Origin of the sequence: Epilithonimonas caeni DSM 17710, assembly GCF_000426465.1 — a bacterium.
GTDB classification, from domain to species: Bacteria; Bacteroidota; Bacteroidia; order Flavobacteriales; family Weeksellaceae; genus Epilithonimonas; species Epilithonimonas caeni.
Window position 1 is genome coordinate 115343 of sequence record NZ_AUFK01000019.1, and the last position, 57671, is coordinate 173013.

General features: G+C 36.7%; 52 protein-coding genes and 5 tRNA genes (2 of these 57 running past the window's edge). 15 read left to right on the forward strand and 42 right to left on the reverse strand.

Translation table 11 applies throughout. The features are described from left to right. The 3 genes from K319_RS0113715 to K319_RS0113725 all read right to left on the reverse strand — a co-directional run. Nucleotides 1-107, reverse strand: partial view of a ribokinase gene (locus K319_RS0113715; protein WP_027384110.1) — the beginning only. 784 nt of this gene lie to the left of the window's left edge; the window shows 107 of its 891 coding nt (coding positions 1-107); the start codon lies at nt 105-107; its stop codon lies off the left edge, out of view. Nucleotides 108-177: 70 nt separating this feature from the next. Continuing rightward, complete coding sequence (locus tag K319_RS0113720; RefSeq protein WP_027384111.1) at nt 178-822, reverse strand: DUF4241 domain-containing protein; 645 nt, start codon at nt 820-822, stop codon at nt 178-180. Beyond that, nucleotides 822-3437: a valine--tRNA ligase gene (locus tag K319_RS0113725; protein WP_027384112.1), complete on the reverse strand. Its 2616-nt coding sequence runs from the start codon at nt 3435-3437 to the stop codon at nt 822-824. Before K319_RS0113725 ends, K319_RS0113720 begins: the two co-directional genes overlap by 1 nt. 117 nt (nt 3438-3554) lie before the next feature. On the opposite strand from K319_RS0113725, the gene K319_RS20500 reads away from it, so the two are divergent. From K319_RS20500 to rmuC, 3 genes are all read left to right on the forward strand, one after another. Beyond that, entirely contained in the window at nt 3555-4055 is a 501-nt protein-coding gene (locus K319_RS20500; protein WP_084403454.1) for a DUF1573 domain-containing protein, read from the forward strand. A gap of 75 nt (nt 4056-4130) precedes the next feature. Next, nucleotides 4131-5009, forward strand: coding sequence for a polyphosphate kinase 2 family protein (locus tag K319_RS0113735; protein WP_027384113.1), 879 nt, complete (start codon nt 4131-4133; stop codon nt 5007-5009). Nucleotides 5010-5083: 74 nt separating this feature from the next. Next, entirely contained in the window at nt 5084-6430 is a 1347-nt protein-coding gene (gene rmuC, locus K319_RS0113740) for a DNA recombination protein RmuC (RefSeq protein ID WP_027384114.1), read from the forward strand. Between the two features lies 1 nt (nt 6431). Here the strand turns inward: rmuC and K319_RS0113745 are convergent, their stop codons facing one another. Together K319_RS0113745 and hemB are read right to left on the reverse strand one after the other, a co-directional pair. After that, nucleotides 6432-7073: a hypothetical protein gene (locus K319_RS0113745; protein ID WP_156907109.1), complete on the reverse strand. Its 642-nt coding sequence runs from the start codon at nt 7071-7073 to the stop codon at nt 6432-6434. A 72-nt stretch (nt 7074-7145) separates the two neighbouring features. Continuing rightward, nucleotides 7146-8138: a porphobilinogen synthase gene (gene hemB, locus K319_RS0113750; RefSeq protein WP_027384116.1), complete on the reverse strand. Its 993-nt coding sequence runs from the start codon at nt 8136-8138 to the stop codon at nt 7146-7148. A 105-nt stretch (nt 8139-8243) separates the two neighbouring features. Here hemB and K319_RS0113755 point away from each other — a divergent pair, with 105 nt between their 5' ends. Together K319_RS0113755 and K319_RS0113760 are read left to right on the forward strand one after the other, a co-directional pair. Beyond that, a complete protein-coding gene (locus tag K319_RS0113755) occupies nt 8244-8591 on the forward strand; it encodes a T9SS type A sorting domain-containing protein (protein ID WP_027384117.1) in 348 nt (115 codons plus the stop codon). Nucleotides 8592-8685: 94 nt separating this feature from the next. After that, nucleotides 8686-10356, forward strand: coding sequence for an OmpA family protein (locus tag K319_RS0113760; protein WP_027384118.1), 1671 nt, complete (start codon nt 8686-8688; stop codon nt 10354-10356). Here K319_RS0113760 and K319_RS21920 read toward each other — a convergent pair. Continuing rightward, nucleotides 10343-10774, reverse strand: a complete 432-nt coding sequence (locus tag K319_RS21920) for a VanZ family protein (protein WP_051230697.1) — start codon at nt 10772-10774, stop codon at nt 10343-10345. The genes K319_RS0113760 and K319_RS21920 overlap by 14 nt on opposite strands. A 36-nt stretch (nt 10775-10810) precedes the next feature. On the opposite strand from K319_RS21920, the gene K319_RS0113770 reads away from it, so the two are divergent. Beyond that, nucleotides 10811-11875 carry an NAD(P)-dependent alcohol dehydrogenase gene (locus tag K319_RS0113770; protein ID WP_027384120.1) on the forward strand — a complete coding sequence of 355 codons (1065 nt, stop codon included), beginning with the start codon at nt 10811-10813 and terminating at the stop codon, nt 11873-11875. Nucleotides 11876-12359: 484 nt separating this feature from the next. On the opposite strand, the gene K319_RS0113775 is transcribed toward K319_RS0113770, so the two are convergent. The 10 genes from K319_RS0113775 to K319_RS0113820 all read right to left on the reverse strand — a co-directional run bounded on the left by K319_RS0113775 (nt 12360) and on the right by K319_RS0113820 (nt 28917). Then, nucleotides 12360-12665: a DUF3467 domain-containing protein gene (locus K319_RS0113775; protein WP_027384121.1), complete on the reverse strand. Its 306-nt coding sequence runs from the start codon at nt 12663-12665 to the stop codon at nt 12360-12362. Between the two features lie 84 nt (nt 12666-12749). Then, on the reverse strand, nt 12750-17015 hold the full coding sequence (gene rpoC / locus K319_RS0113780; RefSeq protein ID WP_027384122.1) for a DNA-directed RNA polymerase subunit beta': 4266 nt from the start codon (nt 17013-17015) through the stop codon (nt 12750-12752). A 98-nt stretch (nt 17016-17113) separates the two neighbouring features. Then, nucleotides 17114-20941 (reverse strand): DNA-directed RNA polymerase subunit beta, encoded by a 3828-nt coding sequence (gene rpoB / locus K319_RS0113785; RefSeq protein WP_027384123.1) that lies wholly within the window; start codon nt 20939-20941, stop codon nt 17114-17116. A 424-nt stretch (nt 20942-21365) separates the two neighbouring features. Beyond that, nucleotides 21366-21734: a 50S ribosomal protein L7/L12 gene (gene rplL, locus K319_RS0113790; protein WP_027384124.1), complete on the reverse strand. Its 369-nt coding sequence runs from the start codon at nt 21732-21734 to the stop codon at nt 21366-21368. Between the two features lie 47 nt (nt 21735-21781). Continuing rightward, nucleotides 21782-22378, reverse strand: coding sequence for a 50S ribosomal protein L10 (rplJ, locus tag K319_RS0113795; protein WP_027384125.1), 597 nt, complete (start codon nt 22376-22378; stop codon nt 21782-21784). A gap of 17 nt (nt 22379-22395) precedes the next feature. Beyond that, entirely contained in the window at nt 22396-23088 is a 693-nt protein-coding gene (rplA, locus tag K319_RS0113800) for a 50S ribosomal protein L1 (RefSeq protein ID WP_027384126.1), read from the reverse strand. 11 nt (nt 23089-23099) lie between these two features. Then, complete coding sequence (gene rplK / locus K319_RS0113805; protein ID WP_027384127.1) at nt 23100-23543, reverse strand: 50S ribosomal protein L11; 444 nt, start codon at nt 23541-23543, stop codon at nt 23100-23102. A gap of 214 nt (nt 23544-23757) precedes the next feature. Then, nucleotides 23758-26193 carry a TonB-dependent receptor gene (locus K319_RS0113810; protein ID WP_027384128.1) on the reverse strand — a complete coding sequence of 812 codons (2436 nt, stop codon included), beginning with the start codon at nt 26191-26193 and terminating at the stop codon, nt 23758-23760. Between the two features lie 19 nt (nt 26194-26212). Next, nucleotides 26213-27697, reverse strand: coding sequence for a trehalase family glycosidase (locus K319_RS0113815; protein WP_027384129.1), 1485 nt, complete (start codon nt 27695-27697; stop codon nt 26213-26215). Continuing rightward, nucleotides 27694-28917 carry an MFS transporter gene (locus K319_RS0113820; protein ID WP_027384130.1) on the reverse strand — a complete coding sequence of 408 codons (1224 nt, stop codon included), beginning with the start codon at nt 28915-28917 and terminating at the stop codon, nt 27694-27696. The genes K319_RS0113815 and K319_RS0113820 overlap by 4 nt, the downstream gene beginning before the upstream one ends. Nucleotides 28918-29026: 109 nt before the next feature. Between K319_RS0113820 and K319_RS0113825 the strand changes: the two genes are divergently transcribed. Then, nucleotides 29027-29875 carry an AraC family transcriptional regulator gene (locus K319_RS0113825; protein ID WP_027384131.1) on the forward strand — a complete coding sequence of 283 codons (849 nt, stop codon included), beginning with the start codon at nt 29027-29029 and terminating at the stop codon, nt 29873-29875. Nucleotides 29876-29926: 51 nt separating this feature from the next. Here the strand turns inward: K319_RS0113825 and nusG are convergent, their stop codons facing one another. From nusG to K319_RS0113895, 14 genes are all read right to left on the reverse strand, one after another. After that, nucleotides 29927-30469, reverse strand: a complete 543-nt coding sequence (nusG, locus tag K319_RS0113830; RefSeq protein ID WP_027384132.1) for a transcription termination/antitermination protein NusG — start codon at nt 30467-30469, stop codon at nt 29927-29929. An 18-nt stretch (nt 30470-30487) separates the two neighbouring features. Continuing rightward, the gene (gene secE, locus K319_RS0113835) at nt 30488-30694 is read right to left on the reverse strand and encodes a preprotein translocase subunit SecE (protein WP_027384133.1); all 207 of its coding nucleotides are present in this window, start codon (nt 30692-30694) and stop codon (nt 30488-30490) included. Nucleotides 30695-30706: 12 nt separating this feature from the next. Further along, nucleotides 30707-30777 (reverse strand) — tRNA-Trp (locus K319_RS0113840). 53 nt (nt 30778-30830) lie between these two features. Beyond that, nucleotides 30831-32042, reverse strand: a complete 1212-nt coding sequence (tuf, locus tag K319_RS0113845; RefSeq protein ID WP_027384134.1) for an elongation factor Tu — start codon at nt 32040-32042, stop codon at nt 30831-30833. A gap of 223 nt (nt 32043-32265) precedes the next feature. Continuing rightward, nucleotides 32266-32337 (reverse strand) — tRNA-Thr (locus K319_RS0113850). Nucleotides 32338-32374: 37 nt separating this feature from the next. Further along, a tRNA-Gly gene (locus K319_RS0113855) sits at nt 32375-32447 on the reverse strand. A gap of 80 nt (nt 32448-32527) precedes the next feature. Further along, nucleotides 32528-32608: transfer RNA gene (locus tag K319_RS0113860), tRNA-Tyr, on the reverse strand. A 16-nt stretch (nt 32609-32624) separates the two neighbouring features. After that, nucleotides 32625-32698 (reverse strand) — tRNA-Thr (locus K319_RS0113865). Nucleotides 32699-32818: 120 nt separating this feature from the next. Continuing rightward, nucleotides 32819-33109: an HPF/RaiA family ribosome-associated protein gene (locus K319_RS0113870; protein WP_027384135.1), complete on the reverse strand. Its 291-nt coding sequence runs from the start codon at nt 33107-33109 to the stop codon at nt 32819-32821. A gap of 41 nt (nt 33110-33150) precedes the next feature. Further along, nucleotides 33151-34047: a tyrosine-type recombinase/integrase gene (locus K319_RS0113875; protein ID WP_027384136.1), complete on the reverse strand. Its 897-nt coding sequence runs from the start codon at nt 34045-34047 to the stop codon at nt 33151-33153. Between the two features lie 75 nt (nt 34048-34122). Beyond that, a complete protein-coding gene (gene rpsU, locus K319_RS0113880) occupies nt 34123-34320 on the reverse strand; it encodes a 30S ribosomal protein S21 (RefSeq protein ID WP_027384137.1) in 198 nt (65 codons plus the stop codon). A 253-nt stretch (nt 34321-34573) separates the two neighbouring features. Then, the gene (locus K319_RS0113885; protein WP_027384138.1) at nt 34574-35557 is read right to left on the reverse strand and encodes a pyruvate dehydrogenase complex E1 component subunit beta; all 984 of its coding nucleotides are present in this window, start codon (nt 35555-35557) and stop codon (nt 34574-34576) included. A 158-nt stretch (nt 35558-35715) separates the two neighbouring features. Continuing rightward, the gene (locus tag K319_RS0113890) at nt 35716-36132 is read right to left on the reverse strand and encodes a DUF2147 domain-containing protein (RefSeq protein ID WP_027384139.1); all 417 of its coding nucleotides are present in this window, start codon (nt 36130-36132) and stop codon (nt 35716-35718) included. A gap of 161 nt (nt 36133-36293) precedes the next feature. Further along, nucleotides 36294-38213: an LTA synthase family protein gene (locus tag K319_RS0113895; RefSeq protein WP_027384140.1), complete on the reverse strand. Its 1920-nt coding sequence runs from the start codon at nt 38211-38213 to the stop codon at nt 36294-36296. 116 nt (nt 38214-38329) lie between these two features. Here K319_RS0113895 and K319_RS0113900 point away from each other — a divergent pair, with 116 nt between their 5' ends. The 4 genes from K319_RS0113900 to K319_RS0113915 all read left to right on the forward strand — a co-directional run bounded on the left by K319_RS0113900 (nt 38330) and on the right by K319_RS0113915 (nt 41150). Next, nucleotides 38330-39070, forward strand: coding sequence for a CDP-alcohol phosphatidyltransferase family protein (locus K319_RS0113900; RefSeq protein ID WP_027384141.1), 741 nt, complete (start codon nt 38330-38332; stop codon nt 39068-39070). Nucleotides 39071-39154: 84 nt separating this feature from the next. Further along, nucleotides 39155-39919 carry a 3'-5' exonuclease gene (locus tag K319_RS0113905; protein WP_027384142.1) on the forward strand — a complete coding sequence of 255 codons (765 nt, stop codon included), beginning with the start codon at nt 39155-39157 and terminating at the stop codon, nt 39917-39919. An 89-nt stretch (nt 39920-40008) separates the two neighbouring features. Then, nucleotides 40009-40617, forward strand: coding sequence for a fumarylacetoacetate hydrolase family protein (locus K319_RS0113910; protein ID WP_027384143.1), 609 nt, complete (start codon nt 40009-40011; stop codon nt 40615-40617). An 89-nt stretch (nt 40618-40706) separates the two neighbouring features. After that, entirely contained in the window at nt 40707-41150 is a 444-nt protein-coding gene (locus K319_RS0113915) for a universal stress protein (protein ID WP_027384144.1), read from the forward strand. 108 nt (nt 41151-41258) lie between these two features. On the opposite strand, the gene K319_RS0113925 is transcribed toward K319_RS0113915, so the two are convergent. Next, nucleotides 41259-41492: a hypothetical protein gene (locus tag K319_RS0113925; protein WP_027384145.1), complete on the reverse strand. Its 234-nt coding sequence runs from the start codon at nt 41490-41492 to the stop codon at nt 41259-41261. 42 nt (nt 41493-41534) lie between these two features. Between K319_RS0113925 and K319_RS0113930 the strand changes: the two genes are divergently transcribed. Then, on the forward strand, nt 41535-42434 hold the full coding sequence (locus K319_RS0113930; RefSeq protein ID WP_027384146.1) for a DUF6427 family protein: 900 nt from the start codon (nt 41535-41537) through the stop codon (nt 42432-42434). Between the two features lie 19 nt (nt 42435-42453). After that, nucleotides 42454-43038, forward strand: a complete 585-nt coding sequence (locus K319_RS0113935; protein ID WP_027384147.1) for a DUF3109 family protein — start codon at nt 42454-42456, stop codon at nt 43036-43038. A gap of 110 nt (nt 43039-43148) precedes the next feature. Here K319_RS0113935 and K319_RS0113940 read toward each other — a convergent pair whose 3' ends face one another. Continuing rightward, entirely contained in the window at nt 43149-43787 is a 639-nt protein-coding gene (locus tag K319_RS0113940; protein ID WP_027384148.1) for a LolA family protein, read from the reverse strand. A gap of 143 nt (nt 43788-43930) precedes the next feature. Continuing rightward, a complete protein-coding gene (locus K319_RS20505) occupies nt 43931-44311 on the reverse strand; it encodes a hypothetical protein (protein WP_034671835.1) in 381 nt (126 codons plus the stop codon). Between the two features lie 133 nt (nt 44312-44444). Between K319_RS20505 and K319_RS0113950 the strand changes: the two genes are divergently transcribed. Beyond that, a complete protein-coding gene (locus K319_RS0113950; RefSeq protein WP_027384149.1) occupies nt 44445-45305 on the forward strand; it encodes a GH25 family lysozyme in 861 nt (286 codons plus the stop codon). 97 nt (nt 45306-45402) lie between these two features. Here K319_RS0113950 and K319_RS0113955 read toward each other — a convergent pair whose 3' ends face one another. Both K319_RS0113955 and K319_RS0113960 read right to left on the reverse strand, forming a co-directional pair. Beyond that, nucleotides 45403-46182, reverse strand: coding sequence for an alpha/beta fold hydrolase (locus K319_RS0113955; protein WP_084403455.1), 780 nt, complete (start codon nt 46180-46182; stop codon nt 45403-45405). Nucleotides 46183-46222: 40 nt separating this feature from the next. Continuing rightward, nucleotides 46223-47047: a carboxypeptidase-like regulatory domain-containing protein gene (locus K319_RS0113960; RefSeq protein ID WP_027384151.1), complete on the reverse strand. Its 825-nt coding sequence runs from the start codon at nt 47045-47047 to the stop codon at nt 46223-46225. Between the two features lie 178 nt (nt 47048-47225). Between K319_RS0113960 and K319_RS0113965 the strand changes: the two genes are divergently transcribed. Further along, nucleotides 47226-49118 (forward strand): ABC-F family ATP-binding cassette domain-containing protein, encoded by a 1893-nt coding sequence (locus tag K319_RS0113965; RefSeq protein ID WP_027384152.1) that lies wholly within the window; start codon nt 47226-47228, stop codon nt 49116-49118. Nucleotides 49119-49316: 198 nt separating this feature from the next. Here K319_RS0113965 and K319_RS20510 read toward each other — a convergent pair whose 3' ends face one another. From K319_RS20510 to porM, 7 genes are all read right to left on the reverse strand, one after another. Continuing rightward, complete coding sequence (locus tag K319_RS20510; protein ID WP_084403456.1) at nt 49317-50609, reverse strand: TSUP family transporter; 1293 nt, start codon at nt 50607-50609, stop codon at nt 49317-49319. A gap of 73 nt (nt 50610-50682) precedes the next feature. Then, a complete protein-coding gene (locus tag K319_RS0113975) occupies nt 50683-51921 on the reverse strand; it encodes a sulfate adenylyltransferase subunit 1 (RefSeq protein ID WP_027384153.1) in 1239 nt (412 codons plus the stop codon). 81 nt (nt 51922-52002) lie between these two features. After that, entirely contained in the window at nt 52003-52911 is a 909-nt protein-coding gene (gene cysD, locus K319_RS0113980; protein WP_027384154.1) for a sulfate adenylyltransferase subunit CysD, read from the reverse strand. A 150-nt stretch (nt 52912-53061) separates the two neighbouring features. Further along, on the reverse strand, nt 53062-53775 hold the full coding sequence (locus tag K319_RS0113985) for a phosphoadenylyl-sulfate reductase (protein WP_027384155.1): 714 nt from the start codon (nt 53773-53775) through the stop codon (nt 53062-53064). An 82-nt stretch (nt 53776-53857) separates the two neighbouring features. Continuing rightward, on the reverse strand, nt 53858-54889 hold the full coding sequence (locus tag K319_RS0113990) for an NAD(P)/FAD-dependent oxidoreductase (RefSeq protein WP_027384156.1): 1032 nt from the start codon (nt 54887-54889) through the stop codon (nt 53858-53860). Between the two features lie 57 nt (nt 54890-54946). Beyond that, nucleotides 54947-56188, reverse strand: coding sequence for a type IX secretion system ring subunit PorN/GldN (gene porN, locus K319_RS21145; RefSeq protein ID WP_051230699.1), 1242 nt, complete (start codon nt 56186-56188; stop codon nt 54947-54949). Between the two features lie 49 nt (nt 56189-56237). Further along, nucleotides 56238-57671, reverse strand: the 3' portion of a protein-coding gene (gene porM, locus K319_RS0114000) for a type IX secretion system motor protein PorM/GldM (protein ID WP_027384157.1). It continues 135 nt past the right edge of the window; 1434 of the gene's 1569 nt are visible here — the last part of the coding sequence; its start codon lies beyond the right edge, outside the window; the stop codon is at nt 56238-56240.

Below are 57671 nucleotides of genomic sequence, written 5' to 3' on the forward strand. Positions count from 1 at the left end.
GCCAGAACAGTATTATTTGCAGTCGGTATTTTAGATGTTTTGAGAACCAGGTCGATTGATGAGCTTCCTACAACTACAATCTGAGGTTTTATATGACGTAGCTTCATTTGTAATATTAATTGTTTAAAGTCAAATGAAATTGTGATTTATCGTTTCATTTTCTGCTAAAGTAACAATTTAATCCGTTCCTATTTCTATAAACTCAGAAATTAATTTAACCACCTGATTATCTTTAGAATAACCAATATAAGAAGCATAAAAACCTTCACCATATCCCGTTTCAAAAGCAATGAGATTTTCCTTTTTATCGTCATAAGGTTTCAGAACTGCAAATTGGTCAATTGCACCTTTTTCATCAAAAAAATGAGAATGGAAAAATTCTTCATAGATTCCCATAAAATCGGCTCCTTTTTTATGGAAAAGCTCCTGCTCCAGATTATTCAAAGCGGCCTGAGCATCTTTGTCCATGAAACTTCCCATTCCGGACTCCACAGGATAACCGAAGATCTCGCCTTCTTTCAGGTCTTTCAGGTTCTGGTCATCACATAGGGCCAAAGCCCAGTTTTCAGCCAATTGATTTTTATCGAAAACAATTTCAGCATAAGCCACACAATTGGACTCCCTTTCTTTGTGAATCAAAACCGTAAAATCACCCTTCGGAAACTCTTGTTCGAATGCGGATTTATCAGGCATGATCAAAGCATCACTGGCTACAATCCGTCCCGATGAAATATGGATTTCCCCGACTTCATAGGTTTCCAATAAAGTATTTTCTACGAAGTCCCGGGAGAATAATTTTTTTATGTTTTCTATGTGAGTCATTACAAACTTTTCAGTTTTTCTTCCAGCAAAGCAATTTTGTCCTGAGCATCTTTTTGTTTTTTACGCTCCACTTCTACGATTTCTGGTTTTGCGTTAGCCACAAATTTTTCGTTCGATAATTTTTTATCAACAGAGATCAAGAAGCCTTTCAGATATTTCAATTCTTCTTCGGTTTTTGCTTTTTCTTCGGCTAAATCTAAATTCTCGCTTAAAGGAATTGAAACTTCAGTTGCTCCAACCAAGAATGTAAAGCTTGGCTTATCCGTTTTTGTTCCAAAATGGATTTCAGAAACATTAGCCAATTTTCTTACAACCGCTTCATTCGAAAATTCTGTAGCATTGGTGAAAATCTCAACAGCTTCTCTTGGTGATATTCCCTTTGTCTGACGGTAGTTTCTTACTCCGGAAATCAATTCTTCTGAAGTCTCGAAGTTTTTTATGATGTCTTCGCTAAATTTGTCTGCTTTTTTCTGTTGAGCAATTACCAAAGCTTCATTGGTGCTTCTTTCAGAAATAGCCTGCCATAATTCTTCCGTCAGGAAAGGCATAAATGGATGAAGCAGCTTCATTAATTCTTCAAAGAAATAGATCGTTTTGGTGTAAACCTCTTTAGAAATCCCTTCACCGAAATTAGGCTTGATAGCTTCCAAATACCATCCGCAGAAATCATCCCAGATCAATTTATAGATCAAATGTAGAGCATCAGAAATTCTGAATTTTTCAAACTGGTCATTGATCTCCGCAATCGTTTTATTTAATTTGTTGTCAAACCACTCGATAGATTGTTTGTCAGAATCATTCAGAGATTTGTCTTCGTGATTCCACATATTGATCAATCGGAAAGCATTCCAGATTTTTGTAGCGAAGTTTCTGCCCTGCAACATCAGGTCTTCATCAAATAACAGATCGTTTCCTGCAGGTGCGCTCAACAAACTTCCTACACGAACGCCATCTGCACCATATTTTTCAATAAGATCTATCGGATCCGGGGAATTACCTAATTGTTTAGACATTTTTCTTCTTTGCTTATCTCGCACAATTCCTGTGAAATAAACATTTTTGAAAGGAACTTTTCCTCTGAATTCCAACCCTGCCATGATCATTCTGGCAACCCAGAAGAAGATAATATCCGGACCTGTAACCAGGTCTGAAGTCGGATAATAATAATTGATGTCTTCATTTTCCGGATCATTTAACCCATCGAAAACAGATATTGGCCACAACCAGGACGAGAACCAGGTGTCAAGAGCATCCTGGTCTTGTTTTAGGCTTTCAGTTGTGAGTTGTTGATTACCAGTTTTTTGTTTCGCCAATTCCAATGCGTCGCTGATGTTCTCAGCAACTACAAAATCATCTTCACCTTCACCATAATAATAAGCAGGAATCTGCTGTCCCCACCAAAGCTGACGGGAGATATTCCAGTCACGGATGTTCTCCATCCAGTGTTTGTAAGTATTTTTAAATTTTTCCGGATAGAATTTTATCTCGTCATCCATTACAACATCCAAAGCCGGTTTTGCAATTTCAGACATTTTTAAGAACCACTGAACAGAAACTTTTGGCTCAATAACAGCACCTGTTCTTTCCGAAGTTCCTACCTTGTTTACGTAATCTTCTGCTTTCAGTAAAAAATCTTTTTGCTCTAATTCTTTTGCGATCTCTTTTCTTACGGTAAAACGACCCTGACCTTGGTAATGCATTGCGTGCTCATTAAGAACCGCATCATCATCCATAGAGTCAATGATCGGCAGGTTATGTTTTTGACCGATTTCATAGTCATTGATATCGTGAGCAGGCGTAATTTTCAATGCACCTGTTCCGAACTCGATGTCCACATAATCGTCTTCAATAATTGGAATTACTCTATTTACAATCGGAACAATCACGTTTTTGCCTTTCAAATGAGCATATCTCTCGTCATTTGGATTGATACAAACTGCCACATCACCAAAAATAGTTTCTGGCCGTGTTGTTGCTACAGAAAGGAATTCTTCTGTTCCTTCTATTTTATATTTAAGGAAATATAGTTTTCCGTTTTGTTCTTTAAAAATTACTTCTTCGTCAGAAATATTTGTTTTCGCTTCAGGATCCCAGTTAACGATTCTTGAACCTTTATAGATAAGACCTTTATTATACAAATCAACAAAAGATTTGATAACCTGTTGAGACATTTTATCTTCCAAAGTGAATCTCGTTCTGTCCCAATCGCAGGAACAACCTAGTTTTTTCAATTGTTCCAAGATCGTTCCACCATATTTATCAGTCCAGTCCCAAGCGTGCTTTAGAAATTCTTCACGAGTGATGTCGGATTTATTGATACCTTCAGATTTCAATTTAGCTACCACTTTCGCTTCTGTCGCAATAGAAGCGTGATCTGTTCCCGGTACCCAACAAGCGTTGAACCCCTGCATCCTTGCTCTTCTGACCAATACATCCTGAATCGTATTATTCAACATATGTCCCATATGAAGAATCCCCGTCACGTTAGGTGGCGGAATTACAATTGTATAAGGAGGCCTGTTATCCGGAGTCGAGTGAAAAAATTTGTTCTCTAACCAGAAGTCATACCATTTCTGTTCAGTTTCCTGTGGATTGTATTTGTCTGCAATCTGCATTTTAAAATTATTTTTGGCTTGTAATCTGCAAAAATAAGATAATGTGAAAAAATTAACATCACATATTTAAATTATTTATAACTTTGTTCTTTAAAATTTAATTAAAACAAAAAAAATATGAAAAAGATTCTTGCTGGATTATTTATGACCGGAGCTATCGCATTTGCATCTGCTCAAACAATATCATTCGACAAAACAACTTTCGACTATGGAAATGTAAAAGCTGGTTCTGACGGACACAGATTTTTCACAGTAAAAAATACTGGTGACAAGCCTCTTATCATCAGCGAAGTAAAACCTTCTTGCGGATGTACGACTCCAGAATGGAGCAAAGACCCGATCTTACCTGGAAAATCTGCCCAGATCAAGGTTGGATACAACACTGGTATCAAAGGTGCTTTCAACAAATTGATTGAAGTTTATTCCAACGACCCTGCAAACAACAGATCCGTTCTTTATATCAAAGGAAATGTTGAGGATCTGCAAGGAGTTAATCAAGAAGCTAAACTTACTGTAGCACCAGTTGCAACTGCAACAGCTGTAGCCGCTCAGCCTGCTGCTCAGGCTAAAAGAGTTGCAAAAAAAGCTACTGTTCAAAAAGTTGAAGCTGCTAAATAATAAAAATTTACAAATTTTTTAAAACCGTTTCTTTTTAAGAAGCGGTTTTTTATTTTTACACCAAATCAAATTCTTATGGGATATAACTTTTCTGATGATTTCTTAATAAAAGAAAATTCAAAATTCGAGATAAAGAAATATAATACAAGCTACAATGGCAAAATCAATAAAGATGAAGCCAAGCAGCTCCTGGAAATGGAAAACGAAAAACTCCGTGTCCTGCAAGAGAAATTGTACGCTGATGGAAGCCAGTCTTTGCTCATCATTCTTCAGGCAATGGATGCTGCCGGAAAAGACAGTTTGATAGAACATGTTTTTGGAGGTGTGAATCCACAAGGTTGTGAAGTGAAAAGTTTCAAAACACCAAGTTCCAAAGAATATTCCCACGATTTTCTCTGGAGACAATACCAGGCACTTCCCGAGAAAGGGAAAATCGGGATTTTTAATCGTTCTCATTACGAAAGCGTTTTGGTATGTAAAGTTCATCCTGAGTACAATCTTAGCGAAAAGGTTTGGAAAGATGTGAAACAATTTGATAAGAAATTTTGGGAAAATCGCTACGAAAGCATCCGAAACTTTGAAAAACATCTGGCAAATAACGGAACAAAAATCATCAAGATCTTTCTTAACGTTTCTAAAGAAGAACAAAAGCAACGCTTTCTGGACAGAATCAATGAAGATGATAAGAACTGGAAATTTTCTTCGGGAGATATTACAGAAAGAGGTTTTTGGGATGATTATATGAAAGCATACGAGCAAGCTATTAACGAAACTTCTACTGATTCTGCACCTTGGTTTGTGATTCCCGCCGACCAAAAATGGTTTTCCAGAGTTGCCGCGATTCAGATCATCATTGACAAACTGGAGGAAATGAACCTGCAATATCCAAAACTTTCCGAAAAAGAGAAAAGCGGATTAGCAGAATCCAAAGCAAAATTGGAAAGCGAAAAGTAATTCCCTATTACGGAAAACCTCAATTTTATAGACGAAAGTTATTTTAAAATTGTAAAAAAATTAATAAGAATAAAATGGAAGTTATTTATGCATTTGTTGGATTGATCATCGGAGGAATTTTAGTTTTCCTTTTGATGAAATCTTTGTATGTAAGCAAGAAAAACATTGATATCCTGAATGAAAAACTCATCCGTTCTCAGGAAAATGAGAACCATTACCAACAAAAAATTGATGAATTAAAACTTTCAAATTCTGATTTGACAAAAGAAATTTCTTCCATCCAAAGAAGTAAAGAAGAGCTACTTTTCACGAATGCAGAGCTGAATGCCCATTACAAAAACTTACAAGACCAACTCGAAAATCAAAAAGAAGAATTTCTGAAAATTCAGGAATCGACCCGTTTGCAATTTGAGAAAACGGCCAATCAGATCTTGGAAGAGAAGTCTGAAAAATTCAGGCAACTGAATCAAAATCAACTCAAGACAATTCTCGAGCCTTTTCAAGAAAAAATCAATGAGCTGAAAAATACTGTGAATGAAACTTACGACAAAGAAGCCAAAGAACGTTTTTCTCTCGGCGAAAAAGTCAGAGAACTGAAAGATCTCAACCAACAGATCTCCGAAGATGCGAAACAATTGACACGCGCTTTGAAAGGAGAAAGCAAAACGCAGGGAAATTGGGGAGAAATGATCCTGGAAAGCATTCTGGAGAAATCCGGATTGAGAAAAAATCAGGAATATTTCTTGGAACATGAGCTGAAAGATGAAAACAACAAAGCTATTTTCTCCGAATTTTCCGGAAAGAAAATGCGTCCCGATGCTGTCGTGAAATATCCTGACAATCGAAATGTGATTATCGACAGTAAAGTTTCTCTGACGGCTTTTGTAGAAATGACGGATGAAACTGATCCTGAAATATTGCTCTTGAAACAGAATCAGCATTTGCAATCGGTTAAGAATCACATCAATCAATTGAGTCAAAAGGCTTACGATGACTTTGATAAATCTTTGGATTTTGTGATGATGTTCATCCCTAGTGAAGCCGCTTATATTGCCGCTTTACAAGCCGAACCGAACCTTTGGAATTTTGCTTATGATAAAAGGATTCTTTTATTAAGCCCAACTAATCTGATCACTTCTCTCAAACTGATCCAGGACCTTTGGAAACGCGAACACCAAAATAGAAATGCTATGGAAATAGCGGATAGAGGAGCTAAATTGTATGATAAATTTGTTGGTTTCGTTGAGAATCTTGAACGCATTGGAAAAAACATCGACCAAGCTAAGAATTCTTACAATGATGCTTTCAAACAATTGAGCTCTGGAAATGATAACCTGATTATCCAAACTCAGAAACTGAAAAATCTTGGAATCAAGAACAAAAAAAATCTTCCTCAGAGTTTGGGAGAGGAAGATTTGTAGATTAGCGATATGGCTCGTTTATCTCGTCAATTGTGGCTCTTAACTCACCAATTGTGAACTTTTCCGAATCACATTTGATTTCTGGAATCTGATGTTGTTTTAGAAAACCGTTTAAATCTCCACAATCTCTCAGTATATTGAACTCTTTATTATCAAGATCTAGAACAATTCCTTTTATATTTCCATTCATTAAATAAGTCATCGGACTTAAGTTTCCCAATAATGCTTTTGACCACATACCTCTCATATTTTCTTCAAAATAAATAAATCGCCCATAACTTGTAACCTTGCAAAATCGGGAATATTGATCCGGATCATATCCTTTATCTTTCTTATTAGTATATTTTCTATAAGTCTGAAAATACATCTCCCCATTATGAGAAACCGCTAAAGGGATTCTAATTTTTTTATCTTTTTGTTTGAAGTAAAAAAATACTTTATCTGGAGATTCAGAAGAATCTTTTACATCAGATGGTTTAAAGTAAACTTCATCTGTTGAGGTTGGTTTTTTATTCAAGACGTCCTCCAATGTTTCATAGACACCTTCTGGAAAATCACCTTGCTTTATAGATTGATATTGTTTTTCCTGACACATTCCTAGATTGAAAATTAGAAAAAAGAATGGTAGAATAATTAGTTTCATATGTTATTAATTTAAGTTTATAAAAAACTAAAGTTATAATTTATCTCAGCAATGCTAAGAATCTATTTTTTTTTACTTATTCAAAAGCTTTGCAACTTCCGGTGCCGCATAAGTAAAAATCATATCCGCACCAGCACGTTTTATGGAAGTTAAACTTTCTATTAGAACCTTATCATTATCCAGCCAGCCGTTTTGTGCAGCAGCTTTCAGCATTGCATATTCTCCACTTACCTGATAAACTGCAATCGGCTGCGTGATCAATTCACGGATTTTGGAAACGATGTCCAGATAAGGCATTCCTGGTTTTATCATAATGATGTCAGCACCCTCATCTACGTCTCTTAAAGCTTCATCAATCGCTTCTCTGGAATTATGAAAATCCATCTGATAGGTTTTCTTGTCGGCCGGAATCTCCTGTGCATCAACCGGCGCACTATCCAACGCACTTCTGAATGGTCCGTAAAAAGCACTCGCATATTTTGCTGCGTAGGATAAAATCCCAACATCTGTGAATCCATTTTCCTCCAAACCTTCTCTCATAGCCAAAACACGGCCATCCATCATATCGCTTGGTGCCAAAATGTCAGCTCCAGCCTCTGCTAAAGAAATTCCCATTTTCACAAGTGCGTCAACTGTAGAATCGTTGTCTATTTTTCCGTTTTTGACAATCCCGTCGTGACCGTAAATTGAATACGGGTCAAGAGCAACATCCGGCATAATGATGACTCCGGGAACTGCATCTTTTATAGCTTTGATGGTAGTTTGCATCAGTCCGTTTGGATTCCAAGATTCTTTTCCTGTATTGTCTTTCAGGTTATCGGAAACCTTCATATAAAGATTGACAGCCTTGATTCCCAGATCATAATTTTCTTTAACAGTTTGCACGGTTAGATCTAAACTTTGCCTAAAAACACCAGGCATCGAGGAAATGGCTTCCTTTTTGTTATTACCTTCCATGACAAACATAGGCAACACCAAATCGTTTGTTGTAAGGGTTGTTTCACGAACAAGACTTCTGATGGAATGGTTGGTTCTTAGTCTTCTGTTTCTTGAAATCATCTTGATAAAATTATTTATGCAAATTTAATTATACTTTTACGGATAGACTATTGCATATGAATTTTATTTAAAATATATTTGTTGTAATTGTTTAAGTACAGACTAAAGCGAATGAAAAAATTTCTATTCTTTATAATATTTACGGTAGTTTCAGTTGGATTTTCAGGAGAAATGAAGGCACAATCTACTCGTGCAATGGCAGGACAAAAGACCGACGATGGTGTTTTGGTTGCATTCCCTAATCCTACAAGGGACGTTTTGATCTTGAAATCAAAGGATAATTCTTCAAAAATCAAAACTGTGGCTTTCTTCTCAATTTTGGGTGTTCAGGTTGCAGAATATACGATTAATAATAACAATGCAGAGCTAAGACTTGACAAACTACGTCCTGGGAAATATCTGATGAAATATACATTGGATGATAACACCCAGAAGATCGCTCAGATCATCAAACAGTAAAAATTCAATTCAATATATAATGCCGGTTCAGCCGGCATTTTTTATTTGCGATCTTTAATTTCTGTAAATTTGTCATAACCAAGAAAATTAAACTATGAGAAAACTGGTCACTTTAGTCTTTGTGGTTGTCTTTCAAATCTTTAATTCACAATTCAGGACTTCTTTGTACGATGATAATCAGTTGAGTGCTTCTCTGCGAGGTGGACTGGATTTCCCTTCTTATGATAATCAAACAAAATATATCGATTACAGATACAATCTGAATCTGGGAACTTCTGTTGATTTTTACTTCAATTGGATAGGTCTGGGAGTTGATCTGGATTATTTGAAGAACACTTCGAAAAACACTTATCCGACAGAAAATCTATATAATGGAAATACTCCTCTTACCAATATTAATATAACTGAGAATAAAATTCAACGGTATTTTTTGGGAATTGGACCAAACTTTCGATATGTCATTAATGATGACTTGAGTTTAGCCTTTAAATTGAAAGGTGGAATTTCCAATATCAAAGGTGGAGAAACATCAGTGACATCTTCAACATACAATCTTAATTATCACAATGGATATGATGTGAAGAATATCCTGACAGGAAAAGGACAAGTTGAACTGAACTGGTTTTTCTCAGAATATGTTGGACTAAATTTCGGTGGTTATTATATCCAGCATTTCAAAGCAAAAGACCAAGTAAAAAGTAATTCTGTTTCCGGATATATTCCTTTTACAGAAAACAATAATCAATATAATATCAATCCAACCAATTCGGAAATTAGAAGTAATAGTCTTGACCACGAAATTCATTCCGCTGGAGTTTTTGCCGGACTGACGTTTAGAATTCCGACAAAAGAAGCAAGCCCAAATTATGGATTGTCTGTCGTGGCGAGAGATAAGGAAACAGGATTGATTCTGCCTGATACTTTTATAGAGCTTTTTAAAAATGGGAAAAGAACGCACTTTGCCAAAACCAATTCTCAAGGTGTGGCTTTCTTCAAGAACATCAAGCCAGACAATTATGATATCAAGGGAAGCCTTTATAACATAGAACTGAGCTCAGCAAAAACTAATAAAACAGAGTTTGTAAAAAACTCTATGCTCAAAAAAGAGATCTCTACAGATTCCGAAACTTTCTTTGTGAAAGGTCAGGTTAGCATCTGTAATTCCAAAAACCCTTTGAGAGATGTGACTGTTGTGATCAAAAATAATGAAACTGAGATCTATCACGAAATAAAAACAGATATCAATGGAAAATTCTATTTCAAAGCAGATAAGAATTCCACTTACAGTATCTATGGAAAAAAAGGAAACCACTTTTCACAAACAGAATCGGTAACTTCTAAAAATGTTGATAGAACAAATACACTCTTCCTCAATTTACAAGTTTGTATGGAAGAAACTACTTGTGGGAAACCAATTAATCTAAAGAATATCCATTACGACCTGGACAAATATTTTATAAGAGAAGATGCAAAACCGGAACTTAACAAATTGGTGCAGTTTATGAAAGACAATCCAAAGGTAAAAGTTGAATTGGCTTCTCATACAGATTCCCGTGCATCCGATGATTATAACAAGACACTTTCCCAAAATCGGGCAAATGCTGCCGTAGATTATCTGGTATCAAAAGGAATCGACAAAACGAGGTTAAAACCAATTGGTTATGGAGAAACTCAGCTCCTGAATAAATGCAGTAATGGTATTGATTGTACAGAATCTCAACATCAGATCAACAGAAGAACAGAGATGAAGGTCATATGTCCTTAATTAAAAACCATTTCTTGTAAATGAAGAAACCCACTACAGCTCCAAAAGTATTAAGAATAACATCATCTATATCAGCATAACCTCTTTTAAAAAAATATTGAGAAAACTCTATGATATTGATTATTATAAAAAATGACAGGAATAACCATCTGAATCGGTTCAACCTGGGATAAAGTATTCCAAGGAAACCATAGGGAATAAATAAAACAATATTACCAAAAAGATTTTTAATAGATTCAATAACACTATCCTTTATATATGTAAATGTATAATTAAACATTGTTGTAAAAGGAATGGGATTTATGGTAAAGATTTGATTTGAATCATTACGAAAAGAAGCAAAAAACAATAGATATAACATCCAAACCGTATAAATATTAATTAAAACAGGATAATACCTATTGACAAATAACCTCATTAAAATAAATTATAACGTAAAAATATTTAAAAAAAAATGAAAACAAGCAGAATAAAAGCTTTCGGAACACAGGCTGCCGAAAATGATCTGGAACTTTTGACCATCGAACGAAGAGAAGTTCAGCCAAAAGACATCGAAATCGACATCTATTATTGTGGGGTTTGCCACTCTGACCTTCATACTGCCAGAAATGATTGGGGCGGCTCTGTTTATCCTGTAGTTCCCGGTCACGAGATCGTGGGGAAAGTATTGCAAATCGGGACAGAGGTTACCAAATTCAAAGTTGGAGACCTGGTTGCTGTGGGTTGTATGGTAGATTCTTGCAGAACCTGCCACAGTTGTGAGCAAGATCTGGAGCAATTCTGCGAAAAGGGATTCACAGGAACTTACAACGGAAAAGACAAATACTTCGAAGATACCAGGACGTTTGGAGGTTACTCGGAGTCTGTGGTTGTAGATGAGCATTTTGTTTTGAGTCTTCCGGAAAACCTGGATATGGCTGCTGCTGCACCACTTCTTTGCGCAGGAATCACAACCTGGTCACCTCTTAAACACTGGGATGTAACAGAAAACTCCAAAGTCGCAGTTGTCGGTTTGGGCGGTTTAGGCCATATGGCTATTAAACTGGCAAAAGGTCTGGGCGCAGAAGTGACCTTATTCTCCAGAACACCAGGAAAAACTGAGGATGCTAAAGCCTTGGGAACAGACCACGTCATTATTTCCACTGACGAAGACCAAATGAAATCCGTATCTAACAAGTTCGATCTGATCATCGATACCGTCCCTTACGAGCACGACATCAATCCTTATATGAATACTTTGACCGTAAACGGAACTTTGGTTTTGGTAGGATTCATCGGAGAATTCGAGAATGAGTCTGTAAGTACTCGACCGATGATCTACAAGAGACGTTCTGTGGCAGGTTCATTGATTGGCGGTATCAAAGAAACTCAGGAGATGTTGGATTTCTGTGGTGAGAAGAACATTGTTTCCGACATCGAAATCATCAACATCCAAGACATCAATGATGCTTACGAAAGAATGCTGAAAAGTGATGTGAAGTACAGATTCGTTATCGATATGAAGAGTTTGAAGAATTAATTTTAATTCAAATAAAAAAAATAATGAAAAGTAGAGAACACCATTAGATGTTCTCTATTTTATTTTGAATCTTCATCAGAATAAATTTGAGATAAGACCAAGTGTTTTTCAAAAAACCTACGTATGTTTTATCAAAAAGACACGTGTGTTTTAGTTAAAAGGTACGGATGTTTTAATGAAAAGACACGGACGTTTTGAGACACCCTTGCGAACGTCCTATTCATCGGACTTGCAGAAGGTCGTTTTTTAGCTTAAAAAAAGTAAAATTATATCAAAATCTCGCAAAAAAAGAGGACACAAAATAGCGCCCTCTTCCTCAGTTTTAATAAATTTAATCTATTGTTATTAGTTTTCTTCTAATTACAAAAAACGGATATATCATTGTTTTGTTAATGAAAGAATACAGGATTAAGAAAACATTAATCCTAAAATAAAAAATCCCGACTCTGTGAAGAATCGGGATCGGTATGTTAAGAGAAATATCTTAAGCCTGAACGTTGTTACCTCCTAATACGAAAGGTTCAACTTCTTTGATCTCACCAAACTGCTGCTCATAGTTGGCAACATTTTGCTGAAGTGCAGCCAGAACTCTTTTTGCGTGAAGAGGTGCTACGATAACTCTAGATCTTACTTTCGCTTGTTGCACACCTGGCATCAATTGGATGAAATCCAATACGAATTCTGATGGAGAGTGATTTACTAAAGCTAAGTTCACATAAACTCCTGCTGCTACAACTTCATTAAGTTCGATGTTGATGTTGTTTGGATCTTGGTTTTGATTATTGTCCATTTTTTGTTTTAATTATTTTGTTAAAATTATAGATTACGAATATAAATCATTTATAATTTAAATCCATAATCTATAATATTTTTTTTAGTTAATATCCTCGAATTCTTTTCTAGAACCCACGATCACGTTTTGATAGTCTTTAAGACCTGTACCTGCAGGGATTCTGTGTCCTACGATCACATTTTCTTTCAGACCGCTCAAGAAGTCGATTTTTCCGGAAACAGCTGCCTCATTAAGAACTTTCGTTGTTTCCTGGAATGACGCTGCAGACATGAATGACTTGGTCTGTAACGCTGCTCTTGTAATACCTTGTAATACAGGAGTTGCAGTTGCAGGAAGCGCTTCTCTCACTTGTACCAAAGCTTGATCTTCACGTTTCAGTTTCGAATTCTCGTCCCTTAGTTCTCTGGCAGTGATCATCTGCCCTGCTTTGAATACTTTAGAATCTCCCGGCTCTGTAACAACCTTCAGTCCGAAAACTCTGTTGTTCTCTTCCAAGAAATCGAACTTGTGCTCCAAAGCTCCCTCCAGGAACTGAGTATCTCCTCCATCAACAATCGATACTTTTGTCATCATCTGACGAACAATGATCTCGAAGTGCTTGTCATCGATCTTCACACCCTGAAGACGGTAAACTTCCTGAATCTCATTTACCAGATATTCCTGAACCGCAGTCGGCCCTTTGATCCTTAAGATATCGTCTGGTGTAATAGATCCATCAGAAAGTGGTCCCCCTGCATAAACGAAGTCATTTTCCTGAACCAAGATCTGGTTTGATAATTTTACCAAATACTTCTTGATCTCTCCAGTTTTAGCTTCCACGATCAACTCACGGTTACCTCTCTTGATCTTACCGTAAGAAACAACTCCATCGATCTCTGTAACTACAGCCGGATTAGAAGGGTTTCTAGCTTCGAACAACTCGGTAACTCTCGGAAGACCTCCGGTGATATCCCCTGCTTTTGCAGATTTTCTTGGGATTTTGATAAGGACTTTACCAGCCTTGATCTTTTCACCATCGTTCACCATCAAGTGGGCTCCAACAGGTAAGTTATATGCTTTTTGCTCTACGCCTTTTGCATCTACAACCTTTAATGTTGGTACAGCCTTTTTATTTCTGGATTCGGAGATAACTTTCTCTTCGAAACCTGTCTGCTCATCAATCTCCAATACGAAGGAAATACCCTGGATAATATCCTCATACTCTACCTTACCGGAAGTTTCTGCAATGATAACCGCATTATACGCATCCCATTTCGCAATCAGATCTCCTTTTTTAACCTTATCACCTGGTTTTACGAATAACTCGGAACCATAAGGGACGTTGGCAATCATAATTGGTGTTCTGGCTTCGTTATCTGCAACCAAACGGAATTCGGTAGAACGAGACACAACGATATCCGCTGATTGTCCTTCTTCGCCTTCTGATTTAATTGTTCTCACCTCATCCATCTCAACAATACCATCACGTTTTGCAACGATACTTGGATTTTCTGAAATGTTACCAGCGGTACCCCCTTGGTGGAAAGTTCTCAGTGTCAACTGAGTTCCCGGCTCACCAATTGATTGTGCCGCAATTACACCCACAGCTTCTCCCATATGGATTCCTTTACCTGTGGCAAGGTTACGTCCGTAGCATTTTGCACAGATACCTTTTTTGGATTCACAAGTCAATGGAGAACGAACTTCTACAGCTTCGATTCCAGCTTCCTCGATCTTCTTAGCAACTGCTTCTACGATCAGTTCATCAGCATTCGCTAATAACTCATCTGTTTCCGGATGGTAGATATCGTGAAGAGAAACTCTACCAAGAATTCTCTCAGCGATTTTTTCTACGATATCATCATTCTTCTTAAGTGCAGTAACCTCTGTTCCTCTAAGTGTTCCACAATCTTCCTGAGTAATGATCACATCTTGTGCAACATCCACCAATCTTCTGGTCAAGTAACCAGCATCGGCTGTTTTAAGAGCGGTATCCGCAAGACCTTTACGAGCACCGTGGGTAGAGATAAAGTATTCTAAGATGGACAAACCTTCCTTAAAGTTTGCAAGAATCGGGTTTTCGATGATCTCCGCTCCTACAGAACCTGCTTTTTGCGGTTTTGCCATCAAACCTCTCATTCCTGATAACTGACGGATCTGTTCCTTAGAACCCCTCGCTCCAGAATCAAGCATCATATATACAGAGTTGAATCCACCTTGATCGGTCTTCATTCTGCTCATGATCATTTCAGTTAATCCGGCGTTTGTGTTTGTCCAAACATCAATTACCTGATTATAACGTTCTGTATCTGTAATAAGACCCATGTTGTAGTTGGCTTTGATCTCATCTACCGTTTCGATAGATTGTGCGATCATTGCTTTTTTCTCAGCCGGGATCACAATATCTCCAAGACTAAATGAAAGACCTCCTTTGAATGCGTTAGCATATCCAAGATTCTTCATATCATCCAAGAACTTAACAGTTGTAGGGAAATCTGTATCCTCCAGGATCTGACCAATTACGTTTCTAAGAGATTTCTTGGTCAATAACTCATCAATATAGCCCGATTCTTTTGGTACGATCTGGTTGAACAAAATTCTACCAACCGTTGTATTCAACAATTTGGTTACGATTCCGCCATTTTCTTTTACAGGAAGACGACATCTTACTTTTGCATTAAGGGAAACTTGTCCTTCTGCATAAGCGATCTCCACCTCTTCCGGAGAATAGAAAGCAAGGCCTTCGCCTTTGATTTTTTTCTCTTCAGTAGAATGAGCTTCTTTGGTCATAAAATATAGACCCAAAACCATGTCCTGAGATGGTACCGTAATTGGGGAACCATTTGCAGGGTTAAGGATATTCTGAGAACCTAGCATCAATAATTGAGCTTCCAAAATTGCTTCTGGACCCAATGGCAAGTGTACCGCCATCTGGTCACCATCGAAATCGGCGTTGAAAGCCGTAGTTACCAATGGGTGAAGCTGGATCGCCTTACCTTCTATCATCTTAGGCTGGAACGCCTGGATACCCAATCTGTGAAGCGTAGGTGCTCTGTTCAAAAGAACTGGGTGACCTTTCATTACACCTTCCAGGATATCATAAACTACAGGCTCTTTTCTATCGATGATCCTTTTAGCTGACTTCACCGTTTTTACAATTCCTCTCTCGATTAGCTTTCTAATGATAAACGGTTTGTAAAGCTCTGCAGCCATATCTTTCGGAAGACCACACTCGTGCAATTGTAAGCTAGGTCCTACAACAATAACCGAACGAGCCGAGTAATCTACCCTTTTTCCTAATAAGTTCTGACGGAAACGACCTTGCTTACCTTTCAATGAATCAGAAAGGGATTTCAATGGTCTGTTTGATTCAGATTTTACAGCAGAAGATTTTCTTGTATTATCGAATAATGAATCTACTGATTCCTGAAGCATACGCTTCTCGTTTCTCAATATCACTTCCGGAGCTTTGATCTCCAACAGTCTCTTCAGACGGTTGTTTCTGATAATAACTCTTCTGTAAAGATCATTCAGATCGGAAGTTGCGAAACGTCCTCCATCCAATGGAACCAATGGTCTTAGTTCTGGTGGTATGATAGGAAGAACACGCATGATCATCCATTCCGGCTTATTGATCATTCTCGTATTAGCTGCTCTAAGCGCTTCTACAACATTCAGTCTCTTAAGTGCTTCTGTTCTTCTTTGTTTAGAAGATTCGTTGTGAGCTTTATGTCTAAGATCGAATGACAGAGAATCAAGGTCGATTCTCTTCAACAATTCTTCAACAGCTTCTGCTCCCATTTTCGCTACGAATTTGTTCGGGTCAGAATCATCAAGATATTGGTTCTCGACAGGAAGCGTTTCCAGAACATCCAGATATTCTTCTTCTGTAAGGAATTCTTTGTCATCGAAATCTGAACCATCTGCTTTCTTAGCAATACCCTGCTGAATCACAACATATCTCTCGTAATAGATGATCATATCCAATTTCTTGGACGGAATACCTAATAGATAACCAATTTTGTTTGGCAAAGAACGGAAATACCAGATGTGCGCAACAGGAACAACCAAACCAATGTGTCCGATTCTTTCTCTACGTACTTTTTTCTCGGTAACTTCTACTCCACAACGATCACAAACAATCCCTTTGTAACGGATTCTTTTGTATTTTCCACAAGCACACTCGTAGTCTTTTACAGGACCAAAGATCTTCTCGCAGAACAAACCGTCTCTTTCTGGCTTGTGCGTACGATAGTTGATCGTTTCTGGTTTAAGAACTTCCCCTCTCGATTCCTGAAGAATAGATTCTGGTGAAGCTAAACCAATAGTGATTTTATTAAATCGACTAGTTTTATTTTTATTTGACATTTTTGAATCAGATTTTAGATTTTAGATTTTAGATTTTAGATTAAATGCTATGTGCAAAAAATTAAAATCATCTAAAATTTATCATTTAAAATTTAAAATTATTCCTCCAATCTTACATCAAGTCCAAGACCCTGTAACTCGTGAAGTAATACGTTGAAAGATTCCGGAATACCAGGTTCTGGCATTGCTTCACCTTTAGCAATCGCTTCATAAGTTTTTGCTCTACCAATCACGTCATCCGACTTCACAGTTAAGATCTCTCTCAGGATGTTAGACGCTCCAAATGCTTCAAGAGCCCAAACCTCCATCTCTCCAAATCTCTGACCTCCGAATTGCGCTTTACCTCCTAAAGGCTGTTGCGTGATCAATGAGTAAGGTCCGATAGAACGTGCGTGCATCTTATCATCTACCATGTGTCCCAATTTCAACATATAGATCACACCGACAGTTGCGGGCTGCGTAAATCTCTCACCAGTTCCACCGTCATACAAGTGTGTACTACCAAATTTCGGAAGACCTGCCTGATCAGTATATTCTGTGATCTGCTCAAGACTTGCACCATCAAAGATCGGTGTTGCAAACTTCAATCCCAGTTTTGTACCTGCCCATCCAAGAACAGTTTCGTAGATCTGACCAATGTTCATACGGGAAGGTACCCCAAGTGGATTCAATACGATATCTACTGGTGTTCCATCCTCCAAGAATGGCATATCTTCTTCACGAACAATTCTTGAAACGATACCTTTGTTACCGTGACGACCTGCCATTTTATCACCTACATTCAGTTTACGTTTCTTAGCGATGTAAACTTTAGCTAATTTGATAATACCTGCTGGTAACTCGTCTCCGATAGACAATGCAAATTTCTCACGGTTTTTAACTCCCGAAAGATCATTGTATTTGATCTTATAGTTGTGGATCAATTGTTTGATCCATTCGTTTTTGTCTGCATCTACGGTCCAATCTGCACCGCTGATGTTCACATAATCTTCTACAGACTGAAGCAATTTCAAAGTGAATTTGGTTCCTTTGCTGATTACTTCCTCTTCAAGGTCATTTTTCACACCCTGAGAAGTTTTACCAGAAACCAAGGTATTCAATTTTTCAATCAAAGTGTTTCTTAGGTCGTCGAACTTATTTTTGTAAGTATTTTCGATTTCCTCAAGTTTGATCTTCTCTTCGCTTCTTTTCTTTTTGTCCTTGATATTTCTAGAGAACAATTTTTTGTTGATAACAACTCCTCTAAGAGAAGAATCTGCTTTCAATGAAGCATCTTTTACATCACCAGCTTTATCCCCGAAGATCGCTCTAAGAAGTTTTTCTTCCGGTGTTGGATCAGACTCACCTTTAGGCGTGATCTTACCGATAAGGATATCACCAGGCTTCACTTCTGCTCCGATACGGATCATACCATTCTCATCCAGATCTTTGGTGGCTTCTTCAGAAACGTTAGGAATATCTGCTGTCAATTCTTCCATACCTAATTTGGTATCACGAACTTCCAAAGAATATTCATCAACGTGGATCGAAGTAAACCAGTCCTCACGAACTACTTTTTCATTGATCACGATCGCATCCTCGAAGTTATAACCTTTCCAAGGCATGAACGCCACTACCAAGTTTCTACCAAGAGCTAATTCCCCGTTCTCAGTTGCATAACCATCACAAAGAACCTGACCTTTTTCCACTGTATCACCTACTCTTACGTTTGGTCTCAATGTAATAGTCGTACTCTGGTTGGTTTTTCTGAACTTGGTCAGTTTATAAGTTTTAGTAGCAGAATCGAAGTTAACAAGATCGTCTTCTTCGCTTCTTTCGTACTTAATAACAATTTTCTCAGCATCCACATATTCTACAACTCCAGTTCCTTCTGCATTGATCAAAATTCTAGAGTCTCTTGCTACTTGTTTTTCCAAACCTGTACCTACAACCGGTGCCTGAGGCTTCAATAATGGAACAGCCTGACGCATCATGTTGGATCCCATCAATGCACGGTTCGCATCATCATGCTCCAGGAATGGGATCAATGAAGCGGAAATACCAGAGATCTGGTTTGGTGCAACATCAATAAGGTCTACTTGTTGAGGCTCAACCACAGGATAATCACCATCCAAACGGGCAATAATTCTATCAGTTTCGAAATTACCATCATCACTCAAGGCAACGTTTGCCTGAGCAATAACTTGATTTTCTTCGTCCTCAGCATTTAGATAAACAGGCGCAGCATTAAGATCTACTTTTCCGTTTTCTACTTTTCTATAAGGAGTCTCGATGAAACCTAAAGTATTAATTTTCGCATACATACCCAAAGAAGAGATCAAACCAATGTTTGGTCCTTCCGGAGTCTCGATCGGACAAATACGACCATAGTGTGTATGGTGAACGTCACGAACCTCGAAACCTGCTCTTTCTCTGGATAGACCACCAGGTCCTAGTGCAGATAATCTTCTCTTGTGAGTGATCTCCGACAATGGATTGGTCTGGTCCATGAACTGGGAAAGCTGGTTGGTACCGAAGAATGAGTTGATAACAGATGTCAAAGTCTTAGCATTAACCAAGTCAACCGGTGTAAAGATCTCGTTATCTCTAACGTTCATTCTTTCTTTGATTGTTCTGGCAATTCTAGAAAGACCTACTCCAAATTGTCCTGACAATTGCTCTCCAACAGTTTTTATTCTTCTATTTGACAAGTGATCGATATCATCAACCTCAGCCTTAGAGTTAACCAATTCGATCAAGTGTTTTACGATAGAGATGATATCCTCTTTTGTAAGAACTTGATTTTCTTCAGAAATGTTAAGACCTAGTTTTTTATTCAATCTGTAACGACCAACTTCACCTAATGAATATCTCTGCTCTGAGAAGAATAATTTCTCAATAATTCCTCTTGCAGTTTCCTCATCCGGAGCATCAGCATTTCTTAGCTGACGATAAATATATTCCACCGCCTCTTTTTCTGAGTTGGTTGGATCTTTTTGTAAAGTATTCTGGATAATAGAGAACTCGTTTGAGTTTTCTTTATGAATCAAGATTGACTTAACTCCTGAATCCAAGATAACATCCAGGTGCTCTTTTTCAAGAATCGTTTCTCTATCCAAGATGATCTCGTTTCTTTCGATAGAAACAACCTCACCTGTATCTTCGTCAACGAAATCCTCGAACCACGTGTTCAAAACTCTCGCAGCCAAAGTTCTTCCTTCTACTTTTTTAAGTGCGGCTTTAGAAACTTTCACTTCCTCTGCAAGGTCGAAAATCTGAAGAATTTCTTTATCAGATTCATAACCAATCGCTCTTAATAGTGTAGTTAAAGGTAATTTTTTCTTACGGTCAATATACGCATACATTACGTTGTTGATATCCGTAGTAAACTCCATCCAAGACCCTTTGAAAGGGATAATTCTTGAATAATAAAGTTTTGTACCATTTGCGTGGTAAGTCTGCCCGAAGAATACACCAGGTGAACGGTGCAACTGCGTAACGATAACACGCTCTGCTCCATTGATGATGAAGGATCCAGAAGGCGTCATATAAGGAACCGGACCTAAGTACACATCTTGTACAACAGTCTGGAAATCCTCATGTTCCGGATCTGTACAATACAATTTAAGTCTAGCTTTTAGAGGTACGTTGTACGTTAAACCTCTCTCTACGCATTCATCGATGGAATAACGTGGAGAATCTACCAGATAATCTAAAAATTCCAAAACGAATTGGTTTCTAGAATCTGTAATTGGGAAATTTTCCTGGAACGTTTTGTAAAGTGACTCATTCAAACGTTGCTCAGGAAGCGTGTCTAACTGGAAAAACTCCTTGAAAGACTGGATTTGGATGTCCAAAAAGTCCGGTGTTTCGATTCTACCTTTTGCTGATGAAAAGTTGATTCTCTCTGTACCTTGAACTTTAGGAGCGGCCTGTGTTTTACTCATAAAATTATAAGAAAAAGGGTTAAAAAATATTTTGATTTAAAAAATATCAGAACAGACAAAAGAAAAAAGAATTAGGAATAAAGATTTTTTGATTTTTGGCGCTATCAGAATAAATCTTGATTCTTTGGGTCTTGATTCTACAATCTAACTTCTAACTGCAACACCGGTATATCTTTTCACGGCGTAGTGCAAAATATTTTTATTTCTTTCAGACATTACCTATTTATAAACAGAAAATCCCCTTCATGAAAATGAAAGAGTATGAAAAATTGTTTTTTACTGTATATAAATTATTAGCGCCAAAAGAACTGCAAATTTATAACATATTTTTCAAATATACAAATCGTTATAAAATCTTAAACTTTCTGTAAACAAAAAAATCCCAATCTTGCGATCAGGATCTTGACTTATATTAAAATCGAAATTATTTCAATTCTACTTCAGCACCAGCTTCTTCAAGTTGTTTCTTAAGAGCTTCTGCTTCGTCTTTAGATACACCTTGCTTGATTGGAGCAGGAGCACCGTCTACGATATCTTTAGCTTCTTTAAGACCAGCACCAGTTAAATCTTTTACCAATTTAACAACAGCTAATTTAGAAGCTCCAGCTGATTTAAGAATTACGTCGAATTCTGTTTTTTCTTCAGCAGCTTCACCTGCACCACCTGCAGCAACTACTACTGCAGCAGCAGCTGGCTCAATTCCGTACTCATCCTTAAGGATAGTAGCTAATTCGTTTACGTCTTTTACTGTTAAGTTTACTAGCGTTTCAGCTAAATTTTTTAAATCTGACATTGTTGTAATGTTTTTTGTTGATTATTTATCTATTTTTTTGAGTGTAATTATTCAGCAGCTGGCGTTTCGTCAGTGCTTTCTGCAGCTGGAGCTTCTGGAGCCTCCTCAGCAGCAGGAGTTTCTTCTACAGCAGGAGCAGCTTCTTCAGCTTTAGCTTCTACAGTTTCAGATTTGTTTTGAAGAGCAGAAACAACTCTTTGGATTGGAGATTGAAGTAATCCGATGATTTCACCGATCATTTCTTCTCTAGACTTGATGCTTACTAATGTATCAAGATTCTCGTCACCAACATAGAAAGTTTCTTGAACGAAAGCCGATTTAAGCGCTGGTTTCTCTTCTTTCTTTCTGAAATCTTTGATCAATTTTGCCGGAGCGTTAGCCGTTTCAGCAATCATAATCGCAGAGTTACCTTTGAAAGTTTCGAACATCTCAGAGTAATCTACACCTTCGATCTGTTCCATTGCTTTTTGAAGCAATGTATTCTTCACAACTTTTACTTTGATATTTTGTTTGAAAGCCTGTCTTCTGAAATCAGATGATTTAGAAGCATTCAATCCTTCAAGATCTGCTACATAAACTACTTTTGCATCCTGAAGCAAGTCTTTGATCTCTTGTATTGCTACAACTTTTTGGTCTTTTGTCATTGTCTTAAGGATTATTATTAGTTAACAGATTTAGTATCAATTGCAATTCCAGGACTCATTGTAGAAGACAGATAGATGCTTTTCACATAAGTTCCTTTAGCAGCAGTTGGCTTCAACTTGATCAATGTCGAGATCAATTCTTGAGCATTTTCTTTGATCTTAGCAGCATCGAAAGATACTTTACCAATACCTGCGTGGATAATACCATATTTATCTACTTTGAAATCGATCTTACCAGCTTTAACCTCAGCTACCGCTTTTCCGATCTCCATAGTTACAGTACCAGATTTCGGGTTTGGCATAAGACCTCTTGGTCCTAAAACTCTACCCAATGGTCCTAACTTACCCATTACAGCCGGCATAGTAACGATAACGTCCACATCTGTCCAACCATTTTTGATTTGAGCTAAATAATCATCAAGACCTACATAGTCCGCACCAGCTTCTTTAGCTTCCGCTTCTTTATCCGGAGTTACCAAAGCCAAAACTTTGATATCTTTACCAGTACCATGAGGAAGAGACACAACACCTCTTACCATTTGGTTTGCTTTTCTTGGATCTACACCTAATCTAACAGCGATATCTACAGATGCGTCAAATTTTGCAAAATTTACTTCTTTTACCAAAGCAGACGCTTCGTCAAGATTGTAAATTTTATTCTTTTCCACTTTGCTTAAAGCCTCTTTTTGCTTTTTTGTCAATTTTGCCATTTCTTTAAGTTTTAAGCGTTAGTTGGTTTAGTTCCTGTTACTCTCAATCCCATAGATCTAGCGGTACCAGCAACCATAGAAATTGCAGGCTCTACCGTGAAACAGTTAAGGTCTCCCATTTTGTCCTCTGCGATTTTCTGAACCTGAGCCCAAGATACAGCACCTACTTTGTTTCTGTTAGGTTCTCCAGAACCACTTTTCAATTTTGCAGCTTCCAATAATTGGATTGCAACTGGAGGTGTTTTGATGATGAATTCAAAAGATTTGTCTTCATACACCGTAATAACTACAGGAAGAACTTGACCAGGTTTATCCTGAGTTCTACCGTTGAATTGTTTACAAAACTCCATGATGTTCACACCTGCAGAACCCAATGCCGGACCTACTGGTGGAGAAGGGTTGGCAGCGCCACCTTTCACCTGAAGTTTTACCATTTTAAAGACTTTTTTAGCCATTTTAATGTTTTGATTTGATTAATAAATAATTGAATGTGGAAGCATTAATTATTCAACATAAGTCACTTCGCATAAAAGAAGACCTATATTTCGGTTTGCAAAAGTATTAATTATTTTTGAATCTGCAAATAGAATCTGCTGATTTTATATATTTTACAAAAAAATATCCATTCAATAATCTGAATGGATATTCTCTAAGAAAATAACTAAAATATTAGAACTCTAATGCGATAGATGCTCTTGCTGCAGCACCCATAATTGGTCTTGCCATTCTAACATTAGAACCAGAATCTACAGTTGATCTTGGGTCTCCTTCTGTAATCCCGATTGTGTTAAAAATATTAGTAGCATCAATCGCAAAACGAATTTTCCCTAACTGATAAGAAGTTCCTGCTCCAAACTCACTGAAAGCTGGTAAAGAATAGCTCTCATCATTAGCCTCGTTCTGGAAACGTTTCCCATAATAGTTGTAGCTTACATAGGTTCTCCATTCTTTGGTAATATTAACTGCTGGAGAAATATTAAAGTATAGCTTTGGAATTCTTCTTACAAAATTACCGTCATAATCAAAGGTAGTTCCATCTGCATTGGTTCCTGTGAAATTTTTATACTTCGGACTTTGGATTGTTCCGTTAAAAGTAACTTCTAAAATATTATTAAATAATCTTGCAAAACCTTCTATCTCTACTCCTAGATTTCTTGTATCTGCAAATTTGTTTTCAGAACTTCCGTCAGAAAGGACATCTGTGAAGGAGAGATTTTTAAGTGTTGAGTAGAACGGAATCACTCCAATATCAAATGTTCTTGAATAATATTTGTAACCCAATTCTATCTGGTTAGTCAATGCTGGTTTAAGTGCACTCAGGTCATCGATATTATTATAATACGCTTCTTCATTCGGCGATCTGAAACCATGAGAAAATCTTCCATAGACTGCATTTTGAGAATTGATTTTATAATTCAAAGACCCTGTATATGATACTTTATCTACATCATATCTCCAATAAGTATATTGATTACCCAAAACATTCATATTGTCATCAGCGGTTGTTGTATCAAAACCGTGAGTTCCATCAACAGTAAGTCCAGAATTATTTAGGTTTGCAGTTGTAGTATTTACTTTATAACCTCTGTAGGTATCATTGCTGTAACGGATCCCTCCATTGAAACTTAATTTATCCGTCAATGAATAATCTAGGTTTAGATATAAAGCATTCAGACTTCCTTCTGTTTGAGAATCTCTAAGCAAAAATGACATCTCCGTAATACCATTATAAGTTTTTGAGTAACCAACATCATTTGGACTAAGAGAAGCATCCACAAGATTAAGAAGCTGTGGTTTATCTGTAGCGGTTGTCAATATATTGCTCCAATTCCAGTATTGTTTTGATTTCCAATTGGACTTATAAAAACCTGCTGTGATATTTCCTTTATCTAATTTATAATTGAATTGCAAATCATTGATGAAGTTGTCCATTTGTTTATCAATTGCCCAGAAACCTAACTTCTGTACATATTGAGGATTCACCAATTGGCCACTTCCAACTAAAGAATATCGAGCATTTCCATCAGCTATCCCATAACCATTCGCAAAATCATCGGCAAGTGTTGGTGTTCCGGATGGAAAAATACCTGTATAATTTAAATTGATATTCGTGTATCTCGTTTTATTGATAACACTAAAATTATTTCCAAGATCATATTTGAATTCTGCTCCTAGAACATCCATTTTAGGATTAATCCCATTTGTCAAATCCCTTTTGAAGAAACCTCCGCCAGCTTGCGGAATGTTTAACTGACCGATTGTATTGTAAGTATAAGTTCCGTAATTAGCATTGAAACCAGGAAACTCTTTCAAATCATTGGTCAAAGGAATTGGCAGGTAGAAAGCATTTCTGTCATCCAGTTTTTTATAATACACTTTTGCATAACCTTTATCGAAGACATATTTCAAATTCATTCGGATTTGACCGCCGTTATTAGCTTTGAACCCTGTTTTTCTGATTCCGTCATCCGTTCTGTAGAAACCACCAATGTTGAAGAATAATTTGTCTTTTACTAAAGCTCCGCCAAGATTAAGATCCGTTCTCATCAATCCATAGGTACTAGTTTCCAGTTTTGCTACACCTTTGAAATCATTAGTTCCTTCTTTTGAAATAAAGTTGATAAGACCACCTGGAGAATTGGTTGCGAAAATAGAACCGGTTCCTCCTCTCAGTGCTTCTAATCTTGCTGTCGTATTATCTACTCGGAAAAAGTTGTCAGCATTTGCAAATTGTAATGCTCCGTCTTCAAAAACAGGCAAACCATCTTCCTGGATTTGCGTAAACTCGTATGCTCCGGCAGAAGGAATACCTCTTGCAAAAAGGTTGTTTCCTACTTCACCACCCGAAGTCTCCACCGCAAAACCGGGAACTCTTTGCAATAAAGCAGCCGCACTGATCGGGTTTTGTTTCTGAATCTCTTTTGCTGTAAAAGTAGAAATTGCGGTTGCAGATTCTAATTTAGCTTTTGGTCTAGAGTTTCCCGTAATTACGACTTGTTCGATATTGTTTGATTTTATGGAATCGTTCTCAGTCTGTTGTCCATAAACATTTTGAAAGTAGAGCGAGGCTACGCCTACCATCAAAAAAATCGAATTTCTTTTCATATCATATAATTATTTAAGGTTAATTGTTCATTTTCAAATAAACCCCATTGGTCCACCCAAATCCATCTTGATTTGGATATTCTCCTCCGCCTGCAATACTTTTCACATCCACGGCATTATACTTTTCCATCAGTTTTCCTGTATTGTTGTAAACACGTTCCACATTTCCGCTCCAGTTATTTTTAATCTGCTCGGCCAGATCATCAAAGCCATAATTCTTCATAGCTACATAGCCTATCCATTGATTTGGAGCCCAGGCATTAGGAAAGTCCCATTGCTGACCGGTTTGTTTTGTAGTAGTGACAAGACCTCCGGAGTGAAGAAATTTTTCAGAAATTCTTTTACTCATTTCTTCAGCTTGTTGATTGCTAGAAAGCTTTATAAACAATGGATACAAAGAAGCTATATGTTCGGATTGTGTGTTTTTGTTCTTTATGAAATCAAAGTCTCTGTAAATCTTAGACTCCTCGTCCCAGAAATATTTTTCAATATTTGACTTACGTTTATCTGATAAGGATTTATACTTTTCTTCGAGGTCAAAATCTCCATCGATATGAGCCGCCTTTGCAAGTGTTGCTTCGAGGTGCCAGAGAAGACAATTCACATCAACTTGGGCTAGCTCCAAAGTATAGATCGTTTGGATATTCTCTCCGTCTTCAAACCACCTGCTAGAAAAGTCCCAACCCGATTCGCAAGCTGCTCTTACATTTCTGTAAAACTCTTGATTATTCGACGTTTCAAAATCTTTGACATCAATTAAATAACTTTCCGGACGAGGCAGATTTTCATCATCATAGTAACGATTCAGAATATCGCCTTCATTGGTCTTCAAAACACGTTTGACAGCTTTCCCTTTTTCCAGATCTTCAATTCCGGACATCCAGAAATGATATTCTTTCTCTAATGTTTCGAAATATTGAGAGTAGATCTTTTCATCATTTGTGGTTTCGTATATCAGATCCAACATCAAAGAAAAGTAAGGAGGCTGTGAACGACTTAGGAAATAGCTTCTGCTGGCATTTGGAACAAAGCCATAGTTCATGATCAGGTAAGAACAGTTCTCAACAATATTCTTCATCATTTCGATATTTCCTGAAACCTGTAGTCCCAACATCACAAAATAACTGTCCCAATAAAAAAACTCAATGAATCTACCTCCCGGGACAATATATGGCTTAGGAAGTCCTAAAAGGGTTCCTCTTTCTTCATAAGCTGTTTTTGTAAGCTGATTCCAAAGTTTTTTAATATGCTCTTTGATAGGAAGCTTTTTTGCGGAACTATCACTCTCTTTTTCTGATAATTGTTCCAAAAAGAAATTTTGTAATACAAATTCCTTTAAATCAAAATCAGGATTACCTTTTACTTCTTCATATCTCTTCTCTATTCCATCAATTGGAAACAGAGGAATGGCATCAACCATCGTTTTTTGGTCTTCGAAAATCTCAGCTTGTTGAACAGCTTCGAACAGATTGTAAAAATCTTTTATATCGGTATAATGTTTCATTTCTTACTAAGTTGTTTGTTCATCATTATTACAAAGATCAGTAATAGTGATAATGGAACGAATGAGAGATAAAATGCTTGCTGCCCACCGGTTTCCTGAAATACAAATCCCGTTATCATTGAGCCAAGTGTGCCTCCAATTGCAGAGAAAACCACGATAAGGCCAGACATAGAACTTTGTAAATATTTCGGAATTGATGCAAGAATCACAGAATTGATACTTGGGTAGATCGGTGCTAAGAAAACACCCATCAATGGAAAAATATAAACTGCCAAAGGCGCATTAAACCAAGTTACATTTTCATCAAGATGAATGTTGTGAGTTAATGGTAAAACCAAGAAGATACTTACTGCAAAACAGATAACGCAAAACGAAACAACATATATCCATTTGTATTTTTTGGAAAAAAAACCAGAAAGAAATCTTCCCAATGCAAATGCTCCCGCCAAAACAGCTCCCGCCTGCACAGCCATACTTGTGGGAAGGTGAAGAATTTCTTTATAGAAAGTGGGTGTCCAGGTTTGGAAACTCTGTTCAACAAGTACGAATAAAAATGCGCAGACAATGAAGAACAACACCTTCTTAAGCTTAAATAAACCAATACTATTTTTGATATCACCTTTCAGACTTGTATTTTCAATCTTAGCTTCACTTTCGTCCAGTTTGGAAAACAAGAGGATCAGAAAAGAAACAGCGGACAACAATCCTAAAACCCAATAAGTATTGAGCCAGCTTTTTGATTGCGGATCATTGTCATCTATGAAAAGGCTGAAAAGAACATTTCCTACCAAAACCCCTATCATAAAGAACCCTTCCAAAAATCCCATTATGCTGGAATGTTCTCTATCATTGCTAGTAATGAGTCCAATGGATGTAAATACAGAAATCTTAATCAATGCGAATGAAATCCCCACAACGCAAAATAGTATTTTGAAACACCAAAACGCATTAGCGAAGGGCATTAGAGAGCACATTACACTTACAAGGGCCAATGCGATCAGCATCGACTTCTTTAGCCCGATCTTAGGAAGAAAAGATGCCAAAAGAAAAGAACAAATCGCAATTGGCAGATCTTTGAAGCCTTCCAAAATACTTGCTTCGGATTTTGAAATTCCAAAATTCTGCTGAACCTGAAGAATTACCGTTCCCACCGAATTCAGCAGAATGGCAAAAAGAAAATAGTTCAGAAAAAGGACCGCTTTGATATTTAAGTTTCTCATCGGTTACAAAATTATCTACAAACTGTTTACATTAATTTAACACTATACATTATTAATGACACTACATTAATATAAAATAATATATTTGATAAAATTATTTATTAATCAGATGAAAGTAAGTTACGAAAATGTTAAGCCCGATGAAAACTCATCTTTTCGAACCCTACACATGAACTTTCCCGTCAAGGAATTTCGCTGGGAGTATCATTATCATCCGGAGTTGGAACTGGTTTGTGTGGTTTCCGGTAGTGGAACTCGGCATGTTGGCTATCATAAAAGTAGTTTCAGAGATGGAGATCTGGTCTTGATTGGCTCCAACACGCCTCATTCAGGGTTTGGTCTCAATTCTTCAGACCCACATGAAGAGATCGTTTTACAATTCCGGGAAGAGATCATTCAATTGCCAAAAGAAGTTGGTGAATTATCAGCTCTCAGAAAATTATTATCCGTTTCAAAGTTTGGTGTTTTATTCAGTAACCCTACCAAAGAAAAAATACTACCAAAACTTCGTGAAATGATGAAAACTGAAAACTCCAGAAGATATCTTTTACTAATAGATCTTTTAGTTCAACTTTCGGAGGAAGAGGACTATGTTCTATTGAATAAAGAAGCAATGCCGCACACTATCATCTCAAAGAATAAAGAGCGGCTGCAGTCCATATTCACATTTGTTGAGAAAAATTATCAGAAAGAGATCGATGTGAATGATGTGGCGAATATTGTAAATCTTACTTTGCCTTCGTTTTGCAATTTTTTCAAAAAAACAATGAAAATAACTTTCACAGAATTTGTTAATCAATATCGAATTGAAAAAGCCTGCCATCTTATTCTGCAGGGAAAAAGTGTTTCAGAAAGTTGTTACAGTACGGGTTACAATAATATATCCTATTTCAATCGGGCGTTCAAAAAATATGTTGGAAAAACGCCAACTGAATTCAATAACGAATTGATAAAATAAAAAAAGACCTAAGAAATGATCTTAGGTCTCTGTGTTTTATAAATATGAGATCTATACTTTTTCAACTTGCATATAGCTCAGTTCCATTGGTGTTTTTCTACCAAAAATAAGAACAGAAACTTCTACTTTTTTCTTGTCTTCCAGGATTTTCTCTATTGTTCCGTTGAATCCGTTGAAAGGACCATCGATCACTTTTACATTTTCTCCAACAATGAAAGGAATCTCAACGTCTGTAGCAAATTCAGAAAGTTCATCCATTCTTCCGAGCATTCTGTTAACCTCAGATTTTCTCATAGGAACAGGCTCTCCGCCTTTTGTAAGGCTCAAGAAAGAAATTACTCCTGGAATATTTTTGATTACGTGAGGAACTTCTCCCACAAGATCAGCTTCTACCATTAGGTAACCTGGATAATAAGGCTTTTCTTTTGGAACTTTTTTACCATTTCTGATCTGGATAACTTTTTCCATAGGAATTACTACCTGAGTAACATAAGCATCCATGCCTAAGCGTTGGATCTCGTTCTCAATATAATTCTTTACTTTATTTTCCTGTCCGCTAATAGCTTTCAGCACATACCATTTCGATTCGCTCATGAGGAAAGTAATTTTGGATTAGTTAAATAGATTAATAAACGTAGCAATAAGATTCTTGATAGTAACACTGAACAAAGAATCTACTCCAAATGTAAATAAAGCAAGAATAACCGTAGTCACAGCCACAACAATTGTAGAAGACTGCAGGTCTGGCCATTTCGGCCACTCCACTTTATCTTTAAATTCTGTATAAGAACCTTTTAAAAAATTAACTAATGAGCTCATATTTTAATTTTGCACGGGCACTAGGATTCGAACCCAGATCAACGGTGTTGGAGACCGGTATCCTACCATTGGACGATGCCCGTAGATTATAAAGTTCCGTAAGTTTCCTTACGGAACTTTAATTATATTAAGATGATCAATCTAAGATTTCAGTAACCTGACCAGAACCTACAGTTCTACCTCCTTCTCTGATCGCAAATCTAAGACCTACGTTAAGAGCGATTGGTTGTAGCAATTCTACAGTAATCTCTAAGTTATCACCAGGCATTACCATTTCTACACCTTCCGGCAAGAAGATCTCACCTGTAACGTCAGTAGTTCTTACATAGAACTGAGGACGGTACTTGTTGTGGAATGGAGTGTGACGTCCACCTTCTTCTTTAGAAAGGATATAAACAGAAGCTTTGAATTTTTTGTGTGGTTTAACAGAGTCTTTCTTAGCGATAACCATACCTCTCTTGATGTCAGTTTTTTCAATACCTCTCAACAATAGACCTACGTTGTCACCAGCTTCACCTCTGTCTAGGATCTTTCTGAACATCTCAACTCCTGTAATAGTAGAAGTCAATTTCTCATCACCCATACCAACGATATCAACCGGATCTCCAGTGTTGATAACACCAGCCTCGATTCTACCAGTTGCCACAGTACCTCTACCTGTAATAGAGAATACGTCTTCAATTGGCATCAAGAATGGCTTATCAGTATCTCTTGGTGGTTGCTCGATCCAAGTATCAACAGCATCCATCAATTCTTCTACAGATTTGAACCATTTATCTTCAGTATCAACTGTAGCAGCAGTAGCAGCAGTAAGAGCTCCTAATGCAGAACCTTGGATTACTGGAGAGTTATCTCCGTCGAAATCGTAAGTAGACAACAAGTCTCTAAGTTCCATTTCAACAAGTTCTAACAATTCTGGATCATCCACCATGTCAACTTTGTTCATGAAAACAACAATTCTAGGTACGTTTACCTGACGGCAAAGTAGGATGTGTTCTCTAGTCTGAGGCATAGGTCCGTCAGTAGCAGCACATACAACGATAGCACCATCCATTTGAGCAGCACCAGTTACCATGTTCTTTACGTAATCCGCGTGACCTGGGCAGTCAACGTGAGCGTAGTGTCTTTTTTCAGTTTCGTACTCGATGTGAGCCGTATTGATAGTAATACCTCTTTCTTTTTCTTCTGGAGCTGAGTCAATTGCAGAGAAGTCTTTTTTCTCAGCAAGACCTTTGCTAGCTAATACAGCAGAAATAGCAGCCGTAAGAGTTGTTTTACCATGGTCAACGTGACCAATAGTACCAATGTTCAAGTGTGGTTTTGAACGATTAAACGTTTCCTTTGCCATGATTTTAATATTTAATTTATTTAACTATTTTTTTTCGGTCTGCAAATATAATGAATTTTTAAATATCAAAAATTATTTTATATAAAAATTAATAACATGATTTTCAATTTAAAATAATTTGAAATAATTCACTATTCCTACTCCCGGACCGGAATACAAATTTACAGCAATTAATGTAAAAAAGTTCCCAAAAAAAATCCCGAAAATGATTCGAGATCTTCAGAGCCAACTACGGGATTTGAACCCGTGACCTCTTCCTTACCAAGGAAGCACTCTACCCCTGAGCTAAGTCGGCTTAAAAAAAAATCACATTCCGTGAGGTCTGTGATTTGAGCGAAAGACGGGGGTCGAACCCGCGACATTCAGCTTGGAAGGCTGACGCTCTACCAACTGAGCTACTTTCGCAATTTTGTTTCCTAAATTGTTGGTAAACGTGTGCAAATTTAAAAATAAATTTTCAATCTGCAAAATTAATTATAAAAAAGTGGGGAGAGCAGGATTCGAACCTACGTAGCCGAAGCAGCTGAGTTACAGTCAGCCCCATTTGACCGCTCTGGTATCTCCCCAGTATTTTTATAAATGAGCCTCCAGAGGGATTCGAACCCACGACCCCGAGATTACAAATCACGTGCTCTGGCCAACTGAGCTATGGAGGCAAATAGATTCCAAAAGAGCTTTCTTTTCTGCGCCGCGGTTGTTTCCGTTTTGCGAGTGCAAATATGAGACACTTTTTTGAAATCTACAAATATTTTATAAAAAAAATTTTAATTATTTTTTTAAGCTAATTCTTTTTTCTTGATTAACAGTTTTTTAGCTGTTTCAACACATTCGTCCAAACTTTCCTCAAAACTTGAACAAGTCTTCTTTACTACAATATCATTCCCGGGAATCTTCACAACCAGCTCCGTAGTTTTATTTAATTTGTCTGATGTATTTTCTACCTTAAGATAGACAGCGGACTCTACGATCTTATCATAAAATGTTTCAAGTTTGCTCAATTTTTTTTCAATTCTCTCTTTCAATGGTTCATGAGGTGTAACACCTACTGTCTGAATTGTAATCTTCATAACGTCTGTTTTAAATGGTTAAACAATAAAAATGTAAATTTTCACTTCATATCATTTCTTTTATTAGCTTCTCTTGGATGTGCACTTTTATAAACCTCTTTCAACTTTTCTATATTAGCACTCGTATAAACCTGTGTACTTGCCAAACTGGCATGTCCCAATATTTTTTGGACTTTTGATATTTCTGCACCTTGGTTCAGAACGTGTGTTGCAAAAGTATGCCTTAAGATATGCGGGCTCTTTTTCTGCTTGGAAGTAACATTACTAAAGTACTTATTAACGACTAGATACACAAACTTTTCACCTAGTTTTTTTCCCTTTTTATTAACGAAAAAATAATTTTGGTTTTCTGTATCGGCCAATCTCATATTAAGATATGTTTGATAATCTGATAACAATTCATCGGATAGCGGAATAACTCTGGCTTTATTACCTTTACCAATTACCAGCATTTCTTTTTTTGAAAAATCCACATTTTCGAACAAAAGATTACACAATTCGGATTTTCTGATCCCTGTCTGATATAATGTCTCTATGATCAGTTTTTCCAACAACGTCATCTTCCCTTTTTCTTCGATCTCAGTCTTCATCACATCCATCTCTTCCACTGAGAAAGGAATCCGTTTTTCTGCATAGAATTTAAGCGAATCTATTGTTTCCATAGGTGAAACGTCTATCTCTTCCAGTCTAAGCATAAAAAGATAGAAACTACGTAGCGAGGATAATTTTCTATTGATACTTCTTTTACTAAGCCCAGAACGACCAAGTTCTACAATAAAGTTCTTGATCACCTTTTTATGCACATGAACAATGTCTTCGGAAGCTTCACTCTTTAATACAAAGGCTGAAAAATCCAAAAGGTCTTTTTTGTAGTTGGTCAAAGTATGTGGAGAATATCTCTTTTCTACGGTAATATAATCCAGGAATCTTTCTATCATAGGTATATAAATGCAAAATCACTTCCAAATATAGAAATTCGGAAGTGATTTTTATTATGTTTTGCTAAAAAAGAACTAAGCTTGCTCTTCTTTGCTCAAGTTTCTCTGTTTGTGAGCTGCTTTAAGTTTAGCTTGTCTCAAAGTTACAGAAGGCTTAATAAACTGTTGTCTAGATCTAAGTTCTCTTACAACTCTGGTTTTATCAAATTTTCTTTTGTACTTTTTTAAAGCTCTGTCGATAGACTCTCCGTCTTTTACTGGTATTATTAACATAATTTACATCTCATTTTGAGGTGCAAAAATATGAATTATTTATTAATCTACAAATTTTTACGATTTATTTTCGAAAAAATTAGAATACGGAATACTTTATAATTTAAACGCAAAGTTTACCAATATCTTTGATATTATTAAAAACATTTTAAGATTCGCAAAGGTACTTCGTTAAGTTTGCAAACGGAAAGCGGGGTCAAGCTACTATAATTACCAAATAAAAACTCCCGAATAAATCCGGGAGTCTTATGCTTTATGCTTTGATGTACAAAGCGTTCTTAACCTCTTCTTTCACTTTTTCCACTTTCGGGAACCATTCTGCAAACAATGGTGCTGAATATGGTGCCGAAGCATCTGGCGTTGTGATCCTCTTGATAGGCGCATCCAAATAATCGAATGCTTTCTGCTGAACCATGTACGTGATCTCTGTCGAAATCGAAGCAAATGGCCAAGATTCTTCCAGAATCACCAATCTGTTAGTTTTCTTTACAGACTCTAGAATGGTGTCATAATCCAAAGGACGAATCGTTCTAAGGTCGATAACTTCTACAGAAATACCTTCTTTTTCCAATTCCTCTGCAGCCTGCAAAGCCACTTTCATGATCTTACCGAAAGAAACCAATGTTACATCTTTTCCTTCTTTCTTGATATCCGCTTTTCCGATTGGGATATAATATTCTTCCTCAGGGATTTCCATTTTATCACCATACATCTGCTCAGACTCCATGAAAATCACCGGATCGTTATCTTGGATCGCTGATTTCAAAAGTCCTTTCGCATCATAAGGATTGGAAGGAACGATCACTTTAAGCCCAGGACAGTTCGCATACCAGCTTTCAAAAGCCTGAGAGTGCGTAGCTCCCAATTGCCCTGCAGAACCAGTTGGCCCACGGAAAACAATTGGACAGTTCCACTGTCCGCCACTCATCTGATAGATCTTCGCCGCATTGTTGATGATCTGATCGATAGCCACCATCGAGAAGTTGAAAGTCATAAATTCTACGATAGGACGATTCCCGTTCATTGCAGCTCCTACAGAAATCCCGGTAAAACCAAGTTCTGCAATAGGCGCATCGATGATTCTTTTTTCACCAAATTCATCTAACATTCCTTTGGATGCCTTGTAAGCTCCGTTATATTCCGCAACTTCTTCTCCTATAAGAAAAATAGACTCGTCTTTACGCATTTCTTCGCTCATGGCCTGAGCAATTACTTCACGAAATGTATGTTCTTTCATCTGTAATATTAATTATTTTTTTGTCAGATACAACGCAATGCGTTTCACTTGAAAATGTTCCTTTAAAATTTCGAAATACAAAAGTATTAATTTTTTTGTTATGCTAATAATAAAAAAAGGCCTCCGAATGGAAGCCTGCTATTTATCATAATTTTAGTTTAATCAACTTTGTGCCAAGTCTGTGTTTTAACCGCAATTCCTAGAATTAGTGCTTTTACTTTTAATTCATTACCTTCCCTTACGATTTCTGTTTTATAGGATTTTCCATCTTTTGGATTAGTAATTGTTCCTCCCGAAAACTCGTTGCCATCTTTTGAAAGCCCTCTGATGATCTCCAGACCGATCAATGGTTTGTTTTTTCTGTCATCTTTACATTTTACACAGTTGTTATTTTCTGGTTTGATCAATAACTGAACGATTTTACCGACATATTTTCCTTTAGAGTCCTTAGAAATTTCAACTATGGATTTTGGCTTTCCTGTTTCGTCGTCAATCGTTTTCCATTTTCCTTCGATTTGAGCAAATGATAGAACGCCGATGAATGACAAGGCAAATGCTAAAATTAATTTTTTCATTGTCTTTTATTTTAAGTTGTTTTATTTTGATAGGCTTTTTCTGTTAACGTTAAATTAACATTGTTAAAAATATAAATTTATTTTAAACAAACAAGTATTTTTTATTATCCGAAGCATAAATAAAGCCATTTATCAGAATTTTAAAAAGTTAAACAATGATTCTATCTAAGTTTTCTATTGATCACCCTATCCATATAATCCTGATACCAGGCTTTTGTCTTTTCGATTCCCAGTTTCTGTTCAGTGTTCAGGTTTTCACTCAAAATATTGTTGGATAATGCCAAATCCGATTTGACATACATTCCCGTCACCTCTTTTCCATTAAAGATATAAATATAGTTCCCGATAATCATCTGCTCGTTGATCGCATCCGAATTCACAATCATATAATCTTCATTCCTGTCTGACAACAAACTTCTACCCCAGCTTCGGATTTTTTTGTTGTAACCAAGTAGATCTGCCAAAGTCGGATAAATATCGATCTGTTGGGCGAATCTATCATCAATACCTTTTAAGTTATATTTTGGATTGGGAGAGAAAAACAATAACGGAATAGCGAAACGGTTCATCGCTTTTTGATATTCGGGATAATTGATCTGATTGGTATGGTCAGCCGTGAGCACAAAAATCGTACTCTGATACCAAGGTTGTTTTCTGGCCGTCTCAAAGAATTTTTTCAAAGCATGATCTGTATACTGAATCGGTTCGTGGATCTGCAAAGTTCCTTTTTTAAATTTTCCATTGTATTTCTCCGGAATCTTGAATGGGTCGTGAGAAGATGCCGAAAATAACGTTGACATAAAAGGTTGCTTCTTCCCAATATTCTTTGCAAAATATTGAAAAAACGGTTCATCCCAAATCGCCCAAATGCCATCAAAATCTTCATCTTTATTATATTCGGTTTTACCGAAGTAATGTTTGAAACCCAAGATATTTCCAAATCCCTGAAATCCCATCGAGCCATTCGGTGCGCCGTGATAAAAGCTCGTATCATAACCCATATCATTACAAACCGAAACAATGGATTGGATTTTCTGATTGGAATATGGCGAACTTGTAAAAGCATCTGTCAGACTCGGGATCCCTGCCAAGACGGAACTCATTCCGTGGATAGATTGTCGTCCATTGGCAAAGGCATTGGTAAAGATCAAACTTTGATCGGCAAGACTATCTAAAAATGGTGTGTAAGAAACAAAACCTTTAATATTATTTTGTTTGTTGAATGCGCCGGAATACTCTTTCCCGAAACTTTCCAGAATGAAAATAACGACATTTGGTTTTGAGTCCACTTTGCGATTGTACAATTTATAAGGCTTAATTTCTTGATCAATGAATTTCTTATCAACAAAATGGACGAGTTTGAAATTATTAGTTCCAATTGTCCTGAAAAATGAAAAAACGCTATTCAGAACAACATTTGCCTGAAGCGGGTTACTCACATGCTTATTCGCATCAACCAAATTGATCGGTCTTGTAGAATGCTTGAAATCTCCCCGGATCCCGCCAACAACCAAAGTCGCAACCAAACATAAACTAATGATTGATGAAACGAAATAAACAATGAGATTCTTAGGTTTTTCATCTTTAATTGCCACTTTTTTATAAAGAAGAATCCAAATAAACAAAAGCACAACAAAAGAAACGATGACAAACGGATGCTGTAAAACCGCATTCCAAAAAATCCTGTCAAGATTATTCTCATTTTTCCCAACTTCAATAGCAGCAGAAGTCAATCTTGCCTGGCTGAATCTGTAATAGATAATATCTCCAAAATTGAAAGCATAAGTAATCCCATTAGTGATGAAATACCAATAGAATAGGAATTTTTGATAGTTTTGTTTTGTGTTGATAACCAACGGAATCATACTTAACAAAATGAAAACCGCATTCACATACAAAATCGCAGTTGTATCAAATGCAGTTCCGTAATAGGACAATTTGAAATATTCTGATATTCCATGTATTTTTATCAAGTTTTTATTGAAAACCCAAAATAATAATCTTGCTATCTGATAAAAGGAAAAAGCCAGAAAAAGTCTGTAAATCAAGGCAAACAATTCCTGCCCTCTTAAATTCTTCATTTTGCAAAATTACAAAAAGATGGAAGTAGATGTGGGAAGATAGAAGTTTTTCCAAAGCACAAAAAACATCCAGCATCCAACTTCGAGCTTCCAACAAAAAAACTTATTTTTGTGATATGAACTTTATCAAGAATAACCTTGCCAATGCTTTTACCTTAGGGAATCTTTTTTCCGGTTGTGTTGGTATCATTCATTTATTTCTAGGCGATTATCAGACAACTGCGATTTGCATTGTCATTTCTTTGGTCCTTGATTTCTTTGACGGTTTCATTGCGCGGGCATTGGGTTCCAGCAGTAATCTCGGTGGACAATTGGATTCTTTGGCAGATATGGTAAGTTTTGGATTTTTGCCCGGTGTTGCGATGTATAAAATGTTTGAATATGAAATAGGAATTTGGGAATATCCTTCTTTTATAAAATATTTTGGACTACTGATAACACTTTTTTCTTGTCTCAGATTAGCGATTTTCAATCTGGATGAAGAGCAGAAATATTACTTCAAAGGACTCAATACCCCGAGTAACACGATTTTAATTTTTGGAATTTACTATTTAACACAAGTTCCCTTACCAGGAAATTTAGAATTTTTATTTGGTGAAAATTTGACTAATATTCATTTTTTTCCATCACTTCCATTTTTGATTTTAATAACCATTTTAAGTTCATGGCTTTTAATCTCGCCAATCAAAATGATTGCGATGAAATTCAAATCAAAACAATTAAAAGACAATTATCCAAAAATAGCTTTATTAATTGGTGGAATTTTGATTTTATTAATTTTTAAAACAGTCGGAATTCCTTTAGTAATTATATATTATATCTTAATTTCATTAATATTCCAAAAACAACTAAAATAATTATGAGTTTTGAATTAAAAGTTAAAATTCATCTTAATACAAAAAAACTCATCATTCATAACTAATAATTTATAACTATAAGAAATGAACCTTAAACTCCATAAACCACTTTGTGTTTTCGATTTGGAAACCACCGGAACCAATATCGGAAAAGACAGAATCGTAGAAATTTGTATTCTGAAAGTCAATCCGGACGCTTCCCGAGAAAGTAAAACATGGAAAGTGAATCCCGAAATGCCAATCCCAAAAGAATCTTCCGCAATCCACGGAATCTATGATGAAGATGTCGCAGAAGCACCAACTTTCCGTGAAATTGCGCCCAAAGTAATGGCGATGATCAAGGATTCAGATCTGGGAGGATTCAATTCAAATAGATTTGACATTCCTGTTCTGGCGGAGGAAATGTTGAGAGCAGATGTAGATTTTGACCTTAGCAAACATCGCTTTGTAGATGCCCAAACGATTTTCTTCAAAAAAGAACCGAGAAATCTTGGCGCCGCTTATCAATTCTATTGCGGAAAAACTTTGGAAAATGCGCATTCTGCAGAAGCCGACGTAATGGCAACCTTCGAAGTTCTGGACGCACAGGTTGGAAAATATGAAGATGTTCCAAACGAAATTGCTGAGTTAAGTGATTTTTCTTCTCAGAACAGATTTGCGGACTTAGCTGGAATGATTCATTTTAATGAAAAAGAACAAGAGGTTTTTGCTTTCGGAAAATACAAAGGTCAAGTTGTGAAAGAAGTTTTTCAAAAAGATTTGGGTTATTACGGCTGGCTTCAAAGCGCAGACTTCCCACTTTACACTAAAAAGATCTTTACAAAAATCCAGTTGAAGTCCCGCTTCTAATTAAATTAACAATGTGAAAATCTAACAATCTACCAATTTGGAATTATGGATTGTTACGTTGTTAGATTGATAAATTTTACATTAATATTATGAAAATAATCTGCATAGGAAGAAACTACAGCGAGCACGCAAAAGAACTGGGAAATGAAGTTCCCGAAGACCCGGTAATCTTTATGAAACCTGATACCGCTATCTTGAAAAAAGGTTCTGATTTTTATATTCCCGAATTCTCTGATGATGTTCACTATGAATTGGAAGTTGTTCTGAAAATCTCAAAAGGCGGAAAATATATCCAGAAAGAAAATGCGGGAAAACATTATGACGAAATAGGTCTCGGCATCGATTTTACAGCAAGAGATCTACAGTCCAAATTAAAGGATAAAGGTTTGCCTTGGGAGTTGGCAAAAGGCTTTGATGGTTCGGCTGTAGTCTCGGATTTTGTTTCAAAAGAAAATTATGATTTGCAGAATATCAATTTTTCTCTGACAAAAAACAACGAACAGGTTCAGAATGGAAATACAAAAGATATGATCTTCAGTTTTGATGATATTATTGCTTTTGCTTCTCAGTATTTTACCTTGAGAGTCGGCGATCTGATTTTCACCGGAACGCCAAAAGGTGTTGGAAAAGTTTCTGAGAATGATTTGCTGGAAGCTTTCCTCGAAAACAACAAATTGTTTTCTCTGAAAATCCAGTAACTTTTCATGTATTTATATCATACTTCGAAATATGAAAGTGGCTAAGTTTTTGCTCTTATATAATTAGAAATACTATAAACCTTGAGATTATGAAAAAAATTATTTTACCCGTAGATTTCTCCGACAGCTCCGACAAATTGGTAGATTATGCTGTAAGTTTTGCAAAAGATGTAAATGCAGAGATCGCTTTGATTCACGTTGCTGCTACAGATATTGGTTTTGTGATTGGAGATATGGGCTTCCAGTATTTTCCGGAAGTGGAAGAAAATGAAATCAAATACGAATTGAAGGAGCTCAACAAACTTGAGCAAAGAGTGATCTCTCAAGGTGTAAACTGTACTCACATTCTAAAACAAGGCGTTGCTGGCGATACAATCTTAGAATATTCTGACGAAAAAAAAGCTGATTACATTGTGGTTGGTTCCCACGGCAGAAGCGGTGTCTATGATGTTTTCATCGGCAGTTTGACCAAAGAAATCACCAGAAAATCAAAGATCCCTGTTTTGGTTGTTCCTTGTCATGATGAAGAATAATATGTTGGGAAATAGGGTCAAAAATAATTATTCAAGATCTAAAAAAAATAAAAGAACCCGTCTCGTTGCAATAACAAGACGGGTTTTTTATAAATATAATCAATTTATTTAACCTTCGTTTTTGTAGATCTTTGGGTCGTAATAAGGGTGTTTCCCTTCTGTTGGAGAATGATAATCTTTATCTTTCTGTGCGCCTAATGTGACTACCAGAATATAGCACCAATAGCAGAAAAATCCTGAAGCTACCAGGAATAAAATCCAATTCAAAACATTAGCAGTAAGGTCAAAAAAACCGAAAGACCATTTGAATGCTGCACTTAATGCTAACCAGAAAGATGTCATATTTTTCTTTTTTTAAATTAACTTTGCACAAATTTATAAAAAATGTTTCGATTACTTTCTAAAGAAAGCAATATTTTTTCGGTTCCGGTCTATATCGGTTTTTTATTTCTAATATTCCTGTCACTTAATTTATTAGATTTCAAATATATAGATATATTTCCAGCGATAATTACATTTACGGGAATCAGTTTGGGATATTTTTTATTCAATGCGATTGCGCTTAATCAATTTTCGCATCTTCCGCTTTTCCTCTACACAGTTTTTGTGGCTTCATTTTATGATGGAACTATTGAGTTGGGGCTAGCATTTACTTTTCTGATGAGCTCTATTCTATTATTGATCTTAACTAGTCAAAATGACCAATTGAGAAAAAGTTCTTTTATGCTTGTAGGCTCTATCCTGGCCTTCAATTATTTGGTTTTTCCACCAAGCTGGCCAATGGGTGTTTTTGTAATTTTTCATATTATCGGAACCTCAGGAAGAATCGGGCTTAATCTTTTCAGACTATTATTTGGAGTTATTTTAATCGTACTGAGTTATTTCGGATTGATGTATCTCATCCATTATACAACTTGGGACAAGGCTTATTTGCCTTTTTATGGGAAATTCGAGGCTTTGGATTCTTATTATCCGTTGTATATCCTGGGTCCGATTGGTTTGATGCTACTCTACTCTATTTCCGACCATTTCAAACATTACAATGAGAAAAGCCCGATCAGCCGATACAAATACACATTTGTTCTCGTATTTTCTCTTGCCCAATTGATAACGATTATTTTCTATATGGGAACGCACTACGAATATCTGTTACTCCTAGCGTTGCCTTCAAGCATTATTATCAGTAGGATGTTACGTTTTCTCCCAAAATATTGGATGCAGGAACTGGGACTTTGGGTCATTGTCTTTACGCTTGCAATCTTTAAAATCGTTAATTTTGTATAAAATTTAAAATGGATGTCGAATGATTCAGATAGATGATAAATTAATTTCAGAAGATGTTTTCGCAGAGAGTTTTGTCTGCAATCTTTCCAAATGCAAAGGTGTATGCTGTGTTGACGGCGATACCGGAGCACCTCTTGACAAGGATGAATTACCCATATTGGATGAAATTTTCCCAAAAATAAGATCTTATCTAAGACCAGAAGGTGTAAAAGCTATCGAAGAGCAAGGTACTTGGGTAGTTGACCCTTATGACGGTGGTTATGTAACGACCTTGGTGAACGGAAGCGAATGTGCCTATGTGATTTTTGATGAAAAAGGAACTACAAAATGTGGCATCGAAAAAGCCTATGAAGATGGCGTTGTAGATTGGAAAAAACCAATTTCCTGTCATCTCTATCCAATTCGTGTGAACGAGTACAAAACCTTTGTGGCACTTAACTATCATGAATGGGAAATCTGTAATGATGCCTGTACCTTGGGGAAAGAACTACAGGTCAGAATTTATCAATTTCTAAAAGAACCTCTCATTCGAAAATATGGCGAAGCTTTTTACAATACGCTTTGTGAAGCTGCGGAAGAATGGGAAAAAGAATATAATTCTTAAATAAGATTTGAGATTCGAGACACTGGATTCGAGACTTTAATTTTAATATATTTCACAAAAAAGGATTCAAAATTATTTGAATCCTTTTTTTTATTTGTTTCTAAATTCAATTATTTAAATTCATCATCAGAAACCGGCTGATTGATTATGATGTCAGAATTTTTCACTGTAACTTGTTGTCCGGCAGCATCGATAGACATTTCTTCTACAAACTTGATCCCATCCACATCAGTATATTTAGAAATAATCATTGTTCCTTTGTCGCCTTCTGTTTTCCAAAGCAAATTGGTTTTTGCATCAAAATAATATTTGCTGTCATCAGAAGACAAAACGATGTAATCTTTACCATCGATCTGTTTTTTCTCAACAGTTTTGATTTTTTCGGGATTCATTCCAAGTGCGTCCATTATTTTTGCGTCTTTCAATTTTGCAACTTGGTCAGCCGGAAAATCCATTTTTTGACCCATTTGGTTCGCAAAGCCTTTTTCTCCATCAAAAATCTGCGACATCTCCTGTCCCATCATACTTTGAGTAGATTTGAATTTGTTGTCCTTCTTCACCGTTTTCCCTTCCATTTCCATTCCCATCACGCTGATGGTATTTTTCATAGAAAGCGTTTTTACAGACTCCAGCTTTTGTTTTCCTCCAAGCGCAGTAATATAATTATCAATCACTTGCTTTGCTGTTTGAGCAGACATATTTGCCACTGTCGCAACAGAAAAAGCAAATGTTAAGATCAATTTTTTCATTTTAATTTTTTATTTTATATGAACGAATATAGTGAAATTCACTGAATAATATTTTTCTGTTAGTTCGCATCCAAATATTTTTGTTACAAAAAATAAAAACAACTTCGGAATTTGAAGTTGTTTATTGATTGACACAAAAGCTATTAATCTTTCTTTTTGATGTCGTCTTTTACGTCTTTATAAGTGTCACTTACTGCATTAGCACCTTTTTTGGCTGTTTTACCAGTCCATTTTGCAGCATTCTTTACGCCTTTTTTGGTTGCTTTTGCTCCTTTTGTAGCTGTTTTCCCAGTCCATTCTGCACCATCTTTTACACCTTCTGCAGTTGCTTTCGCTCCTTTTTCAGCAGTTTTTCCGGTCCATTTCGCAGCATCTTTCACGCCTTCTCCCGTTGCTTTTGCACCTTTCTCCACTGCATTGCCAACCGTTTTTGCATCCTTTTTAACTTCCTGTTTTACAGTTTGGGCGTTCATTGCTACAGCTACCAATACAATTGCTGACAATGACAAAATTCTTTTTTTCATTTTCTGAATGTTTTTAAAATTAACAATACAATATTAGCATAAAATAAGCCAAAAAATTCATTAAGACTTTAATTTTAAAAAATATTTTTTCCAGTTCTTTTCGATGAGGAAAAATAATATTTTTGCAAAACTTATGGCAAAGGCAAATCTCAGAACGAAGAAGAAAATTCATCAGAAAAGAAAAAAGGTTTTTATGAAAAAGCGTTGGATTTTGCTGATCATACTTTGTATTTCCTTGTTGGGAACAGGATTTTATCTGAGACAAAAAATCAATTATTATTTCACCTATTATCTTGGAAAACATTTTGAACACAAAAAACTTTCCAATACAGAAGCAGAGAAGGCAAGAATTGAGAAAATCACCGGACTTTATGCCAACCAGACTTTTGGTTTCGATATTTCTCATTATCAAAGAAAAGAAGATATCCAGTGGGACAGTCTGAGCATAGGCAATAGGACAATTCCGCTGCAATTTGTGGTTCTGCGGGCAAGTATGGGAAACCGAAAATTGGATAAGAATTTTGACCATTTTTGGGAAACTGCTAAACAACATAACTTGATTCGTGGTGCGTATCATTTTTATCGTCCCGATGAGGATCCTGTGATGCAGGCAAATTCATTTCTTTCTGTTGCAAAATTAGAATCGGGCGACCTTCCGCCAATTCTTGATATTGAGAAAAATCCCAGAAAAAAATCAAAGGAAGAATTGGTTTCTGACCTCAAAGTCTGGATAAAAATAATGGAAGAAACTTACGGTGAAAAACCAATTATCTACACCTATTATCATTACTACAAAGATTATCTGAAAGGCGAATTCGATGATTATCCACTTTGGCTGGCCAATTATAATGATGTTCCAACACCTTCTCCTGATGATGAATGGCAATTCTGGCAATTCTCAGAAAACGGCATTGTTTACGGCATCAATTCAAAGGTAGATTTGGATATTTATAACGGAAATCTCTGGTCGTTGAAAATGCTGACGATAGATTAGATCAGTTTTACCGCAAAGTCTCATTGCGAGTCACTTTGCGACTTTAATTAAGAGTTTTATATTTAAAAATAAATTGTGCCTTTGCGTTTACTATTTTTTAATTCTTAATAAACTCAATCACATCCTTGTTCAATTCCTCTGCCCTTTCTATAGGAACGCCGTGTGAGGCACCTTTGTAGATTTTCAGTTTAGAATTCGGGATTTCTTTTGCGATGTATTCTGTATGAGAACGAAGGATTAAATCATTTTCCCCAGCAACTACAAAGACTTTTGCTTTGATATGATCAAGTTGTTCCTTGGTAATTTTTGGTTCATCGATCATCAACTGAAGTAATCTGATATCACGTTCCGGTTTGTTCTCAGCACGCATTTTTTCGGCGTCTCTTTTCATATTCTCCACTTCATTTTCGCCGACTCCATTTGGAAAAACATTCGCACCACTTGTGATGATCTTATTAGCCATTTCCGGGTATTTGATGGCGAACTCGATTCCGGTATTTCCGCCGTCGCTCCAGCCAAGAATATTTATTTTTTTGAAACCCAATTTATCCGCCAAGGCTTTAACATCATCAGCGAATTTAATGTAAGTCAAAGGTTCTTTTGAAGAATCTGTACTTTTCCCTTGTGCACGCGTATCCATCGCCACAACAGTAAAATATCTGGAGAGCTCCGGAATTTCTTTTGAAAAGGCATCGATGCTTCCTCCGTTTCCATGAAGCAAAAATAAAGGTTCGCCTTTGCCATAGATCTCATAATAAATATCTGCGTCTTTCAAATGAAGGATTTTTCCAGCTTCAGGATTCTTGCCAAAATCATAGACTTGCGCAAAAGAAATCATTGATATCAACAGAGCTATTAAGGCGATTATTTTTTTCATTTTGATATGATCGATTTCTCAAATTTAAAAATAAATCAAATTACTTTTTCACTTTCACATCAATATTGATAGCTGGCGCCGCTATTCCGATTTTTTCCCAATTTCCATAGAATGAACGATAATATCCAGCTTTGAATAATGCGCCGCTCAAAGCTACTTTACCATCAGCCTGTCCGATAAATTGAATCCCGACAAAGAATTTTCCTTGTAACCAAATATTTTCTTTGCTTACATCTATAGAAAAAGTCGAGTCTTGTAAATTGTCTTTGCTGATGGTTGCAATAATATCATTATCCAAGATCAGATTATTCGGTTTACCATCTTTTTCATCGTAAACTGTGTAACGGACTTTGATGGGCGTTGTAGATTCGAATCGGGAAAAATTCATATTGATTTTATTGATTTTTAATCGCTTACCGGAACTGAATTCCACCGCGGTTTCCTCTACAACTGCATTTCCTTTCTCCATATTTGGTGTAAACATCATAGATTTCGATTTGCTGTTCACACCTAGATTTTTCTCTTTATAGTTTTGAGGCGTAATGACAACTTCCTGGATGTTGGTCACTTTTTCATACAAATAAATATTGTGAGGGTTGCTTTTCACGAAGTCTTCTACAGTACTTCTGAACTGCTTGTAGCCGGGAACAGCAACCATCAGTTCTTTTTCTTTTGAAACGTTATCCAGCTGAATTTGAAATTTCCCATTTTCATCTGCCTGCACACCGAAATTACTATTTAATATTCCGATTTTAGCATAAGGAACAGGTTTGCTATCTTCTTTTGATAATACAGTGCCGGAAATAAGTTGTGCATGGGAAATAACGAATGCAAATAAAGCAAAAATAATGTTGATTTTTTTCATAGTTAACAATTTGAGAACAAACTTCTGAAATTTTCCATTCTGATTCTCTCAAAGAAAGGTTAAAATCAATTAATGTTTTAGTTAAAGTTTTCTGAATATTAATCAATAGTGACGGAATTATCGAGTTTCAATTTCTTATTTTTGCAATCATTCAATTATCAATCATCATTTATAACTAATGAATTACGTTTCTGCAGAAAATCTTAGCAAATCTTACGGCATCAAAGTTTTGTTCAAAAATATTACCTTCCATGTGAACGAAGGTGACAAGATCGCCATCGTCGCCAAAAACGGAAGCGGAAAATCTACGCTTCTGAAAATCCTGATGGGAAAAGAGATCGCCGATGGCGGAGATGTAGCTATCAACAAGGATATTCAGGTGGTTTTATTTGACCAGGAAATTGACTTTGATCCGAAATTGTCTGTAGAAGAGTTTATGATGACCCTGGACTCTGCGCCGATTTTGGCTTTGAAAAAATACCATCATGCTTTGACCTCCGATAATCCAGACCATATGGAAACGGCTTTGGCAGAGATGGAAATCCATAAAGCGTGGGATCTGGAAAATGAAATGGAGCAAATCCTTTCTCAGTTGAAAATCACAGATTTGAAAGCGAAAATGGGAACGTTATCCGGAGGTCAGATCAAGAGAATTGCATTAGCAAAACTCCTGACAGAAACCAGAGCGGAACATCGGCATACGCTTCTGATAATGGATGAGCCGACCAACCACCTGGATGTGGAAATGGTAGAATGGCTGGAAAATTATCTTAGTAAAGCCAAAATCACGTTGCTTCTTGTGACACACGACCGTTATTTCCTGGATGCTGTTTGTGACAAAATATGGGAAATGGAAGACGGAAATCTCTATCTTCACAACGGAAGTTACGCGACTTATCTTGAGAATAAAATGATTCGTGAGGATAATTTAAATTCGACTATCGATAAAGCACAAAACCTTTATAGAAAGGAATTGGAATGGATGCGAAGACAGCCCAAAGCGAGAACTACAAAATCCAAGTCGAGACAAGATGACTTTTACGAAACTGAAAAAATAGCGAAAACCGACACGAGAAAACAAGCTCTGGAATTGGATTTTGAGATGAAAAGATTGGGAAACAAGATTCTTGAACTTAAAAACATCAACAAAAGTTTTGGAGACAAAGTTTTGTTCAAAGATTTTTCTTATCAATTTCAGAGAGGTGAAAAGGTCGGAATTGTTGGAAAGAACGGAGCAGGAAAATCAACTTTACTGAATATCATCCAAGGTTTTGAACCAAAAGATTCCGGAGAGATTGAGACGGGAGAAACGATCAAGTTCGGGTATTTTGCTCAGAAAGGTCTGCAATATAAGGAGGACGAAAGAGTTATTGATTTTATCAAAGAGATTGGTGAAAACTTTCCTTTGGCCAATGGAAAGACGATTTCGGCTTCTCAGTTTTTGAGGTTATTTTTGTTTGATGACCAGACTCAGTATTCGCCGATTTCGAAACTTTCTGGTGGAGAGAAGCGTCGTCTTCACCTGATGTACATTCTTTATCAAAACCCGAATTTTCTTATTTTTGATGAACCCACGAATGATCTGGATTTGCCAACTTTGACGGTTCTTGAAAATTTTCTTCAGAATTTCCAGGGCAGTTTGATCATCGTTTCGCACGACCGTTATTTTATGGACCGAATCGTGGATCATGTTCTGGCTTTTGAAGGCAACGGAAAAATCAAAGAGTTTGTTGGAAATTTCTCGGAGTATCGCGAGCATCTTAAAAATGAAGAGAAGAATCCAAAAGCGGAAACTGCTAAAGTTGAAAAGGTTGAAGCCCCAAAAGAAACTGAAACTCCAACTGTTGCGATAACTCAGCCAACCAAAAAGAAATTATCTTTCAAAGAACAACGTGAGCTGGAAACTATCGAGAAAGAAATGCCAAGATTGGAAGAAAAAAGAGCAGAAATCCTGGAACAACTCAACAATGAATCTGATTACGATAAAATCTCAAAACTTTCCTCGGAATTGGAAACACTTTCCGGGAAATTGGAAGAATTTGAAATGCGTTGGTTGGAATTGCAGGATTAATTCAAATAAAAATGACAGATGGGATCAAGGACCGGGAATTTCAAGTTTTCTGAATGTTCTCAATCCGAAAACCAATGCCTTTAACGTGGAATGGATTTCACTGCAATTGGGATCGTGATCGCTTTGCTGTCAATATTTTTGTAGATTAATACTGGTGCTCCATAATATAACTCCGTGAAAATCCTGTCCAGACTCAGGTCAAATAAGATGCAAGGCTTTTAATAAAACATTCATACTCCAGATAATTACCATTACTCCAACACCGATGAACATTGCCTTTAAAGGTAGTTTTCCGGCAAGCCTGGCTGCAATTGGTGCTGCCAGAATGCCACCCAAAATTAATCCGGCGATCAGCTGCCAATGACTGATCCCGATAACAGAGAAGAATGTCAGCGCACTGGCGAATGTCACGAAGAACTCGGTCAAACTAACGGTTCCGATGACATAGCGTGGTGTTTTCCCTTTTGAAATCAAAGTTGATGTTACCAATGGTCCCCAACCGCCACCGCCAAAAGAATCCAAGAACCCACCGGCACCAGCCAGCCAGCCTACTCGTTTGGTTTTCTTGCGATTTTTATTTTTTTTGAAGGCATTCAGTAAAATTCTGATTCCGAGGACAAAAGTGTAAAGTGCTAAAAATGGCTTAATAATCCCGGCATATTTTTCACCCAAATATGATAACAATAGGGCTCCCAGAATGGCTCCGATAACACCTGGTATTAGTATATTTTTGAATAGTTTCTTATTGATATTCCCAAATTTGTAATGACTGAATCCGGAAGCGCCACTTGAAAACATCTCCGCAGTATGAATACTGCTGCTGATCGCTGGCAGAGGAATCCCAATGTACAACAGCGCCGCAGTGCAAGTCACGCCGTAACCCATTCCGAGAGCGCCATCAATCAACTGGGCTAAAAACCCAACCAAGAACAACCAGAAAAATCGCTCATCGGTATTATGATTCAGATATTGATAAGCGATGTTCAAATCTTCGAATCCAATGTAAAATGATACAATATTTCCTATCAGCAGAACAACAAAAGCCCAAAAAAATATGGTTGCAATCCTCCGCCATTTTTTTTCTCCGTTAATAATGAAAAGAGATTTTCTCTCTTGTGAATCATTATTCCCACGAAAGAAAAAATCATTCTCAGAGGGAAGACTCGGAGCAAAATATAAGTTCTTCCTTTCCTTTATCTTATTAATTATCAATTGGTCCTGAGCAGGATCTTCTGTTGCCACAATGAACAGGTCTGCAATTTCTAAATAAGAGTCATCAAAATCTTCATTGATAATTTTGACCGATGTATTCTCCAACAACAGGTTTTTGATATCATCAGAAAGCCTCTTGGCAAGAACGCTGATATTAGCATCCGGGATATTCTGCATAATATCATTAAGCTGTTCCGAAGCTAATTTTCCACCGCCGACGATCAGGATTTTGTTAGTCGATGCATTGATGAAAACCGGAAGTGAAATTTTTGATGTCAAATTTTTAATTTTTAAAGAGTCTTCGACAATCCTTCGAGAACCTCAGGATGACAATTGCCAGACAATATTATAATTACTGAATCAATCCTGCGCCAACTGTTACAAAGCTTGTCTCATCGATAAAGATAATGCCACCGTTGGAAGACAGATCTTTGTAAGAATCGTAAGCTAAAGGCTTTGCAGTTTTGAGTTTAAGTTTTACTATTTCGTTTAGTGAAACCTGTTCAACATCCTGTTTTTCCAGGGTGTTGACATCTAGTTTATATTCGATGTCTTTTACGACTCCCTTGACTTGGGTCGTATTATTTTGAATCAGATATTTTGAACCATTCTTCAAGGGTTTATCGCCCATCCAGCAAACGAGGACTTCTAATTCCTGTTCGATTTTCGGAAGGTCATCGGATTTCACAATCAAATCACCACGGCTGATATCTATATCGTCTTCCAAATGCAATATGATACTTTGCGGTGCAAATGCTTCTTCCACTTGTTTTTGAGCGACTTCTATTGCCGAAATTTTACTCTCAGTTCCGGAAGGTAAAATTGTCACCGAATCTCCCACTTTGTAAATTCCGCTGGTGATTTTCCCTGCGTATCCTCGATAATCGTGAAGTTCTTCTGTCTGAGGGCGAATCACGTATTGAACAGGAAATCTCGCTTTATCCAGATTGATCGTATGTTCCAGTTCAACAGTTTCCAAATAATCCAATAATGTTTTTCCCTGATACCAATTCAAGTTTTCAGACTTGTCAACAATGTTATCACCGTTCAAAGCTGAAATCGGGATGTAAACGACATTATTCAAAGACAATTGTTCTGCTATTTTTGAATAGTCACTTTTGATCTGATTAAAAATTTCTTCAGAATAATTAACCAAATCCAGCTTGTTAATTGCGACTACAACATTCGGAATGTTAAGTAATGATGCAATGATCGAATGTCTTTTGGTCTGTTCTATGATTCCGTTTCTGGCGTCAATCAGAATAATTATCAAAGCAGCGTTGCTGGCTCCGGTAATCATATTCCGGGTATATTGAACGTGGCCCGGCGCATCTGCAATGATGAATTTACGTTTCGGTGTTGAGAAATATTTGTACGCAACATCGATTGTAATACCTTGCTCACGTTCTGCTCTCAAACCGTCTGTCAGCAAAGCCAAATCAATGGTTCCGTCATTTTTGAATTTGCTGGCACGTTCAACAGCTTCCAATTGGTCAATCAGAATATTTTTGCTGTCGTATAAAAGTCTGCCTATCAGTGTGCTTTTTCCGTCGTCTACACTTCCTGCAGTGATGAATCTTAATATGTCCATTGTTTTGATAATTGATATTTGATAATCGATAAGTGATTTTGAAAATGCAATCATTCATCATTTATCATTCATCATTAATAATTAAAAGTATCCGGCTTTCTTTCTGTCTTCCATCGCGGCTTCTGAAGTTCTGTCGTCTATTCTGGTTTCGCCTCGCTCACTGGTTTTGGTCGTGATGATCTCTGCAATTACCTGCTCCAAATCGTTTGCTTCCGATAAAACCGCTGCAGTACATGTCATATCGCCAACCGTTCTGTAACGTACTTTTTCTGTGGTCACAATATCGCCTTCTTCCAAATTGACAAACTCATTCATTGCGATGAATTGGTTATCGAAATTAAGAACCTCACGCTCGTGTGAAAAGTAGATGGAAGGTAATTGGATATTTTCTTTCAGGATGTAATTCCACACATCCAATTCTGTCCAGTTGCTTATTGGGAAAGCACGTACCTGCTCGCCTTTGTGGATTTTTCCGTTGTAGGTATTCCACAATTCGGGTCGCTGAAGTTTCGGATCCCATTGCCCGAAATCATCACGAACGGAGAAAATACGTTCCTTAGCCCTGGCTTTTTCCTCGTCACGTCTTCCGCCACCGATACAACAGTCGAACTCGAATTCTTCTACGGTGTCCAACAGTGTGAAAGTCTGCAAGGCATTTCTGCTCGGCAATTTTCCTTTTGGTTCTCTCAAACCTTTTTCCTTAATGGTATCTTCTACTTTTCTGACGATGAGTTTTTCTCCGATCTGCTCAGCCAATTGATCGCGAAAGTCCAGTACTTCCGGGAAATTATGTCCTGTGTCGATATGAACCAACGGGAAAGGAAATTTGCCCGGGCGAAAAGCTTTCAGCGCAAGATGAACCAGCGTGATACTGTCTTTTCCACCACTGAAAAGCAAAGCCGGTCGTTCAAACTGGCCCGCAACTTCCCTGAAAATATGAATGGCTTCGGATTCCAACTGCTCCAGATAATCCAAATGATATTTTGACATTTTTTTATTTTTTAAGCGCAAACAGCGCAAAGTTTTTTTAATCTAATTGAAAATATTTTAAGGTTCACAAAGGTGTGTGACCCAGCAACATTATCTATTCAAAAATATTTAACAATTGGATTATATTTTATTTCTTAAATGATTGATTTGTTATTTGTGAACATGGAGGCCACATTCTTTTTTGCTGGCATCTTCCCACCACCAGCGACCGGCACGAAAATCCTCGCCCGGTTGAATTGCTCTTGTACAAGGTGCGCAACCGATGCTGACGAAACCTTTGTCATGTAAAATATTGTAAGGAATATTATTTTTTTTGATATGATCCCTCACCTGCTCTGTTGTCCAGAAAAGGATCGGATGGTATTTGATGATTTGATTGGACTCATCCCATTCGAATTGAGAAAGGTTTTCCCTTGCAACCGAATGCTCTGCTCTCAGTCCTGTGATCCAAATCTTGTTACCCCTCAAGGCCCTTTTTAAAGGATGAACTTTTCTAATGTCGCAACAAGTTTTCCTATTCTCTACCGACCTGTAAAAGGAATCTGGGCCATTGTCCTGAATGAATGGTTCCAACTCTTCCGGATCTGGATAATAAGCTTTGATTGGAAGTTTATATTTGGATTTGGTTAAACTCCAAGTATTGTAAGTATCTTCGAATAAACGGCCTGTGTCTAAAGTGAAAACTTTGATTCCTGAATTTTTCACATAATCCGTAATCACTTGGTCTTCGAAGCTAAAACTTGTGGAAAAGCAAACTTCATCCGGAAAAGTCGTCGTCAAAATCTCCAGAACTTCTTCTATCGATCTTGATGCAATATTTTCATCTATTAATTTTTGGAATGTTTCTTTTAGTTCGTTCTTCATCATTAAAGTTTATCCGAAATACAAATTTAACAATTCATCCAACTCTGACCAAATTAGTATAATTTAAATTTTGTTAATTAAATTAGTAAAATCTTTTCACATCAATTTCAGGATCAAGTTCAATGTCATTCTCCAAGTAGTCGAAAAGCACTTTTGAAAAATAGCTCCCGTTGTAAACACCTCTCGCTCCCAGTCCATTGAAAATATAAAAATTCTGATAATTCTTATGTCTTCCTAAAATTGGTCTTCTATCCATAACTGTTGCCCGAAAAGCAAAATTAACGTCCTTGATCTCAAAATCTTTTTTATACAATTCTTGAAGTCCATTTCCTAATTCTTCAAATGATTCCTGATTGATATCATCGGTCATATCAAAACGGTCATAGGTTCCGCCATAATAATATTCGTCGTTTTGAAGATTGAATAAAAAATGTTTTTTCTTGATGATATAAGGTTCAGGCTTATCTTTCAGTTTAAGTTTTAGGCAATGGCCTTTATTTGGTTTGATAGGAATATTTTTGAAATAAGGGTTATGATTGCTTGCAACACCCTCGCAGAAAACAAGATTTTTAAATGAAAGATATTTGTACGAATTGTTCTCGGTGTTAATTAAATCATAATCGAATTTTTCTCTTATCAAATAATTGTTCTCTTCAAAATAATTGAGCATATCATTGAAGAATTCAGTTACATCCAATCTGCATGATTGATTTACTTTTCCAGCTTCAAAGGGATTTTCTACACTTTCCAGATCTATAAAACCAGGATTGAGATATTCTTTCAAATCTTCTTTCTGAGAATTCTTCGTCCACTGAACTTTCTCGGAATCATTATGAAAGATTCGGACAACGTTTTCATTGATCAAATATTTCTTCGACTGATATTGTCCAATTTCATGAAATATAACATCAAGATAATTGATTTGTTCCTGCGACTTCCAAAATGTTGTAAACCGTTTCAGAATGACCGGATTACAGACACCTGCAGAAATCTGGGAAGCCGAAATATTATCATCATAAAAAATCTTGAAAGATCTATTTTCCTTGATCAATTGATGTGCAAAAAATATCCCTGCATAACCCGCCCCAATGATAATATAATCTACCTGTTCCATAAAAATAAAAACCTAAGTAAAGATACTTAGGTTTTTTTATTTAGACTATGAGAAATATTAGTAATTCCACATATCATTTTCCATTTGCAGAATCTGTGCTTTGATTCTATCACTTTCTTCTAACTGTCCATCGGCATCATTCGGGATATATTCATCAATAACTCCGCTTCCTCCTTTTCCAAGACCATTATCAGACTTATAAATAACTGAAGAAAAACGTCTTTGGTTCAAGACATCATCGAATGTAATGTCAGATGTAGAGTTTTTGGCATTGAAGATGAAATTGGTAGTCAAAACCTGACGAGCATCCGGATAGTAGATCCAGAAAAGATCAATCAGATCTGCTGCACCACCACCCATTGTAGAATTATCAATAGGTTGCCCAGCTTCTGCCAGAGCTTGCGCCTGAGATGCTCTAAGTTTAGCAGCATTTGGATCTTCACCCATCGCAGCAATTCCTAACAATCTGTATCTAAGCTGAGAATCTCTTTTATCAACATACCACATGCCCATCAATTTCAAAGCCTTAACCTTTTCAGTCCCTGTTACAATCTTATCAACGTTTGCTGAGATATCATTCCTGTTGATTTTGTACCAGCTACCGTCTAATTTGACCAAAACTGTACCCGGAGGAATGCTAACTGGCTTAGCAGCTGTTTTTTTTGCTACTTTCTTCTTCTTACCCTTTTTGGTTGTAGTTGTAGTCTCAACAGGTGTTTCCTCAGTAGCAGCTGGAGTGCTGCCATCGTTTACAAGAAGTATATCTTCCAGACGGGTTCCATAAAAAGCTTTCAGAGCACTAATATCAGCATCCGTGGAATTAATAATCGAATTGAAATATTTTTTTAAGTTATTTGCAGTTCCATCTTCGATCTTGTTCTCGTTAAGTGTTTGAGAAAAGTAATCAGCTACTTGCACAGCAGAAGTCGCAGTTACGATCTGCTCAGGAGTTAACCTTGCTGTAAAATCGTCGCCGGAATAGACCTCTTTGATCTTACCATTGTTCACAGCATCAAGCAAAACCTGGTACAATGATTTGTTCTGAGAAACAAGGCCGTCTGAGTTATGGTAAAAAGGCTGATTGATCTTATCATTCATATCAATAATTTCCCATACAACCATACTTCTCAATATATCTTTATCCTCGATAAAACCATATTTAAGAGGTGAAGCAATACTATCTTTCTTGATCTCACGTTCTTCGCGGAATGTCTGTGGAGAACTGGCATTGAGTATGCTGTTCTGAGCATAAGCAATGGTAGAGGAAAGACAAATTAAACTATATATAATCTTTTTCATAAATAAATATTGAATAGTATAAAATCAATCAACTTTTAATTTTAAATTTTTATAGAACGTTGATAATAACGTTTCCTATATTAGGGAGTACTACTCCATTTAAGCCGTTAGCTTTTGCTTGAATATCAAAAATCGTGACAATGTCACCGCTTCTTAATCCTTTTGTCAATGATTCTGCTTGACCTAATGAACTTCCATTGATTGACATAGCAGGTTTACCAGCAACTTTAACTTTGAAACTTACAACATCAAAACTAACTGGGAAATCGAAATCAGGCAATGTTGCAGAAAGCGTCTGCTTAGAGATCGAAGCAGCAGGCATGGATGTATAACTAGCCCCTCTGATCTGTCCTTTTGGTGGAGGAATATTCTTGATTCTGAAATCAAAACCTTGAGAAATAACCTTTCCGCTTGGTGCTTTTCCAGAAATTGTTAATTTAACAGTACTTCCAGCTCCAGGTGTAACCATCCATTTTCCTTTTCCTCCGCTAACTGAGGCTCCAGGTGCCGATAAAGTGGTCGCACTAAGATCAGCTCCAAGAATCGCACCTGAAACAGGGTTCTGAAGACCTCTATATAATACCATCATCTTATCAGCTTGTAAGATAGCACCATTTTGCTCTTTTAGTGCTTCTGCACCAGAAACTACATTTAAAGTGTGAGCATACGGAAGTTCATGGACTTTTCCATTTTTATCCGTAAATGAAATCTGACCTTTAAACTCCTGCGCTCCCACAGCTCCTGTAGCAGGTGTAATGATACCTTGTCCATTGACAACTTTAGCTCCGGTAATAGCTAGACCAGGAACAGAGCTTGCAAAGGTCCCAATAGCGATCTTGATTTCAGCCGGTTCCCCTTTCATAACAGAACTAGGTCCAGAAACCAAAGCTTCATAAGCATCAAACTTAATATCTGCATCCACTTTTTCCTGAAGCATAGAAGTCAACGCATCAGACTGAAGGTTTCTTGCTTCTGATTGTATAACTTCTAAGTTAGATAGGGCAGCAATTAATGGCTGATTATAGAACTTATATTGGAACCAACCTTTTTTACTTCTCTTATCGCCTTTTGCAAACTCAGCAACCAAATGTTTCTGAGCTCTGTCGGCAACATCTTTCAACTGTGCGTTATTACCAAAAGTTGAAGTAATAAAATTTCTTAGATCATCAATTTTTGCCTTTAGCTCATTAGATTTATCACTAATGTTTTTTTCATCCCCATCTTTAAAGAAAAGATTAGTTGCCGGCTCTGTATTGTTGAGAGAAGCAAAACTCTCTTCAATTTCAGCATCAGAATTATATTCTGCCGCAGTACCCATTGTTGTTTTTAAGCCATCAATATAAGTTACAAGATCATTGGTTTTTCCTTTTAAGGTTTTATACTGATCGAAAAGAGACTGATAACTTTCCGGAGAAGTTTGAGCTTTAGCAGCTAAAGTCTTCTCAAAGATGTCATCATTTTTCTTCTCTACGATCAATCTTGT

Excerpts from the sequence above, each read along its gene's own strand:
- K319_RS0113870 (WP_027384135.1), bottom strand. The coding sequence starts at position 33,109 with ATGAAGATTACAATTCAGACAGTAGGTGTTACACCTCATGAACCATTG.
- K319_RS0113950 (WP_027384149.1), top strand. The coding sequence starts at position 44,445 with ATGGCAAAGGCAAATCTCAGAACGAAGAAGAAAATTCATCAGAAAAGA.
- K319_RS0113815 (WP_027384129.1), bottom strand. The coding sequence starts at position 27,697 with ATGAAACATTATACCGATATAAAAGATTTTTACAATCTGTTCGAAGCT.
- K319_RS0113755 (WP_027384117.1), top strand. The coding sequence starts at position 8,244 with ATGAAAAAATTTCTATTCTTTATAATATTTACGGTAGTTTCAGTTGGA.
- K319_RS21920 (WP_051230697.1), bottom strand. The coding sequence starts at position 10,774 with ATGAGGTTATTTGTCAATAGGTATTATCCTGTTTTAATTAATATTTAT.
- K319_RS0113935 (WP_027384147.1), top strand. The coding sequence starts at position 42,454 with ATGATTCAGATAGATGATAAATTAATTTCAGAAGATGTTTTCGCAGAG.
- rmuC (WP_027384114.1), top strand. The coding sequence starts at position 5,084 with ATGGAAGTTATTTATGCATTTGTTGGATTGATCATCGGAGGAATTTTA.
- K319_RS0113925 (WP_027384145.1), bottom strand. The coding sequence starts at position 41,492 with ATGACATCTTTCTGGTTAGCATTAAGTGCAGCATTCAAATGGTCTTTC.
- K319_RS0113820 (WP_027384130.1), bottom strand. The coding sequence starts at position 28,917 with ATGAGAAACTTAAATATCAAAGCGGTCCTTTTTCTGAACTATTTTCTT.
- K319_RS0113985 (WP_027384155.1), bottom strand. The coding sequence starts at position 53,775 with ATGAAGAACGAACTAAAAGAAACATTCCAAAAATTAATAGATGAAAAT.
- rplA (WP_027384126.1), bottom strand. The coding sequence starts at position 23,088 with ATGGCAAAATTGACAAAAAAGCAAAAAGAGGCTTTAAGCAAAGTGGAA.
- K319_RS0113930 (WP_027384146.1), top strand. The coding sequence starts at position 41,535 with ATGTTTCGATTACTTTCTAAAGAAAGCAATATTTTTTCGGTTCCGGTC.
- K319_RS0113895 (WP_027384140.1), bottom strand. The coding sequence starts at position 38,213 with ATGAAGAATTTAAGAGGGCAGGAATTGTTTGCCTTGATTTACAGACTT.
- K319_RS0113960 (WP_027384151.1), bottom strand. The coding sequence starts at position 47,047 with ATGAAAAAAATCAACATTATTTTTGCTTTATTTGCATTCGTTATTTCC.
- K319_RS0113975 (WP_027384153.1), bottom strand. The coding sequence starts at position 51,921 with ATGGACATATTAAGATTCATCACTGCAGGAAGTGTAGACGACGGAAAA.
- K319_RS0113940 (WP_027384148.1), bottom strand. The coding sequence starts at position 43,787 with ATGAAAAAATTGATCTTAACATTTGCTTTTTCTGTTGCGACAGTGGCA.
- cysD (WP_027384154.1), bottom strand. The coding sequence starts at position 52,911 with ATGTCAAAATATCATTTGGATTATCTGGAGCAGTTGGAATCCGAAGCC.
- K319_RS0113725 (WP_027384112.1), bottom strand. The coding sequence starts at position 3,437 with ATGCAGATTGCAGACAAATACAATCCACAGGAAACTGAACAGAAATGG.
- secE (WP_027384133.1), bottom strand. The coding sequence starts at position 30,694 with ATGAGCTCATTAGTTAATTTTTTAAAAGGTTCTTATACAGAATTTAAA.
- porN (WP_051230699.1), bottom strand. The coding sequence starts at position 56,188 with ATGAAAAAGATTATATATAGTTTAATTTGTCTTTCCTCTACCATTGCT.
- rpoB (WP_027384123.1), bottom strand. The coding sequence starts at position 20,941 with ATGAGTAAAACACAGGCCGCTCCTAAAGTTCAAGGTACAGAGAGAATC.
- K319_RS0113875 (WP_027384136.1), bottom strand. The coding sequence starts at position 34,047 with ATGATAGAAAGATTCCTGGATTATATTACCGTAGAAAAGAGATATTCT.
- K319_RS0113900 (WP_027384141.1), top strand. The coding sequence starts at position 38,330 with ATGAACTTTATCAAGAATAACCTTGCCAATGCTTTTACCTTAGGGAAT.
- K319_RS0113810 (WP_027384128.1), bottom strand. The coding sequence starts at position 26,193 with ATGAAAAGAAATTCGATTTTTTTGATGGTAGGCGTAGCCTCGCTCTAC.
- K319_RS0113720 (WP_027384111.1), bottom strand. The coding sequence starts at position 822 with ATGACTCACATAGAAAACATAAAAAAATTATTCTCCCGGGACTTCGTA.
- K319_RS0113885 (WP_027384138.1), bottom strand. The coding sequence starts at position 35,557 with ATGAAAGAACATACATTTCGTGAAGTAATTGCTCAGGCCATGAGCGAA.
- rplK (WP_027384127.1), bottom strand. The coding sequence starts at position 23,543 with ATGGCTAAAAAAGTCTTTAAAATGGTAAAACTTCAGGTGAAAGGTGGC.
- K319_RS20500 (WP_084403454.1), top strand. The coding sequence starts at position 3,555 with ATGAAAAAGATTCTTGCTGGATTATTTATGACCGGAGCTATCGCATTT.
- K319_RS0113735 (WP_027384113.1), top strand. The coding sequence starts at position 4,131 with ATGGGATATAACTTTTCTGATGATTTCTTAATAAAAGAAAATTCAAAA.
- K319_RS0113910 (WP_027384143.1), top strand. The coding sequence starts at position 40,009 with ATGAAAATAATCTGCATAGGAAGAAACTACAGCGAGCACGCAAAAGAA.
- K319_RS0113990 (WP_027384156.1), bottom strand. The coding sequence starts at position 54,889 with ATGGAACAGGTAGATTATATTATCATTGGGGCGGGTTATGCAGGGATA.
- K319_RS0113760 (WP_027384118.1), top strand. The coding sequence starts at position 8,686 with ATGAGAAAACTGGTCACTTTAGTCTTTGTGGTTGTCTTTCAAATCTTT.
- rplL (WP_027384124.1), bottom strand. The coding sequence starts at position 21,734 with ATGTCAGATTTAAAAAATTTAGCTGAAACGCTAGTAAACTTAACAGTA.
- K319_RS0113825 (WP_027384131.1), top strand. The coding sequence starts at position 29,027 with ATGAAAGTAAGTTACGAAAATGTTAAGCCCGATGAAAACTCATCTTTT.
- K319_RS0113775 (WP_027384121.1), bottom strand. The coding sequence starts at position 12,665 with ATGGACAATAATCAAAACCAAGATCCAAACAACATCAACATCGAACTT.
- K319_RS0113890 (WP_027384139.1), bottom strand. The coding sequence starts at position 36,132 with ATGAAAAAATTAATTTTAGCATTTGCCTTGTCATTCATCGGCGTTCTA.
- tuf (WP_027384134.1), bottom strand. The coding sequence starts at position 32,042 with ATGGCAAAGGAAACGTTTAATCGTTCAAAACCACACTTGAACATTGGT.
- rpsU (WP_027384137.1), bottom strand. The coding sequence starts at position 34,320 with ATGTTAATAATACCAGTAAAAGACGGAGAGTCTATCGACAGAGCTTTA.
- rplJ (WP_027384125.1), bottom strand. The coding sequence starts at position 22,378 with ATGACAAAAGACCAAAAAGTTGTAGCAATACAAGAGATCAAAGACTTG.
- K319_RS20505 (WP_034671835.1), bottom strand. The coding sequence starts at position 44,311 with ATGAAAAAAAGAATTTTGTCATTGTCAGCAATTGTATTGGTAGCTGTA.
- nusG (WP_027384132.1), bottom strand. The coding sequence starts at position 30,469 with ATGAGCGAATCGAAATGGTATGTGCTGAAAGCTATTAGCGGACAGGAA.
- K319_RS0113745 (WP_156907109.1), bottom strand. The coding sequence starts at position 7,073 with ATGAAACTAATTATTCTACCATTCTTTTTTCTAATTTTCAATCTAGGA.
- K319_RS0113770 (WP_027384120.1), top strand. The coding sequence starts at position 10,811 with ATGAAAACAAGCAGAATAAAAGCTTTCGGAACACAGGCTGCCGAAAAT.
- K319_RS0113965 (WP_027384152.1), top strand. The coding sequence starts at position 47,226 with ATGAATTACGTTTCTGCAGAAAATCTTAGCAAATCTTACGGCATCAAA.
- K319_RS0113905 (WP_027384142.1), top strand. The coding sequence starts at position 39,155 with ATGAACCTTAAACTCCATAAACCACTTTGTGTTTTCGATTTGGAAACC.
- K319_RS0113915 (WP_027384144.1), top strand. The coding sequence starts at position 40,707 with ATGAAAAAAATTATTTTACCCGTAGATTTCTCCGACAGCTCCGACAAA.
- K319_RS0113955 (WP_084403455.1), bottom strand. The coding sequence starts at position 46,182 with ATGAAAAAAATAATCGCCTTAATAGCTCTGTTGATATCAATGATTTCT.
- rpoC (WP_027384122.1), bottom strand. The coding sequence starts at position 17,015 with ATGTCAAATAAAAATAAAACTAGTCGATTTAATAAAATCACTATTGGT.